The organism is Bradyrhizobium frederickii, assembly GCF_004570865.1.
Lineage (GTDB): Bacteria > Pseudomonadota > Alphaproteobacteria > Rhizobiales > Xanthobacteraceae > Bradyrhizobium > Bradyrhizobium frederickii.
Genome location: NZ_SPQS01000025.1, coordinates 1 through 57,291, shown reverse-complemented (window position 1 = coordinate 57,291; position 57,291 = coordinate 1). Strand labels below are relative to the sequence as shown.

Genomic DNA, 57,291 nt, shown 5'->3' with positions numbered 1-57,291 from the left:
GACGCGCGACGCGGTTGGTCTTGTCGATGGTGAGGATGCGCTCGGCGAGCTTGACTGCTTCGTCGATGTCACCGTCGGCGACCGACGAGATGAAGGCGCGGTCGAGCAGCTCGTTGTTCTTCGGATCGGTGCGCAGGGCCGAGCGGTAGAATGCGGCAGCGGAAGCCGCGTCGCGTTCGACGCTGGCGTGACGGGCGGCGAGATAGCTGCCGGCACCGGTCAGCGACTTCAGATCGTTTCGGGTCGGAAACTGCGCCGCCGTGTCGGACGGATGGTCCGGCGTCTGCGCCAGCACCCTGCCGGGGACGGTCGCGATCGCTGTGCCCATGAGGGCGATGGCGGCAACAGTCCAGCGGTTGAAACGATTTGAAAACATCAGGGCTCGCCTTGAGTTGGTAGTGCCTGGGTTTGCAGCAAAGGGCCGTATCGCATGCGAAGGCGGCCGGAGGCATCCGGACCCGGAACCGTTGGGCCGACAATGCCGCTTTTGGCGCTTCGCCGCAAGGATTCGGACCGGACGCCCGCCTCCCGAAAAGGCCCAAATCGGCCAAGTCACCGGTCAGGAGCAGCCCCAAGACGCCGCTACTATGGCCTTATCGTGGCCGCGACCCGTCGTCGCGCCCCCGTGCTCACGCGAACGTGCGTCGGGTCACTCCGTGATCAGATCCGCTTGCTTCGTCGACCTTACATTGCCTCGTAGTTCGGGCCGCCGCCGCCCTCCGGGGGAACCCAGGTGATGTTACCGTTGGGATCCTTCACGTCGCAGGTTTTGCAGTGGACGCAGTTCTGAGCGTTGATCTGGAAACGCGGACCCGAGCCCTCCTCGATCCACTCATAGACGCCGGCGGGGCAATAGCGATTCGAAGGACCGGCGAAGACGTCGTGCTCGGAAGCCTTCTGCAGGTTCATGTCCGTGACCTTCAGATGGACCGGCTGGTCCTCCTCATGGTTGGTGTTGGAAAGGAACACGGAGGACAGCTTGTCGAAGGAGATCTTGCCGTCCGGCTTCGGGTAGTTCTTCGGAGCGTGGCTCTTCGCCGGCTCGAGCGTGGCGCGGTCGGGCTTGGCATGAGACTGGGTGCCGAACAGCGAGGCCCCGAACAGCGTGTTGCACCACATGTCGAAGATGCCGAGGCCGGCGCCGATGAAGGTGCCGAACTTCGACAAGAGCGGCTTGGCGTTGCGTACCGGGTAAAGGTCCTTGCCGACGACGGAGTCGCGCCACGCGTTCTCGTATTCGACGAGCTCGTCATTGGCGCGGCCCGCACCAAGTGCGGCATTGACATGCTCGGCGGCGAGCATGCCGGTGCCCATCGCATTGTGCACGCCCTTGATGCGCGGCACGTTGACGAAGCCGGCGGCGCAGCCGATCAGCGCGCCACCGGGGAAGCTCAGCCGCGGCACCGACTGGTAACCGCCTTCGGTGATGGCGCGGGCGCCATAGGCCAGCCGCTTGCCGCCTTCGAGCGTGGTCCGCACCGCAGGATGGTTCTTGACGCGCTGGAATTCGTCGAACGGCGACAGATAGGGATCGTTGTAGTTGAGATGGACGACAAAGCCGATCGACACCAGGTTCTCGTCGTAATGGTAGAAGAACAGGCCGCCACCGGTATCGTTGTTCAGCGGCCAACCGACGGCATGCTGGACCAGACCCTTCTGGTGCTTGGCCGGATCGATCTGCCAGACTTCCTTGAGGCCGATGCCGAATTTCGGCGGCTCGCTTTTGGCGTCGAGCGCGTATTTCGCGATGAGCTGCTTGGACAGGCTGCCGCGGGCGCCTTCCGCGAACAGCGTGTACTTGCCGAGCAATTCCATGCCGCGGGTGAAGGAGTCCTTCGGCTTGCCGTCACGGCCGATCCCCATGTCGCCGGTGGCGATACCCCTGACGCTGCCCGCCTCGTCATAGAGCACCTCGGCTGCGGCAAAGCCCGGATAGATCTCGACGCCAAGCGCCTCGGCCTTCCGCGCCAGCCAGCGGCAGACATTGCCGAGCGAGCCGATATAGCAGTGATGGTTGTTCATCAGCGGCGGCATGATGAAGTTCGGCAGCTTGATCGCGCCGGTCTCGGTGAACCAGAAGAAGCGGTCGTCCTTGACCTGGGTCTTGAGCGAGCAATCGGGATCCTCGCGCCAGTCCGGGACCAGCTTGTCGAGCCCGGCCGGATCGATTACCGCACCGGAGAGAATATGCGCGCCGACCTCGGAGCCCTTCTCCACCACAACGACGTTGAGATCGGCGTTGAGCTGCTTCAGCCGGATCGCGGCCGACAGACCGGAGGGGCCGGCGCCGACGATGACGACGTCGAATTCCATGGATTCGCGCGGGGGAAGTTCTTCGGTGCTCATCTGATCTCAGCCCTTGAGACGGTCCTCGGTCGTTTGCGCCCCCTTGTTTCCGATTTTTCCGGGTAGGACAACAGCGGAAATGCATTTCGCTGGGATGCAAGGCGCCCCAAACTGATATAAAAGTCTGACTTTCCAGATGATCCCCGAACCCGCACCCACCGTCCGAGAGCTTCTTGCCTTCTATCTGGAGGCCGGTGTCGACTGCGCGCTCGCCGAGGAACCGATCGACCGCCTGGCGGAATTGGCTGCTCCGCCCGCGGCCCCGCGCGCGGCACCTGCGATCGAGGTGCCGCGGCCGCTCGCCGCGCCGGCGGTGATGCGCGGCGAGGCAGCGCCTGCTCCCGACATCGCCATCGCCTCCGCGCGCGAGGCCGCGCGCACCGCGCCGACGCTGGAGGCGCTGCGCGAGCTGATGCAGAATTTCGAGGGCTGCGCGCTGAAGCACACCGCGACGCGGCTGGTGTTCGCCGACGGCAACCCGCAGGCGCGCATCATGTTCGTCGGCGAGGCGCCGGGCCGCGACGAGGACATCGAGGGCCTGCCTTTCGTCGGACGCAGCGGCAAGCTGCTCGATCTCATGATCGGCGCCATCGGCCTCAACCGCAGCACCGCCTACATCGCCAACGTGATTCCGTGGCGGCCGCCCGGCAACCGCACGCCGACGCCGCAGGAGACGCAAGTGTGCCTGCCCTTCATCCAGCGCCATATCGAACTGGTGAATCCGGATGTGCTGGTGACGCTCGGTAATCCCTCGACGCAGACGCTGCTGGGAACGCGCGAGGGCATCATGCGCACCCGCGGACGCTGGTTCGACTACGAGACGGGTGCGCGCACCATCCGCGCGCTGCCGACGTTCCATCCCGCCTATCTGCTCCGCTCGCCGTCCTACAAACGGCTGGCGTGGCAGGATCTGCGTGCGATCGCCAAGGTGCTGGCGGAAGGCGCGGTGTAACTACACCCACGCCGTCATTCCGGGGCTCGCGAAGCGAGAACCCGGAATCCATCGAGCGGCAGAGTTAGTGGATGAATGGATTCCGGGCTCGCGGCTTCGCCGCGCCCCGGAATGACACTACCCCTACGTCCCCTTCGGCCGCACGATGGCCCAGCCGATGCGCAGCAGCTGCTGGCGTCCGGTCACCAGCCATTCGAACGCACGCGGCACTTCCGGCACGATGCCGGGGAAGCGTTTGAGAATGTCCGGCGGCGGCGTGCCGGCGGTGTCGGAGGCGCGCCAGACCACGACGCCGCCCGTCTCGTTGAATTTGGCCTGATTCATCCACGGCGTGCGCGCAGGGTCGGCGTCGATGAAAAGATGCGGACGCCCGGAATGCAGCGTGATCAGGCTCGCAAGCTGCGTCTCGCCCGCAACGGCGCGCAGGCGATGGTTGGTGCGGCGGGCAAAGCTGTCGTCGAAGAAGTCCGAGATCGCGCGTGCCGGCATCGAGGTCGCGATCTCGCCCGTGCCGGTCCAGGGCAGGAGCAGGACGCCCAGGACGACGCCGATGGCCGGGGCCACGACGGCCGCGGCCCACACCATGCGCAGCATCCGCGCGCGGCGCATCGCAATGAGATCGCCGGCCGCGACCACCACGGCCAGCCCGGACGTGACGAGGACGACGCCGGCGCCGCCGACGACGGATTCGAGCCCGAGCAGGCCGGAGATCAGCACCCCGCCCAGCACTGGGGCAAGTGCGAAGAAATAGACGAAGCTGCGCGCCAGCGGCTCGACCGGCGGCCGGTAGATGATCGGCGGCTCCTCGCCCTTGCCGGCAAACAGGCCGGTGTTGAGGAAGGTCAGCGCCGGGATCGCGGCAGCCCCGAGCACGAGGCCGCCGAGCAGCCAGGCCGCATGCAGGGCACGGCCATTCAGCTCCGAGAGTTGCGGCAGGGCCGGCATCGCAAGCGTCTCGGCCCGCATCAGCCAGACCGCATAGGGCAGCGCCAGCACGGCGACGACGATCAGCGCGAACAGCGGATCCAGCGCGCGCAGCGTCCGGCGGCCGCCGCCGGTCGAGACCGCGAACACGACGAGCAGCAGCAGCAGGAAGATCGCCGCGGGCGTCGTCAGCAGCAACAGGCCGGCCTCGATCGACCAGGCGAACCAGGCATTGCCGCGGCGCTGGCCGATGATCTGCCAGGAGTGCAGCAGCAGCAGCGCCCAGAGCGGCCGGGCCAGCACGAGGGGGCCGAAGTCGAGCGCCGAGGAGGAGAAGGCGAGCACCGTCATGGTCAGCAACACGGCGAGCACCGCCTGCTGCGAGCCGACCACGGCGCGGGACAGATGATAGAGCGCGATGAAAGTCGCGATCTCGCAGAGCTCGGCCAGCACATAGACGCCGAACATGTGGCCACCGGCGGCGCGATAGGCGATGTCGGCGAGCCAGACCGGCAAGGGCGGCCCCAGGTCGGTGCCGACCTGGTATTCGCGTCCGAAAGCCAGCAGCGTCGCCAGCGTGCCGGGCGGGCTGCGGTAGAACACCAGCGCCACGAACAGCCACATAAAAGCCTGCAGCAGCACGACGATCCAGACGATCAGCCGCGGCCGGGCGCGAATGAGCTCGATGACCAGGGAGGTAAACCGCATGCAACGCCCGAAAGATGCAGCCAACCCGTCCAGCCGGCCCTATTCGCTCACGACTACTTTGATAAGGGGCGTCGCCGGTCGTGGCAACTTCGGTGTGCTCCCTCTCCCCGTTCTTACGGGCTGTGCGTAAGGCGTGGATGGCCGGGTCAAGCCCGGCCATGACGGATGGTAGAGCTGTGAGGTCGATTTAGAGATTTGCCGAGACGTCGATCTCAACGCTCGCGTCCACCTGCACCTCGACCTCGGTCACCGCGAACAGGTCACGCACCGGCTCGACGGTCCAGGGCATGTGCTTGGCGCGGGCGGCGACGACGGGGGCGAAGAAGCTGCGGTGGTGGATGGTGGGGCCGAGGCGGTCGAGCGCGTCGAGGTGCTCGGGAACGGCATAGCCCTTGTGCTGCTCGAAGCCGTAGCCGGGACAGTCCTGCGCCAGCGCGCACATCAGGCGGTCACGCGTCACCTTGGCGATGATGGAGGCCGCGGCGATCGACAGCACGATGCCGTCGCCGCCGATCACGGCCTCACAGTCGCATTCGGTGTCGAGCCGGTCGCGGCCGTCGACGAAGACATGCCTGGGCGCCTCCGGCAGCGCCACCACGGCGCGCTTCAGCGCCCACAGCGAGGCGCGCAGGATGTTGTCGCGATCGATTCGCGAGGGCGAGGCGACGGCAACCGAGACCTGCGCGGTGGCGCAGATCTTATCGAACAGCTTTTCGCGCTCCTCGGCCGTCAGGCGCTTGGAATCGTCGATGCCGCGCGGGATGCGGTCGGGGTCGAGAATCACGGCAGCCGCCACCACGGGGCCTGCCAGCGGTCCGCGACCGGCCTCGTCGCAGCCGGCGACCGGCCAGACCCCGCGCTTGATCAGCGCGCGCTCGCGGCGAAAGCTCGGGGGGGCTACGGCAATGATACCTTTCTTGCCGGCGGGAGCGGCCATTGCCTTGGCAGCAGCGGCTTTGGCAGGCGCTGCCTTGTTCGCAGCAGCCTTCCGAGGCGCGGCTTTGGCCGGCTTGGTCGCGGACTTGTCCCGAATCATGGCCGGGATCGTGCGCAAGGGGCCCGGCCTGCGCAACCCGGAACCTCGCACAATTCCCGCTATTCAGGCCGCCTACTCCGCCAGATGCACCCGCCGGTCGTCGCCGACATCGATGCCGGGCGCGACCACGACCTCCCAGGGATGGCCGTCAGGGTCGGCGAAATAACCGGAATATCCGCCGTAATCGGTCTCGTGCGCGGCCTTCACCAGCTTCGCCCCCTTGCCGAGCGCGAAGGCCATCACCGCATCGACCTCCTCACGGGTCCGACAGTTCCAGGCGAGCGTCATGCCGCGGAAGGCCTGCGGCCTCGGCTGGTCCGGCAGCCCCGCGTCGGCCGCAAGCTGATCCCAGCGATACAAGGCGAGCACGGGACCACCGGTATCGTAGAACGCAACCGCCTCGCCGGTTGCCTTCAGCCGGCGCGAGAAACCGAGCGCGTCGTAAAAAGCAATGCTGGCGCGGATGTCGCTGACGCCGAGTGTGATGACCGTGAGCCGCGGCACCGGCACGTTGAGTTCCCCAAGCATGCGACGCCTCTTCCGTTCCCCGATCAGAACAGGCTGAGCTGATCGCCGTTCCGCTTCGGCCGCGCAAAGTGATCCGTCGTCAGCTTGGAGCGGCGCTTGTTCAGCCCGAGCCGCTCGCAGGCGATCTCGAAGCGGCGGCCGATGGTCCAGGCCATCGGTCCGGTGCCCTTCATCCGCTCGCCCCATTTCGCATCGTAGTCGCGCCCGCCGCGCATGTCGCGGATCAGGGTGAAGACGTGGCGGTAGCGGTCCGGATAGTTCGCCATCAGCCATTCACGGAAGAGATCGCGCACCTCAAGCGGCAGCCGCAGCAGCACATAGGAGGCTTCCTTGACGCCGGCATGGGCGGCGGCATCGAGAATGCGCTCGATCTCGCAATCGTTCAGCGCAGGGATCACCGGCGCCACCATCACAGTGGTCGGAATGCCGGCATCTGAGAGCTGCTTCAGCGCCTCCAGCCGCTTCGGCGGCGTCGCGGCGCGCGGCTCCATGGTGCGGGCCAGTTTCGGATCGAGCGAGGTCACGGAGATCGCGACCTTGGCGAGGTTGCGCTTGGCCATCCGCGCGAGAATGTCGATGTCGCGCAGCACCAGTGCCGATTTGGTGACGATGCCGACGGGATGGCCGGCACGCTCCAGCACCTCGAGGATGCCGCGCATGATCTTGTGCTCGCGCTCAATCGGCTGATAGGGATCGGTGTTGGTGCCGATCGCGATCATCCGCGGCTCGTAGCCGGAGGCGGCGAGCTCCTTCTCGAGCAGCGAAGGCGCCTCGGGTTTTGCAAACAGCTTCGATTCGAAATCGAGGCCCGGCGACAGGCCGAGATAGGCGTGGGTCGGCCGGGCGAAGCAGTAGACACAGCCGTGCTCGCAGCCGCGATAGGGATTGATCGAGCGGTCGAAGCCGATGTCGGGTGAGTCGTTACGGGTGATCACCTTGCGCGACGTGTCGACTGCGACCGTGGTCTTGAACGGCGGCAGCTCTTCCAGGCTCTGCCAGCCGTCGTCGAAGGCGACGCGCGCCTCGGCCTCGTAGCGGCCGCTGGCATTGGACTGCGCCCCCCGCCCTCGCCGGCGTGCGCGGTCGATGGCGACGCCGAGTTCCGGAAAATCAGAGTCCGCACCCGCCGGCTCGGAGGGCGCCTTGACCGGCGGGTGCTTGAGAGCATGAGAGGATGCTGCTGGACTCATGAACCCAAGATAGCACGCCAAAGGAACAAATCAAGAACACAGATAAAAAATGGAAAAACAACCCCATGCAAAGCTGCCGCCCAAATTTCGGGCGCGTTCTTTTGACCTCACGCAACAAGCCTGTCGCAACGATCCCGTTTGATGCCGGACAGGGATCGATCGCGCCGGAACAATGTTGGTGACGATCGCGGGGCGTAGCTCGGCAACAATCGGCAAGAACATGACAAATCAACAACAATCAGCTGCCGCGAGCAGCGATCTCGATCTCCTTGATCGCTATTGGCGCGCCGCCAACTACCTCTCCGTGGGGCAAATCTATCTGCTCGACAATCCACTGCTGCGCGAGCCGTTGCGGGCCGAGCACATCAAGCCGCGCCTGCTCGGCCATTGGGGCACGACGCCCGGCCTGAACTTCATCTATGCCCATCTCAATCGCGTGATCCGCGCGCTTGATCTCGACGTGATCTATGTCTGCGGCCCCGGCCATGGCGGACCGGGCATGGTCGCCAATACCTATCTGGAAGGCAGCTACAGCGAGATCTATCCCGAGATCGCCCGCGATGCGGACGGCATGCGCAAGCTGTTCAGGCAGTTCTCCTTTCCCGGCGGCATCCCGAGCCATGCGGCGCCGGAAACGCCGGGCTCGATCCACGAGGGCGGCGAACTCGGCTACGCGCTGGTGCACGCCTACGGCGCGGCCTTCGACAATCCTGATTTGATCGTCGCCTGCGTCGTCGGCGACGGCGAGGCCGAGACCGGCCCGCTGGCTGCGTCCTGGCACTCCAACAAGTTCCTGAACCCCGCCCATGACGGCGCGGTGCTGCCGATCCTGCACCTCAACGGCTACAAGATCGCCAATCCGACCGTGCTGGGCCGGATGCGAGATGCGGAAATCCGCGATCTCTTTCGCGGTTTCGGCCACGAGCCGCTGTTCGTCGAGGGTGACGATCCCAAATTGATGCACCAGGCCATGGCGGACGCGCTCGACGTCGCGCTCGCCAGCATCCGCTCGATCCAGCAGCACGCACGCGACGGGCGCGGCAGCGTCGAGCGGCCGCGCTGGCCGATGATCGTGCTGCGCAGCCCGAAGGGCTGGACCGGCCCGAAGGAGGTCGACGGCAAGAAGGTCGAGGGCTTCTGGCGCGCGCATCAGGTCCCCGTCTCGGGCTGCCGCGAAAACCCGGCGCACCTGAAGGTGCTCGAAGACTGGATGCGCAGCTACGAGCCCGAAAAACTGTTCGACGCCCACGGCGCCCTCGTTCCCGAGCTTCAGGCGCTCGCGCCTCGCGGCGACCGCCGCATGGGCGCCAACCCGCACGCCAATGGCGGCCTGCTGAAGAAAGAGCTGAAGCTGCCGGACTTCCACCGCTTCGCGATCGAGGTGCCGCAGCCCGGCGGCGTCGTGGCCGAAGCGACGCGCGAGCTCGGCAAATTCCTGCGCGACGTCATCCGCCTCAACGCGACGGAGCGCAACTTCCGCATCATGGGCCCGGACGAGACCGCGTCAAACCGGTTGGACGCGGTGTTCGAGGCGACCGAACGCGTCTGGATGGAGCCGATCGAATCTTACGACGTGCATCTGGCGCAGAATGGCCGCGTCATGGAGGTGCTGAGCGAGCATCTCTGCCAGGGCTGGCTCGAGGGCTATCTGCTCACCGGCAGGCACGGCTTCTTCTCGTGCTACGAGGCCTTCATCCACATCGTCGATTCCATGTTCAACCAGCACGCCAAATGGCTGAAGGTAGCGCGGCATCTGCCATGGCGGCGCCCGATCGCCTCGCTGAATTATCTCCTGACCTCGCATGTCTGGCGTCAGGACCACAACGGCTTCAGCCATCAGGACCCCGGCTTCGTCGATCTCGTCGCCAACAAGAAGGCCGATATCGTCCGCATCTACTTCCCGCCGGATGCCAACACGCTGCTGTGGATCGCCGATCACTGCCTGCGCACCTACAATCGCATCAACGTCATCGTCGCCGGCAAGCAGCCGGCGCCGCAATGGCTCTCGATGCCGGACGCTGCCACGCATTGCGATGCCGGCATCGGCATCTGGAGCTGGGCCGGGACGGAACAAGCAACGGGCGAGCCCGATGTGGTGATGGTCTGCGCCGGTGATGTTCCGACGCTGGAGACGCTCGCCGCCGTCGATCTCCTGCGCAAGGCACTGCCTGATCTGAGGATCCGCGTCGTCAACGTCGTCGACCTCATGACGCTGCAGCCGAAGGAGCAGCATCCGCACGGCCTGTCCGACCGCGACTTCGACAGCCTGTTCACGCGCGACAAGCCTGTCATCTTCGCCTATCACGGCTATCCCTACCTGATCCACCGGCTAACCTATAACCGCACCAATCATGCCGGCATGCATGTGCGCGGCTTTGCCGAGGAAGGCACCACGACGACGCCGTTCGACATGGTCGTGCTCAACGAGCTCGACCGCTACCACCTCGCGATCGAGGCGATCGAACGCGTGCCCGGACTCGCGGCCAAGGCCGCGCAGGCCAAGCAGCAATTCCGCGACAAGCTGATCGAGCATTCTCGCTATGTGCGCGAGCACGGCGAGGACATGCCGGAGATCCGCGACTGGGTCTGGCCCAACAGCTCCGGCGGCAGCACGCCTGCCGAAGCCGGCGACTAGCCATGTCGGACATGGTCCTCGTCCTCAACTCGGGATCGTCGAGCATCAAGTTCGGCCTGTTCGACATCTCGGCGGCTGAGCCCGTCCTGCTCTGCAAGGGCTTGCTCGACGAGCACGAAGCAAAACCACGCCTCGTCGTGAAGAGCCCGGCGGGCGACGACCTGTTCGCGACACGGAGGCAAGCGCCGGATGCCGGCGGCGGCCATCTGTTCGCCGGCGTGCTCGCCTTCATCGAGGAGAGGTTCGGCGCCCACAGCCTGCGCGCGGTCGGTCACCGTATCGTCCACGGCGGGCCGGATTATTCGGGCCCGGTGGCGCTGACGGACGACGTCACCGCGAAGCTGGCGGCATTGACGCCGCTGGCGCCGCTGCACCAGCCGCGTTGCCTCGCGTCCGTTCGCGCGCTTGCGGCGATCCGGCCTGCGCTGATGCAGATCGCCTGCTTCGACACCGCCTTCCATCACGGCCTCGCACCGCCAGCGCGCCGCTTCGCGATTCCGCGGCGCTATGAAGAGCGTGGCGTCCGACGCTACGGCTTTCACGGCCTCTCCTTCGAATATGTCGCGGGCCGCCTTGCCGCGATCGCGCCGGAACTCATCGCCAAGCGCAGCGTCGTCGCGCATCTCGGCAACGGCGCCAGCCTGTGCGCGTTGCACCACGGCCGCAGCATCGACACCACGATGGGACTGACGCCGCTGGACGGCCTCGTGATGGGCACCCGCTGCGGCAGCATCGACCCCGGCGTGCTGCTTTATCTGCAACAGCACGAGAAGATGTCGGCCGAGGAGATCCAGCACCTACTCTATCACGAGTCCGGCCTGCTCGGCGTCTCCGGCATTTCCGCGGACATGCGAACGTTGTTGGCGAGCGGTGAGGTCGGGGCGCGGGAGGCGGTCGAGCTCTTCACTCTTCGCGCGGCGCAGCAGATCGCGATGATGGCCACCACACTCGGCGGCCTCGACTGCCTGGTCTTCACCGGCGGCATCGGCGAGCACGCCAAGGAGATTCGCGGCGCGATCTGCGAGCGGCTCGGCTGGCTCGGCGTGCGCATCGATGCTGCGGCGAATGACGACGCGCGCGAGCGGATCGCCGGCGACGGCAGTGTTGTTGATGTGTTCGTCATCCCGACCGATGAAGAGATGATGATTGCGCGACATTGTGCAAGAATGCTGCGAGCGCCAGGAGCTCCACCCGATAGGGAAGTATCGTAGGGTGGGCAAAGCGACTTGTCCGCCGTAGCTCGAAGAGCGAAGGCGGAAGCGTGCCCACCAAATCCATCGCAGTGCCGGATGGATGGTGGGCACGGCGCAAGCGCGCCTTTGCCCACCCTACGATCTCGCTGGGCGACAAGCTAATGCGTCCCCGACCATATCTGAAAACACCCGATCGCAACCTCGATCACGATCAGCACCACGACCGCGATTTCGAGGCGGAGCGAGCGCTGGGTGTCGATGATGTCGGTCAGCGCGTTGGCGGTCTCCGACACCGCGGTGAGCTTGCGCTCGAGCGTGTCGAGGCGCTCCCTCAGTTCGTACTCGTCCTCGAGCCGGGAATAGAGCCGGTCGAGCTCGGGCTTCTCCCAGAGCACGTCGGGCTTCTCGGCGATCGCGACGCGGCCGGCGACGCGCTGCTGCACCAGCAATGCGTTGCCGATCAGTTGCAGGATGCTCCTGCGCCGACGCGGCGTGCGGCCGCGTTCGGCGAGCTCCCGCGCAAAAGGTTCGATCACATCGAAGACCGCCGCAACGCGGCGCTCGTCGCGCGCCAGCGACGTGCTCTTGGCAAGCGCATCCGCAACCAGCAGAAGCCGGTCGTCGGAGAATTTGGCAAGGCAGATCGGCCCGCCCGGCTGGATCGCCTCGGCGGCCTCATCGCTGCAGAGCTGGGCCTGCGCGATCTCTTCTTCGTAGGGGCTGAGCTCTCCGGTCACGCGTGACTTCAGGCTGTCGATGAGAACCTTCTCTTCCGACGGGAGCAGGCCGATCAGCACCACGACGCCGTAGCGGAAGATCACGGCCAGACCGGCATGGACCCGGAAGGCCGCCGGGGTGGAAGAGACCAGCGTCCCGAGCTCCAGGCCGGAAGCATTGATGCGGTCCCCCAGCATCAGCGCCCGGATCCGCAAGCTCGGCGCGGCCTCCTGCTTCGGCGATGTTGGCGCCGCTCCGACGGCGAGTTGATCGGCGTTCATGTGAGGCCTCCCCCGGCACCAGGATCGCTCATTTTCCATTCGACCTTATCTGGCAAGCTTCGTCCTCGTCTGCGAGAGGCCGACCGCCCGCGCGCAGGGAAGTGTTGCCATGAAACTTCGGGTTAATAACGTCGGGATGAGCTTGTGCCGAAACATTCGGCAATATCACCTGCCCGCGCGTGACCCATTTGGCCGCGAGACCGGCTGCGGTTTACCATCGCACGCCGAAGCGTCGCCCGAAAGTTGCACTCGGCAACGCGACCGGTTTATGACAGCATCATAACGAGCTACGCTTCTCCCGAAGTGCGGACATTGAAGCCTCAATCATGCTGAGCGTCATCATTCCGACCGAAGGCGTCGAGCAGACGGCGGTGGCGACTTTGGCCGCGCTGGTGCCCGGAGCCGCCGCCGGTGTCGTCCGCGAAGTGCTGCTGGTCGACGGCACGCGCAACGGCGTGATCGAGCGCGTTGCCGACGTCGCGGGCTGCCGTTTCGTCGGCTTCGAGGGGACCTCGCAGGGCGCCGCGCTCGCCGCCGGCGCGCTCGAGGCGCGTTCGCCCTGGTTGATGTTCCTGCCCGCCGGCGCCGTGCTGGAAACCGGCTGGATCGAGGAGACTACCCAGTTCATCCAGGCCGTCGCGACCAGCGGACGGGATAGGGCTGCGGTGTTCCGCTATGCGCGCTCGCCTTATGCAGATACCGGATTGCGCGATATCCTCCGGGCCGTGGCGCGCGGCCTGATTGGCCCGCTCGGCGACCAAGGACTTCTGATTGCCCGTGCTCATTACGACCGGATAGGCGGCTATCCGCCGCAGGCCCGGCGTTCCGAGGCACAGCTGCTCCGGCGGCTCGGCCGCTCGTCCCGCACCATGCTGCGCAGCCGCATCGTCATGATCGGCTGAGATCAGCTGATACTTGCCAAAGTCAAATAATTATTTGACAATGGCAAGTATTGAGGTGATCCATGCCGATCGACGGTACCGACGACGCCATTGCAGCGGTCCGCGCGTTCAACCGCTTCTATACCCGCAAGCTTGGCGTGCTCGACCAGCATCTTGGAAAGAGCCCGTTTTCCCTCAGCGAGGCCCGGGTGCTGTATGAGCTCGCGCAGCGCGACGACCTCGCGGCCAAGGAGATCGGCACCGAGCTCGGTCTCGACCCCGGCTATCTCAGCCGTATCGTCCAGAGCTTCGATGAAAAGGGGCTGATCACGCGCAGGCCCCTGCCCGCGGATCGCAGGCAATATCAGCTCAGCCTCACCGCCAAGGGCCGCCAGGCGTTCACCAGGCTGAACCTGAGCTCGCAAAATGAGGTCGCCGCAATGCTGGCCCAGCTTTCGGCCAGCGATGCATCGCGGCTCACGCAGGCCATGGCGACCATCGAGTCCGTGCTGGAGCAACGCCGAACCCAGCCCGCGGCTTTCATGCTGCGCAGCCATCGCGTCGGCGACATGGGCTGGGTGATCTCCCGACAGGGCGCCGCCTATGCCGCGGACTACAACTGGGACATCAGCTACGAGGCGCTGGTCGCCGATATCTGCGCACAGTTCATCCGGAACTACGACGCCGCGCGCGAGCACTGCTGGATCGCGGAAGTCGGCGGCGAGCCGGTCGGCTCGGTCTTCCTGGTCAAGGCCACGGACGAGATCGCCAAGCTGCGCCTGTTGCAGGTGGAGAAGAAGGCGCGCGGGCTCGGCGTCGGCCGCGCGCTGGTCGAGCAGTGCATCCAAGGCGCACGCGAGCGGGGCTACAGCAGGATGACGCTGTGGACGCAGAGCATCCTGGTCGCCGCGCGCGGCATCTACAAGAGTGCAGGCTTCAAGCTCGTGGCCACCGAGCCGCACCACAGCTTCGGGCAGGATCTGATCGGCGAGACCTGGGAGCGTGATCTCTGATCATCTCGCAACGAGCACGATACGCATGACTGTGCCCTCGCCCCTTGTGGGAGAAGGCAGCAGAGGGATCGCAAGGTGGGCAAAGGCGCGCTCTTCGCGCGCAGTGCCCACCACCTTTCAGCAATGGGCAAAATCGTGGGCACGCTTCCGCCTTCGCTCTTCGAGCTACGGCGGACAAGTCGCTTTGCCCACCCTACGCCACAAGGGAGAAGGGGAAAAAGGCGCGCGCCTACGCCGTCGCGCCCTGGGCCTTCGGCCTTCGCAGATGTTCGTCCAGGCGCGGCATGATCTCGACGAAATTGCAGGGCCGCGTACGGTAGTCGAGCTGGGCCGCAAGGATGCCGTCCCAGCCGTCGCGGCAGGCGCCGGGCGAGCCCGGCAGGCAGAAGATGTAGGTCGCGCCCGCAACGCCCGCGGTGGCGCGGCTCTGGATCGTCGACGTGCCGATCTTGGCGTGGCTGAGCATGTGGAACGCGATCGAGAAACCGTCCATGCGCTTTTCGAACAGGGGCTCGATAGCCTCCGGCGTGACGTCGCGGCCGGTGAAGCCGGTGCCGCCGGTGGTGATGACGACGTCGACGCCGGCATCCGCGATCCAGCGGCGAACGACGTCACGGATCGCCTCGACGTCGTCGGTGACGATCTCGCGCGCGGCGAGACGATGGCCGGCAGCGGTGAGACGATCGACCAGCGTCTGGCCGGACTTGTCCTCCGCCAGCGCGCGCGTGTCTGACACCGTGAGCACCGCGATGTTGAGCGGGATGAACTGCTTGGTTTCGTCGATGGAAGCCACGACTTCACTCCTGTTTCCCCAGCCTCCGCCGTCATCCTGAGGTGCGCGCCCTGCGATGCACTTGCATCGCAGGGCGAGCCTCGAAGGATGGGCCAGGGGCTCGTCCTCCTTCGAGGCTCGCCGAAGAGGCGAGCACCTCAGGATGACGCCACTACTTCTGAATCCTAAGATGCACAATCACGCATCATAATTCGTGCTGCGTCCGGGGCACGAAATCTTCGCTATAGCGCCCCCGCTCCGAACGTGTTGCAGGCCTGGACCGTGCCCTGCTGATAGCCGGTCATGAACCACTGCTTGCGCTGCGCAGCCGAGCCGTGGGTGAAGGAGTCCGGGACGACGCGGCCCGTCGACTGGCGCTGCAGCGTATCGTCGCCGATCGCGCTCGCCGTGTTCAACGCGGCGTCGATGTCGCCGGGCTCGAGGAAGTTCGGACGCTTCTTCGCCTCGCGATTGACCCAGACGCCGGACAGGCAGTCGGCCTGCAGTTCGACCTTCACCTGGAGCGCATTCGCCTCCGCCTTCGAGCCCGCCTGCTGCTGCAGCCGCGTCACCCGCGGAATGATGCCGAGCAGGTTCTGGATGTGATGGCCGGCCTCGTGCGCGATGATGTAGGCGGTGGTGAAATTGCACGCCGACTTGCCGGAGCAGCCGCGGAAGCGCGTCTCGACCTCGCGGAAGAAGCCGGTGTCGAGGAAGATGGTGCGGTCCGGCGGACAATAGAACGGGCCCATCGCCGACTGCGCCATGCCGCAGCGCCCGCCATTGGTTGCGTTGCGGAACAGCACGATCTTCGGCCCGGTATAGGACTGGCCCGAGGCCTGGAAGATCTCGGTCCAGCGATCGTCGATCTCGCCGAGAATGCCCGAGATCATGCTGCCCATCTCGTCGGTCGGCGCGCCGCGCTTGCCGGAGGAGGCCTGGCGGTCGGTCTGGTAGCTCGGCGCATGGCCGCCGCCGGTGAGAATCTCGGCGCCGCCGATCAGGATGCGCGGATCGATGCCGAAGGCGTAGCCGACCAGACCGAGGATGATGATGGTGCCGATGCCGAGCCCGCCGCCGCCGATCGGCAGGCCGAACCCGCCGCCTCCGCCGCCGCCAAAGCCGCCACCTTCGTCGCGACGATCCTCGATGTCGTCGCTGCGGCGGAAGTCATCGTAACGCATGGCGGCCTTCCTTTGGGGTCCCTGATCAGGTTCGTCGGCTTCGTCGGACGCATGAGCGCGAAAGCTCAACGCGCCAAACACGTAAAATTTCCGTTGCATTTATCAATATCTTGGCCGGCAAAAATTGCCTAGTGCGGCAACATGCCGATGCCAGCAATTTTTTCCGAGGGTCGAGCAATTTTTTCCGAGAGAAATTTGCGGCCTTTTTGAAGCCATGATTGCTTTCGCCAGCCAGGGACTCGCGAAATGTACTGTAAAACACGGCGAATGCGCACGACGACATGCACGCAGAACGCGACTCGGGGCCTGCTCAGCAAAGCGGCGGGTTAAGTCGATTTTTACTTTGCCGCTTCAATGTAACGGTCAGTCGGTTGTTTGGTCCCGCGTCGCCGACAGCGTCGCCTGAGTCAGAGTTCTTGAGTCATGGTAGAGTCGCGTCGCGGGGCGTCTGCAAGGGCGCCCCGCACAAACTTTGAGTCTCCGTCGCATCGCGTCATCCTCGGCGATTGCGTCGCCGAGATGTCGAAGCTTCAGGCCGGTTCGGTCGATCTCGTATTCGCCGATCCGCCCTACAATCTCCAGCTCAAGGGCGATCTCAAGCGCCCCGACGAATCCCACGTCGACGCCGTCGACGACGACTGGGACAAGTTCGATTCGTTCTCCGCCTATGACGATTTCACCCGCGCCTGGCTGCTTGCCGCCCGCCGCGCGATGAAGCCGTCGGCGACGATCTGGGTGATCGGCTCCTATCACAACATCTTCCGCGTCGGCGCGATCATGCAGGACCTCGGCTTCTGGCTCCTGAACGACATCGTCTGGCGCAAGTCGAACCCGATGCCGAATTTCCGCGGCCGCCGCTTCACCAACGCGCACGAGACCATGATCTGGGCCGCGCGCGACGAAAAGTCCAAGGGCTACACGTTCAATTACGAGGCGCTGAAGGCCGCCAACGAGGACGTGCAGGCACGGTCCGACTGGTTGATCCCGCTCTGCACCGGCGAGGAGCGCCTCAAGGGCGCCGACGGCAAGAAAGTGCATCCGACGCAGAAGCCCGAAGGCCTGCTCGCGCGCGTGCTGTTGTCCTCGTCGAAGCCCGGCGATCTCGTGATCGATCCGTTCAACGGCACCGGCACCACCGGTGCGGTCGCAAAACGTCTTGGCCGCTCCTATATCGGCTTCGAGCGCGACAAGACCTACGCCAAGGCCGCCGAAGCGCGCATCGCCGCGGTCGAGCCGTTGCCGGAAGCGAGCCTCGCCCCGTTCATGACCGCGCGCGAGGCGCCGCGGGTCGCGTTCTCCGAGCTGATCGAGCGCGGCATGATCATGCCCGGCACGAAGCTGTTCGACGCCAAGAAGAAGCTCGGCGCCCTGGTGCGCGCCGACGGCGCCATCATGTTCGGCGACAAGGTCGGCTCGATCCACCGCATCGGCGCGGTGGCGCAAGGCGCGCAAGCCTGCAACGGCTGGACCTTCTGGCACGTCGAGACCAAAAAGGGTCTCAAGCTGATCGACGAGCTGCGCGCCGAAATCCGCGCCGGCATGGCGGCGGAATAGCCGCTTCCCCTTCGTCATTCCGGGGCTCGCGAAGCGAGAACCCGGAATCCATCCAACTACAGCACAGGCGGCCCAATGGATTCCGGGCTCGCGCCAAGAGGCGCGCCCCGGAATGACGGCGCGGTTGAAAGCCGCCTCCACCAGGACTAGACTTCCCCGATCAGCCTCCGTCCTGGCCGGCCTGCTCTCATGCGACGACAGTCCGAGACATTGCTGTTGGTGCCGCTGCTGCCGATCTTCCTGGTCGGCATGTTTCCGATGTTCCTGATCGCCCTGCTCGGATTCTTCGGCCTCGCACTGTTCGGCGTGCTCGTGATCTGCGTCGGGCTCGCCAGCAGCAACGAGGCTCACGACAATTTCAATCACGACGTGATCGTGCACGGCTACGCGCGCGGATCGGAGCGCGCCGCGCGGGCCTCCGACATGCATCTCGCCGCGCGCCTCGGGTTGCGCCTGGAGGCGGTCGGCGCCGCGATGATTGTTACGGCGGCGATCGGCCTTTGTTATGCCGGCTGATCTGCGTGGCGCGCAGACACCGCCCGGCAAACTCGCCGGTTGCTCTCCCGCAGCGGGTTCGGGCAAGAGAGGCAGCCTTGCAGCAATGACACCGCATTCGCGCCTGGCAACAAACCCTGGGGAGATCGATGCTCAAATTCTATTTCAACGGATCGCCGAACCCGACCAAGGTCGCGCTTTACCTGGAAGAGAGCGGCCTTGCTTTCGAGCCGGTGAAGATCGACACCCGCAAAGGCGAGCAATTCACGCCCGATTATCTGAAGATCAATCCGAACGGCAAGGTTCCGGCGATCGACGACAATGGGACGATCGTGTTCGACTCGAACGCCATCCTGCTCTATCTCGCCGAGAAGACCGGCAAGTTCCTGCCCGCCGCGAGCCTGCGCGGCGAGACGCTGTCATGGCTGATGTTCGTCGCCACCGGCGTCGGCCCCTATTCGGGCCAGGCGGTGCACTTCAAGCATTTCGCGCCGAAGGACCAGAACCACGACTACGCCCATAACCGCTACCAGTACGAGACCGATCGCCACTACAAGATTCTCAACGCTCACCTCGAAGGCCGCCGCTACATGGTCGGCGACAGCTATTCGATCGTGGACATGGCGCTGTGGGGCTGGGCGCGGATGCTGCCGTTCAAGCTCGGTGACGACGCCTTTGCGCGATACCCGAAGGTGAAGCGGCTGGTGGACGAGATCTCGGCGCGCCCCGCAGCAGCGCGCGCGATCGCCTTGAAGGACAAGTTCACCTTCAAGGCCGAGATGGACGACGAGGCGCGCGCCAACATGTTCAAGCACATGGCGACCAAGGTCGCCTGATCGCGCGACTTCACCGGTCGGGCCACGCGCATGCGCGTGGCCCTTGCTTTCAAGACTCAGGCGGCGTGAACCGAGCTCAGGAACTTGGCGACTTCCTGCTTCAGCCGGTTACTGTCGGCCGAGAGCGAGCGCGCCGCGGACAGCACCTGCGACGAGGCCGATCCGGTCTCCGACGCCCCGCGCTGCACGTCGCCGATATTGGTCGAGACGCGCTGCGTGCCATGCGCCGCCTGCTGGACGTTGCGGGAAATCTCCTGCGTCGCCGCGCCCTGCTGCTCCACGGCGGCGGCCACCGTCGACGAAATCTCCGACAGCCGCTCGATGGTGCCGCTGATCTCCCTGATGGCGCCGACCGATTGCTCAGTCGCAGCCTGGATGTTGGAGATCTGCTGGCCGATCTCGCCGGTGGCTTTCGCGGTCTGCTCGGCGAGCGCCTTGACCTCGGAAGCGACCACGGCAAAGCCGCGGCCGGCATCGCCGGCGCGTGCCGCCTCGATGGTGGCATTCAGCGCCAACAGGTTGGTCTGGCCGGCGATGGTGCTGATCAGCTCGACCACGTCGCCGATCCGCGCGGCGGCCTTGGACAGTTCACCAACATGCGCGTTGGTCCTGCTCGCCTGACCGACGGCCTCGCCGGCGATCCGGGCGGATTCCTGCACCTGGCGGGCGATCTCGGACACCGAGGAGGAGAGCTCCTCGGTCGCCGAGGCGACCGCCTGCACATTGGCCGAGGCCTCCTGCGAGGCGCTGGCGACCTCCGTCGACAAATCCTGCGCCCGCGAGGCAGTCGTGGTCAAAGTGCCGGCGGAGGCTTCGAGCTCGTTCGACGCCGACGACACCGTGTTGACGATCTCGCCGACCGCCTGTTCGAACTGGTCCGCCAGCCTGACCATGTCCTTCTTGCGGGTTTCGGCCTGCCGCTCCTCGAGCTCGGCCTGCTCGGCGCGCATGCGCTCGGTGTCAATCATGTTGTCCTTGAACACCTGGATCGCCTTGGCCATGTCGCCGATCTCGTCGGCCTTGCCGCGACCAGGGATCTCGACCGCGAGATTGCCGCCGGCAATCAGCCCCATCGCACGCGTCATCGAGGTCAGGGGACCGACGATGCTGCGGGCGATCAGGAAGGCGACGAAGCCGCCGAACAGGATGGCCAGACCGCCTGCAATCTCCTGAACGGTCGTCGTGCCGGCGATCACGTCTTCGGCGTGGGTGCGCGAATCCTGATAGTCCTTCTTCAGGGTCGCTTCAGCGGCCTTGAGCCGGCCGATGCTGTCGACGATGAGGGGCGCGAGGCTCTTGTGGTAGATCTCGTCGGCCTGGAGCATCGCGGCGGAGGTCGTCTCGAACGCGGATTTGTAGATGCCGAGCGCGGTCTTCACCGGCGCGAGCGTGGTTCGCAATTCGGCTGCCTGCGGGCTCTTTTCGATCGCCGCGAGCCGTTGCGCCGCCCTGTCCACACTGGCCCGGAAATTGGCCGGCCCCTGGGTGTCGCGCAGCGCCAGGAAACGCCAGTTTGCGACCCGAACAAGGAGGACCCTGGATTCGAGGTCGGCAACGAGGGCTGCGGTGTCTTCGTCGACGGCTGCGCGCGCCGTATCGACCAGCTTGCTCATCTTGACAGCCAGCTCCTCGCCGCTCGGCAGCAACGTCGCCTTGCCCGTCCGCGCCTCGTTGACGGCGTCTCCGAGGTTGTCACGCAGGCGTCGCATCTTGGCGACGTCGTCGATGAGGCCGTTGTAGAGCGCGCGCCGCTCCTCCGAGAGCGTCCCCTTCGCGCCGACCCGCAACAGCTCGGTCGCCGCGGTTTCCCGCTCTTGCGCCTCCTTCATCGCGGGTTCGTTCGCATCGTAGACGTAGCGCAGATTGGCGCGCTGGATGGCCTGAAGGTGGGTCGAGATTTCCAGCACCCGCGCCGTGCTGTCCGAGAGCGCGGATTGTCTTGCGACCTGATCCTGCACCGCCCGCAAATTCCAGATGGCAACCACGGCCATCACGAGACCAACCGCCACCAGGGCCATGAAGCCTGCGTACAGGCGTCCCCTGATCCGCAAACGAAACTTCGGCATTCCCACTGTCCACCAAGATGCATTTCACTTCGAGCGGCCGAACGAGTCCGGCGATCGTCACCGGCCACCCCGGCAGCCGCGAGTCGCGTCCTTGCGACCCACGCTGCACCGCGACACAATGGCGGACACTCGTTAATTGAACCTTCCCATTTTTCGCGCGCGCGAAAGCGGCGCGCACAAAATCTGCTGATTTTGTAGCCAGTTGCGCGACGCCTCGGCGTAAGGCGTGCACCCCCATGCAGATTCGCATGGGGGTGCCCGAATGCGTGCTTGTTAGGCGGTGGCCTCCTGCAATCCGCAGTGCTGAATTCCTGCCTCTTCACCTTCATTTTCGTCGGATGGGCCGCTTCAGCTGATACTCAATCTCCGAACGAGACATCCCGCAGTCCTGAAGCTCCCGCTCGCTCATGGCTGCGAGCTGGCAGCGCTGGCGAGAGCGCTGCCGGCGAATCCGGACCATCTCCGCCAGCGATCGGAAGACCGGCACGACCCATGCAAACCGGAGCGGACGCCTCCAGCTGGCGGACCAGATGGCGCTCAATCCGGTCAGCTCGCAGCCCTCATCGCTGCTTGCGGAAACGGGCCCAGCGCCCTCTCCGTCAGGATCGAGTCGCAGTACTCGCGGATCTCCTTGATCTTGCCGTCCTCGAGACGAAACACCAGGCAGTAGTCGTTGTCGTAGCGCACGCCCTCGGGCGTGACGTTGTCACCCTTGGCCTCCACGACGACCACGTCGCCGTCGGCGATGAAGCGGTGCGCGACCGTGCGCGTGCGGTCGCGCAGGCGGGTGCGCACATAGCCGTGCAGATCGTTGAGGATCGCCTCCTTGCCCGAAAAGGTGCGCGACCAGGAATACTGGCCGGTGACGACCCATTTGGCGTCGTCGGCAAGGCTTGCGGTGAACAAGGCGCGATCGCGCGCGGCCGGATCGGGATTGGCGGCGGCGGCGAAAATATCCTGCATCAGTTTCTTGTTGGCGGCAGCGCTCATGGCGGCATCTCCGTTTGGTGAGAACACGGAGATCTTCCGGGAGGGAAGAGAATTCTTCAAATCGATAGAGAATATGATATCTATTCACAGCATGAATTTGACTTCGCTTGACCTCAATTTGCTGACTGCACTCGACGCGCTGCTGCGCGAGGCCAATGTCAGCCGCGCGGCGATGCGGATCGGCCTGTCACAGCCGGCTACCAGCCACGCTTTGCAGCGCCTGCGCGATATCTTCGGCGACCCGCTGCTGGTGCGTACCGGCGCGCGGATGGAGCTGACGCCGCGGGCGCAGGCCCTGCGCGCCCCGCTCGCTCAGGCGCTTGACCAGGTACGCGGGCTGTTCGTGCCTGACGACTTCGATGCCGCGCGCAGCGAGCGGCAATTCCGCCTGATGATGCCTGATCTCGCAGTCGAGCTGCTGATGCCGCCGCTGATGGAGAAGGTGACGCAGGCCGCGCCCAACGTCCGGATCGACGTCGTGCCATGGCGGGGACCTGCGATCTTTCACGCCGAGTTTGCCCGCACCATCGATCTGGTGATCTCGATCGGCAACGCCTTCAAGGGCTTTCACCGCCAATTGCTCTACACCGACAGCGATGCGCTGGCCGTGCGGCGCGGCCATCCCATGACGGCGAAGCTGAAGCGGCGCGAGACGTTCCTCGCCGCGCGTCATGTCGGCGTCATCATTCGCGGCAATGCCGAGGATCTCATCGACACCTGGCTGCGCAGCAAGGGCATTGAGCGGGACATTTCGCTGGTGGTGTCAGGCTATCTCGAAGCGCTGCACGTCGCCGCCCGCACCGACCTCGTCGCCTTCGTGCCACGCCGGCTGATTGCCGCACTGTCGAAGCAACTCGGCCTCGTCACGGTGACGCCGCCGCTCGATCCCGGGATCGACGAGCAGTTCATGTTCCATCCGACCCGGGCCCAGATGGACCCCGGCTCGATCTGGTTGCGACGGCTGATGCTGGAGACGGGACGGGAGCTGGAGCAAGCCAAGCGCAAGTTCTCGTAGGGTGGGCAAAGGCGCAAAGCGCCGTGCCCACCATCTTCCGCGGCAACGAACCGATGGTGGGCACGCTTCGCTTTGCCCACCCTACAAAGCCGGAACGTTGTTACGCGTTCTGCGCTTCCATCACCTTGCGCACCGCGGGGCGCTCCGACATGCGCTTGAAGTGATCGGCGATCTTCGGCGTCGCATTGATGTCGACGCTGTCGCCTTCGAGCCAGGTGGCCAGCGTGAACAGATAGGGATCGCAGATCGTGTACTGCTCGCCCATCACCCAGGGTCCCCTGAACATCTTCTGCTCCATCAGCGCGAAGCAGGCGGCCATGGTCTTCGGAACCATCGCCTTCATGTCGGCGAACGAGCTCTCCTGGGTCGCCCAGCGCGCCCCGCGCATCTTGTGGGCATGGTTGATGTGCACGGTCGAGCACAGATAGGAGTTGAACGACTGCACCTGGGCGAAGTCGAAGGGATCGTCGAGCGGCGCGAGCTTCGCCTTGGGGAACACTTGCGCGAGGTAGGCCAGCATCGCCGGCGTCTCGGTCAGGACGCCGCGATCGGTCACCAGCGCCGGCACGCGGCCCTTCGGGTTGATCTTGAGATAATCGGGGCTGTTCTGCTGGTTATCCTTGAAGCTCAACCGTTCGGCCGTGTAGTCGGCGCCGGCCTCCTCCAGGGTGATGTAGGTGGCGAGCGCGCAGGTGCCGGTGGCGTAGTAGAGCTTGAGCATGTCGGACCTCGTGGGGAAAATCCGAGGTTAGCGGCCCTCCGCCGCGCCGTCCATAGGCGACCTCTTCGCAGTTGCCCACCGCGGCCCGGCTGTGCGAAGACGCCGTCTATCGGAGGGGATTTGTCATGACCGTACTCATCGCCGGTGGCGGCATCGGCGGGCTGACGCTTGCGCTCAGCCTGCACCAGATCGGCGTTCCCGTGAAAGTGTTCGAGAGCGTCGCCGAACTGAGGCCGCTCGGCGTCGGCATCAACGTGCTGCCGCATGCGGTGCGCGAGCTGATCGAGCTCGGGCTGCTGGACAAGCTGGATGCCAGCGGCGTGCGGACGCGCGAGCTCGCCTATTTCTCCAAGCATGGCAAGCCGATCTGGAGCGAGCCGCGCGGACTGGAGGCCGGCTATAAATGGCCGCAATTCTCGATCCATCGCGGCACGCTGCAGCAGCTGCTGCTCGACACCGCGATCGAGCGGCTCGGCCGCGACAACATTCTCACCAGCTATCATCTGACCGGCTGGACCGAGACCGCAGAGGGCGTGCGCGCCGACTTCATCGACCGCACGACCGGCAAGGCCGCCGGAACCCATGAAGGCGCGATTCTGATCGCCGCCGACGGCATTCATTCGGCCGCGCGAGAAAAGCTCTATCCGAACGAAGGCCCGCCGATCTGGAACGGCCGCATCCTCTGGCGCGGCGTCACCCCGGCGAAGGCCTTCCTCACCGGCCGCACCATGATCATGGCCGGGCATGAGATCCTGAAATTCGTCTGCTATCCGATCAGCAAGGAGCCGGACGCGAACGGCAATCATCTGATCAACTGGGTCGCCGAGCGCCATATGCCGCCGACCTATCAGTGGCGGCGCGAGGACTATAACCGCACCGCGCGCCTGGAGGAGTTCCTGCCCTGGTTCGAGAGCTGGCAGTTCGACTGGCTCGACGTGCCCGGTCTGATCAGAAACTGCCCGCACGCCTATGAATATCCTCTGGTCGACCGCGATCCGGTCGCGCAATGGACTTTCGGCAAGGTCACGCTGATGGGGGACGCCGCGCATCCGATGTACCCGGTCGGATCGAACGGCGCCTCGCAAGCAATCCTCGATGCCCGCGTCATCACCCGCGAGATTCTCGCGCATGGACCGACCAGCGCGGCGCTGCTCGCCTATGAGGCCGAGCGCCGGCCCGCCACCACCGATCTCGTCCTGCTCAACCGCAAGAACGGCCCCGAGCAGGTGATGCAGCTGGTCGAGGAGCGCGCGCCCGACGGCTATAAGATCGTCACCGACGTGCTGTCGCAAAAAGAGCTGGAAGACATCGCCGCCAATTACAAGCGCGTCGCCGGATTTCAGGTCGAGGCGCTGAACGCCAAGCCGCCGATCGTGAGCAAGGATGCGCGGGCGTGAAGGGAGGTCTTAAACTGCCGATAAGCGCGTTGGAAGAGCTGCGGCGCTAGTGGAGTAACGACCGGACAGATGAAGCTTGATTCCAGACACATCGTCGGCCTTCCGGTGAAGCTCGGACGCGACCTGATGCGCCACCTCAATGTCTACCGCATTGACGTCGCCTCGGTGCATAGCTTTTTCAATGAGCAACACTGGCGCGTCACCGTGGATGCTGCTCGCAAGATCAATCCGCGTATCCCAGTCGGCATCCGTCAGAATGTTGACGAGAAAGAGTACTGTCGGATATGGGGCTTCAGGTTCAATCCGATCAAACGTGCTGAAGCCGAGCGCGTGTTCGCCGCACTGCTAGCGGAAGGCTATCTTGAGCCAAACGAGCCGGAACACTCCCGAGATACGCGCAGATACCAGCTCAGCCGAAAAGGTCGACAAACCGCGGCGGCAAACCTAACGAAACGTTTCGACCGCGCCAAGGCGGACGAAGAGGTCCGTGAATTGATCGCTCACGCTAACAGGATCAATACGCGCGATGAGTTGGTATTTTATGTCAACAAGATCACGGCGTTCGGGTCGTATCTCTCCGACACCGACGATTTGGGAGACATCGATCTCGTGGTCAACCTCAATGTTCGTCGCCCGAATACAAGATTTACGGAAGAATCGCACTACCGCGCCGACAACAGCGGCAAGTCCTTAGACTTTTCGTCAAGGCTGGATTACGGCCGGAACGAAGTCATGCAGTTGCTGCGGGCGCGGAGAGCACGCCTTTCGTTCGCCTCGGCATCGACGGTCGAGGAACTGAAGACTGAGGCCAGCGTCCTGTTCGAATGGGGTCCCGATACCAAACGTCGCGCTGAGATGGAGGCGTTCGATTGGCGGCTCCACGAGCCCCTGCGACAAGTCAAGGAGTGGTTGGCAGCTAATCCGGTCAACTCCGATCCAGTCGAAATTGCGCGTTGGTGTCAGGGTGTCGCCGACGTTCTCTCGAAAGGGGGACTGTACGTACGGCTATTTCATAACTGGAGTGGCAACTTCGCCCAAAAGATGATGCCCTATTGGGGCCTACCTACATCGCAGGCTGCCGCAGCAACGGCTCATGACATCTCTTGGGCAGAATACGCCACGCGCGCCGCTACCTACATCACCGAAGGATACAAGCAAACAATCACTCCGGTGGTGGAGCGTGAATTCTACCTGCATTTTGCGTACAATCTCGACGCGTCGGACGCTGCGATCCTGACAGCTGAGCGCTTTGGCTGGAAGCCCGCCGAAGATCAGCAGTATATATCGATGAGAAATCACACGGATCACCTCGAGACAATTTATCAGTTGCACCCTGAACTAAAGGACGGGGTGGCAAGCTCTTGAAGCAGTCTCGCTGCCTGTGCGTATGCATTCGTGCAAATGGGATATCTACTTCACCGCCCTCGCCGCCTCCAGCAGCCGCTCGCTCGCGCTCGCTGTCGCCAGCACCGTGCCGTCCTCCGCCATCAGCTTCGCCTCGACGAAGGCGATGGTCTTGCCGAGCTGCGTCACCTTGGCTTCGCCAATAATCCTCCCAGGCCGTGCGGGGCTGAGGAAATTCACGGTCATGCTGATGGTGGTCGTGTAGAGCCGGCCTTCGCTCATCACCAGCACCGCCGGCCCCATGGTGTCGTCGAGCATGGCCGAGAGCATGCCGCCCTGAATGAAACCTGCAGGGTTGCAGAACGCCGGCTTGCCTTCGAAGGAGAGCCTGATCCAGCCTTCCTCCGGACGGGCGTCGAGCAGGCGCCATCCCAGCAGCTCGGCACAGGGCGGTCGTGGAAAGTTGTCGAGTGCGGTCTTGACCATTGGCAGCCTCCGGTTCGCAACCCCGATAGCGCAACGCTGCTGCCAGCGTGCTGTCAGGAGGATCGGCGCGGTGGAAGGTCCAGTGCGTGTGCGATCACCTTGCGCATGACGTTGGGCAGCGCTTCGCCGGCAAGGGTCGCGGTCGGCACCCAGCGCATGCCCTCGGGCGCGCACGTGTGCGCCGCCGCCTTCGCCGTATAGACCACGAGCTCCAGCGGAAAATGTGTGAAGACGTGGGTGACCACGCCCGCCTTGCGCTGCCAGCGCGACAACCCCTTCAACGCGGGCGCCTGCCGCTTCGCGGCCGCATCGTCCTGGCCGGCGAGCCAATCCGAGCCGGGCACCTCCGTCATGCCACCGAGCAGCCCCTTTTCCGGCCGGCTGCGGACCAGCAGCTCATCGTCACGCGTCACGACGAAAGCGGCTCCGCGCCGCAACGTGCCGCTCTTCTTCGGCGCCTTGCGCGGAAAGGTCTCCTGCGTGCCTTGCGCACGCGCGATGCAATCCTCGTTCAGCGGACACAGCGAGCACGCCGGCTTCTTCGGCGTGCAGATCGAGGCGCCGAGATCCATCAGCGCCTGTGCGCTGTCTCCGGCCCGGCTGTCGGCCAGCAGCGTCGCCGCCAGTTGCTGGATCAGCGGCTTGGCCTGCGGGAGCTCTTCCTCGACTGCGAAGAGCCGCGACACCACCCGCTCGATATTGCCGTCGACCGGCATGGTGCGGCGGTCGAAGGCGATCGCCGCAATCGCCGCCGCCGTATACGGCCCGATCCCCGGCAGCGCGCGCAGGCCCTCCTCGGTGTCCGGAAAGATGCCGCCATGCGCGCGCGTCACCGCGACGGCGCAGGCATGGAGGTTGCGTGCGCGGGAGTAATAGCCGAGCCCGGCCCACATCCGCAGCACATCATCCTGCGAGGCGCTTCCCAGCGCCGCAACATCCGGCCAGCGCGCGACGAATTTCTCGAAATAGGGCCCGACCGCCTTTACCGTGGTCTGCTGCAGCATGATCTCCGAGAGCCAAACGCGATAGGGGTCCGACGCCTGCCCCGGCGCGGCGCGCCAAGGCAACCGGCGGCGGTGGCGGTCGTACCAGGCGAGCAGGAGGTTCGGGCGTGATGTTGCTTTCGACGGCGCGGGTTCCGGCCTGGCCTTGAGGGCAGATCTGGGGCTCATGCTCTTACCCTAACCGACGTTGAGCCGATTGCTCCACGTCATGCCCGCGCTTGTCGCGGGCATCCACGTCTTTCTTCGCGGGAGAACGTGGATGGCCGGGACAAAGCCCGGCCATGACGGCGATGCACATGTGGCCCGCCCGCCGAAATGCTATAAGGCGGCATGTCCAAATCCGGTCCCATCTTCAAACCCGGCCCCATCAGCGCCAAGCCGCTCGGGATCCTGCTCGACGACGTCTTTGCCGAGGCCTATGCCAAGCAGGGATTCGCGGCGCGCGAGCTGGTGACGCGGTGGGCGCAGATTGCGGGGGCCGAGATCGCCGCCCATGCCGAGCCCTTGAAAATGCAATGGCCGCGGCCGGTCGAGGGCCAGCCGCAGCAGCCGGCGACCCTGGTGCTGCGGGTCGAGGGGCCGATGGGGCTGGAGATCCAACACTCCGCCGACGTGATCCTGGAGCGGGTCAACCGCTTCTTCGGCTGGAGCGCGGTCGGCAAGCTGGCCTTCCGCCAGGCCCCGCTGTCGCGGCCCCAGACCCGGAAGCGGCCCGCCCCGCCGGACCCCACGAGCGTAGCCAAGGTGGCGGAGAGCCTGGGGGAGATCGAAGACGAAGAACTGAAGACGGCGCTGGCCCGGCTCGGGGCCGCCATCAAGCGAAATTGAGCCTCATTTCGCGGCCAATCTGGACCCCTCCCTGCCGCTCGCCATTGCCTCAAACCACGTTTCAAGCTAGCGACAGGCCGCCCGGGAACCTTGCCAAACCTCGGGGCGAGACCACGCCAATTCGGGAGCCGACCGTGATCATCACCCGCCGCGCCTTCACCACGATGCTGTCGCTGACCGGGCTTGCCGCGCTCGCCGGGCTCTCGCCGCTCCGCTTCGTCTCCGAAGCCATGGCGCAGGCGGCCGCCGACGTCGCCAAACCGGTGTCGCTGCCCGACATGGCGCTCGGCCCGAAGGATGCCGCCGTCACCATCACCGAATACGCCTCGATGACCTGCCCGCACTGCGCCGCCTTCAACGAGCAGGTGTTCCCCAAGATCAAGAAGGAATACATCGACACCGGCAAGGTGCGTTACATCTTCCGCGAGTTCCCGCTCGACATCAAAGCCGCCGCCGGCTCGATGCTGTCGCGCTGCATCGCCAAGGACGACGCGCCGAAATATTTCGCGGTCACCGACATGCTGTTCCGCCAGCAGAACGACTGGGTGGTGAAGAACACCACCGAGACCCTGACGCGGATCGGCAAGCAGGCCGGGCTCACCCAGCAGCAGGTCGAAGCCTGTCTGAAGGACCAGGCGCTGCTGGACAAGATCGCCGCCGACCAGAAATACGCCAGCGACGTGCTCAAGGTGGATTCGACGCCGACCTTCTTCATCAACGGCGAGAAGATCAAGGGCGAGACCTCGTTCGAGGAGTTCGCCAAGAAGATCAATCCGCTGCTGAAGAGCTGATTCGCACGCGACAGCTCTGATTCGCGCATCCAGAGCCGTATCTTTCCCGGCATAAATCCCTTGGGAAAAGCGGCTTTCGCCGGTTGCCCTCGCTGCCCACCGCGGCCATTGTCCAGCCGCATGAGGCGCCTCGCGCGACTCGCCCGGATACCGACATTGCCTTCCATGGTATTGTCCCGGCAGGGGGATTCGCGCCTGCCAACAGAGATGCGTGCTTATGAAAATCACCCGCCTGCGCCTTCACGGCTTCAAGTCCTTCGTTGAGCCCACGGACTTCGTCATCGAGCCCGGCCTGACCGGCGTGGTCGGACCCAACGGCTGCGGCAAGTCGAATCTCGTCGAGGCGCTGCGCTGGGCGATGGGCGAGACCTCTTACAAGAGCTTGCGCGCCGCCGACATGGACGCGGTGATCTTCGCCGGCTCCGGCAACCGTCCGGCACGCAACCACGCCGAAGTGACGATGACGATCGACAATGCCGATCGCACCGCGCCGGCGGCGATGAACGACAGCCAGCTGCTCGAAATCTCTCGCCGCATCGAACGCGAGGCCGGCTCGGTCTATCGCATCAACGGCCGCGACGTGCGCGCCCGTGACGTGCAGATCCTGTTCGCCGACGCCGCCACCGGCGCGCGCTCGCCCGCGCTCGTCCACCAGGGCAAGATCGGTGAGATCATCCAGGCCAAGCCCGAGCAGCGCCGCCGCGTGCTGGAAGACGCCGCCGGCGTCGCCGGCCTGCACGCCCGCCGCCACGAAGCCGAGCTGCGGCTGAAGGCGGCCGAAACCAACCTCACCCGCGTCGAGGACGTGATCGGCCAGCTCGCCGGCCAGATGGAAGGCCTGAAGAAGCAGGCCCGCCAGGCGGTGCGCTATCGCGAGGTCGCGGCCAAGGTCCGCAAGGCCGAAGCAACACTGTACCATCTGCGCTGGATCGGCGCCCATGCCGACGTCAACGAGTCCGGGCATACCCACGACCTTGCCGTCCGCGAGATGGCCGAGCGCACCCAGCACCAGGCCGAGGCCGCCCGCATCCAGGCGATCCGCGCCGCGGAGATGCCTGCACTGCGCGATGCCGAAGCGCGCGCTGCGGCCGGGCTGCAGCGCCTCACCAATGCCCGCGAGCTGCTCGACCGCGAGGAAGAGCGCGCCAAGGAGCGCGTCGCCGAGCTCGAGCGCCGCCTCGCCCAGTTCGAGGGCGACATCTCGCGTGCCCAGCAGCAGACCATGGATGCCGACGTCGCGTTGCAGCGGCTCGACACCGAAGACGCCGAGCTGAAGGAAGAGATCAAGTCGCGCGTCGAAAAGCGCTCCGGCGTCGACGAGCGTGTCGCCGAGGCCGAGGCGGTGCTGACCGAAACCGAGCAGCAATTCGCCGAGCTCACCACCGCGCTCGCCGACCTCACCGCCAAACGCAATCAGCTCGAGGCCAACGTCCGCACCCACCGCGACAAGCTCGCCCGGCTCGACCAGGAGATCGCGAACGTCGCCGCGGAAGAGCAGAAGCTCGCCGCCGAGACCGGCGGCTTCGGCGACCTCGACGAGCTGACCGCTCTGGTCGAGACCGCGGAGCAGACGCTGGCCGCTTCGGAAGCCGCCGCCCAGGCGAGCGAGGCCGCGCACGTGGCCGCGCGCCAGACGCTGGAATCCTCGCGCTCGCCGCTGGTCGAGGCCGACAAGCGCGTACAGCGCCTTGAGACCGAGGCGCGCACGATCTCCAAGATCGTCAACGGCGAGACCAAGAATCTATGGCCGCCGATCATCGACGGCATCACCGTCGACAAGGGCTTTGAAAAGGCGATCGGCGCCGCGCTCGGCGACGATCTCGACGCCCCGATCGACCCGTCGGCGCCGATGCGCTGGACCAATGTCGGTCACACCGAAGGCGATCCGGAGCTGCCCGAAGGCGCCGTGCCGCTCGCCAACCACGTGCAGGCGCCGGCCGAGCTGGCCCGCCGTCTCGCCCAGATCGGCGTGGTGCCGCGCGAGCGCGGCGCCGAGCTGGTCTCGCAGCTCAAGACCGGCCAGCGGCTGGTCTCGCCCGAAGGCGATGTCTGGCGCTGGGACGGTTTTGTCGCCGCCGCGCATGCCCCGACCGGCGCCGCCCGCCGCCTTGCCGAGCGCGCCCGTCTCGTCGACATCGAGAACGAGCTGGAGCAGGCCCGCATCGACGCCCAGATCAAGCGCCAGGCGCTGGAGAACGCCGAGTCCGAGCTGCAGATGGCGGCGAGCACCGAAGGCGCGAGCCGCGAAGCCTGGCGCGCCGCGCAGCGTGAGCTCAACGTCGCGCGTGAGCGCCATGCCAATGCCGAGCGCGAGATCAGCCGCCATGCCGCGCGCAAGGCGACGCTGTCGGAAGCGCACAGCCGTCTCGCCGCCGACCGCGCCGAGGCCGAGGCTGCCTACGAATATGCCGAGGCCGGCATCAGCGAGCTGCCGTCGAGCGAGGACACCGAGACCCGTCTCGCCGCCGTCCGCAGCGACATCGAAGGCCACCGCCGGATCGCCGCCCAGGTCCGTGCCGAAGCGCAGGCGCTGGCGCGCGAAGCCGAGCTCGCCGACCGCCGCGTTCAGGCGATCCTCGCCGAGCGTACCGAGTGGCAGAACCGCAAGGAAAGCGCGGCCTCCCATATCGACACCATCCAGGCCCGCATCGCCGAGCTCACGATCGAGCGCAGCGAGCTCGAAAACGCGCCCGCCGTGTTCGCCGAGAAGCGCAGCGCGCTGATCACCGAGATCGAGTACGCGGAGAACGACCGCCGCATGGCCGCCGACGCGCTCGCCACCGCGGAAAGCGCGATGGCCGAGACCGACCGCGTCGCCAAGCTGACGCTCGAGGCGCTCTCCAGCGCCCGCGAGGCCACCGCCCGCGCCGAGGAGCGCATGGAAGGCGCGCGGCGCCGGCTCGAAGACGTCGAGCGCGAGATCCGCGACATGCTGGAGGTCGAGCCGCAGGCCGTCGCAGGCCTTGCCGAGATCGAGCCCGGCGCGGAGCTGCCGCCGCTGCACGACATCGAGGAAGACCTCGAAAAGATGCGGCGCGACCGCGAGCGCCTCGGTGCGGTCAATCTGCGCGCCGAGGAGGAGCTGCGCGAGGTCGAGACCCAGCACAACGGCCTCGTCACCGAGCGCGACGACCTCGTCGAGGCCATCAAGCGGCTGCGCCAGGGCATCCAGAGTCTCAACAAGGAGGCGCGCGAGCGGCTGTTGACCTCGTTCGAGGTCGTCAACAACCACTTCAAGCGGCTGTTCGTCGAGCTGTTCGGCGGCGGCGAAGCCGCGCTGCACCTGATCGAGAGCGACGATCCGCTGGAAGCCGGACTCGAAATCATAGCCAAGCCCCCGGGCAAGAAGCCGCAGACGCTGTCGCTGCTCTCGGGCGGCGAGCAGGCACTGACCGCGATGGCGCTGATCTTCGCGGTGTTCCTCACCAACCCCTCGCCGATCTGCGTGCTGGACGAAGTCGACGCGCCGCTCGACGACCACAACGTCGAACGGTACTGCAACCTCCTGCACGAGATGACCGGCTCGACCGACACGCGCTTCATCATCATCACGCACAACCCGATCACCATGGCGCGGATGAACCGCCTGTTCGGCGTCACCATGGCCGAGCGCGGCGTCTCCCAGCTGGTGTCGGTGAGCCTGCAAGAAGCCGTGGACATTCTCGACCAGAACGTGGCGTGAGGCTGCACTCGTCCTCCACCCATTGACGTCATCATCCGCGAAGGCGGATGATCCAGTACGCCGTGACATCTCGGTTTACGGCACTGTCTCGGAGTACTGGATGCCCCGCCTTCGCGGGGCATGACCGCGGATGATGATTGCCCCCACCCTCCCCGCCGAACTGAAGGCCGCCCTCGACGCCAAGCTCCAGGGCTTTTCCCGCACTGACGCGGCACAGCGGTCACAGAAGATCTCGACCACTTATCGCGCCGGCGGCGGCTCCGGCGCGATCAAGTCGGAAGCCGATGCCCTCGCCTACGCGCTGGCGCGCATGCCGGCGACCTACGCGGCGGTGGCTGCGAGCCTGAATGCGCTCACCGAGATCGCGCCCGACTTCGCCCCGGAAACGCTGCTCGACGTCGGCGCGGGCCCGGGCACCGCGAGCTGGGCGGCCGCGGAGGCGTTTCCGTCGCTGCAGGATTTCACGCTGCTCGACGCCAATGCCACGCTGAGCCGGCTCGCGCTCGAGCTGGCACGCGGCAGCTCGCGACTGGCGGAGTGCCGCTATTTGCCCGGCGATGCCGGCGGAAACCTCGCCGAGGTTTCGCAAGCCGATCTCGTCATCGCCAGCTACGTCATCGGCGAACTCGGGGAGACCGGGCAGCGCGCGCTCACCGAGGCCATGTGGGCCAAGGCGCGCCACGCGCTGGTCGTGATCGAGCCCGGCACGCCCGCCGGCTATGCCCGCATCCTCGCGCTGCGCCAGCAACTGATCGCGGCCGGTGCCTACGTCGCCGCACCCTGCCCGCACGAAAAGCCCTGCCCGCTCACCTCGCCCGATTGGTGCCATTTCAGCCAGCGCCTGCCGCGCTCGCAGGCGCACCGCCAGATCAAGGGCGCCGAGGTGCCGTTCGAGGACGAACGCTTCATCTACGTCGCCCTGACCCGCACAGAACCCGCAAGCCGCGCCGCGCGCGTGCTGGCGCCGCCGGACGTCGGCAAGGCCGAGATCACGGCCAAGCTCTGCAGAGAAGACGGCGTTGAGCTCGCGACGGTACCTCGGCGCGACAAGGCGGCCTATGCAGCTGCCCGGCGCTGGCGCTGGGGCGACACCGTCATGGACGAAAGTTAACCTCGTTCCTCGCCTTGCCTTGAACTTGGCCGGCTCCCCGTTCGACCAAGTCCTACCTCCCCTACGCGTCGGGCTCTCGCTCCGCACCAATTTGGTCTATCCTAGCGCCCGCCCGCCTTCTTTCCCCTTCAGGAGTTCTCCATGTCGACCGGCTGGATCGTTCTCGGCGTCATCGTCATCCTCGCGCTGTTCGCCTTCAGCGCGTATAACCGCCTCGTGGCGCTGAGCCAGCGCGTCGGCCAGGCCTTTGCCGACATCGACGTGCAGCTCAAGCAGCGTCACGATCTGATCCCGAACCTCGTCGAAACGGTGAAGGGCTATGCCTCGCATGAACGCGGCACGCTCGACGACGTCATCAAGGCGCGCAATTCGGCAATGTCGGCGCAAGGTCCCGCGCAGGTGTCCGCAGCCGAGAACCAGCTGTCCGGCGCGCTCGGCCGGCTGATCGCGCTGTCGGAGGCCTACCCGGACCTCAAGGCCAATGCCAATTTCCAGCAGCTTGCATCCGAGCTCTCCGACCTCGAGAACAAGATCGCGGCGAGCCGCCGCTTCTTCAACAGCGCGGTCCAGGAATACAACACCGGCATCCAGCAGCTGCCGGCTGCGCTGTTCGCCGGCATGTTCGGCTTCACCAAGAAGGACTTCTTCGATCTCGGCGCGAGCCGCACCGAGGTCGAGGCGACGCCGCAGGTAAAGTTCTGATTGCTGCGTGCCCCCCACCTTCGTCGTTCCGGGGCGCGTCGAAGACGCGAACCCGCAACCTCGACCGCGACACTAAGCTCTGGATTCCGGGTTCACGCCGTTGGCGTGCGCCGGAATGACAGAAGCTAACGGAAGCAGCCATGGCCGCGTATGGTCTCTACACGCATATCGCCTCGAACAAGTTTCGTTCGATGCTGCTGCTCGGCGGCCTGTTCGCGCTGGTTTATGTGCTGGTCTATGCCGGCGCCCTGGTCGCCGAAGTCTTCATCGACGGCAATGAGACCGTCGCGTACTATCTGAGGCACGCCTTCTCCGACCTGCTCAAGGCCGCGCCCTTCGCGACGGTCGTGGCGGCGGTCTGGATCGTGATCGCCTATTTCTTCCATCAGTCGATGATCGACGCGGTGACCGGTGGCCACGACGTCACCCGGCAGGAGGAGCCGCGGCTCTACAACCTGCTCGAAAACCTCTGCATCTCGCGCGGCATCACCATGCCGAAGCTGAAGATCATGGAGAGCCCGGCGCTGAACGCGTTCGCGACCGGCCTCAATCCCAGGCAATATTCCATCACCGTCACCACCGGCCTCCTCGATGCGCTTGATGACAAGGAGATCGAGGCGGTGCTGGGCCACGAGCTGACCCATATCAAGAACGGCGACGTCCAGCTGATGGTGGTCGCCGTCATCATCGCCGGCGTGGTCGGATTCTTCGGCGAGATGTTCTTCCGCCTGTTCACCAATTTCAACTGGAGCTCCGGCTCCGGCGGCTCGTGGTCCTCGGGCTCCTCCTCGTCGTCGCGGTCGTCCTCGTCATCGAGCGACAGCAAGAGCTCCGGCGGCGGCGCGGTGATCGTGATCATCATCGCGATCGTGCTGATCGTGCTGGCCTGGCTGCTGTCTCAGGTGGTCAAGCTCGCGCTGTCGCGGTCGCGCGAATATCTCGCCGACGCCGGCTCCGTCGAGCTGACGAAGGATCCCGATGCGATGATCTCGGCGCTGCGCAAGATCGAGAATCGCGGTGAGCTGCCCGGCGCGACCTCGGCCGTGATGGAGCTTTGCGTCGACAATCCCCGCGAAGGCTTTGCCGATCTGTTCGCGACCCACCCCTCGGTGCAATCCAGGGTCGATGCACTGGTCAAGTTTGCCGGCGGCCATGATCCGGGCCCGCTGCCGCCGACCGAGGAAACGGACGAGCCCGAGGCGCCAGCCGACCAGCAGGACGCCCCGCCGCCGCCAAATCACGGCCCCTGGAACGATGCCGGCGGCCCTGTCGCTCCGCCGCCCGTGCCCGCACCCGGTCCCCCCGGAACTGCGAACAGCAAAGGCATGGGCACGCCGGTCGGCAATTCCATGGGCAATCCTATTGGTCCTTGGGGCCGTCATTAAGCATGCGGTGTGCCGCCATACGCGGCAGTTTCGCCGCGATTGGGAAAAACTTCAGGAATTGCCGTATCGACATGCCGAGGAATTGAATTCTCCCTTGTTTCTGCCATGTTCGCGCCCAACAGCAGACTTGGGACATCCTTGGGACATCGATTTGGGGCCCGGCCGATTGCGACCTCGCGATCGGGGGCGCGTTAGGGGACAGCAATGGCAAAGCCGGCAGTGGTTGTGGTGGGTGCGGACAAGGGCGGGGTCGGCAAGACCACGGTGTCGCGCACCTTGCTCGATTATTTCTCAGCCAACAACGTGCCGACGCGTGCCTTCGACACGGAATCGCCCCGCGGAACCCTGAAGCGCTTCCACCCTGACATCACCGAGATCGTCGACATGACGACGACGTCGGATCAGATGAAGATCTTCGATACGCTCAATGCGACCAGCCCGTCGGTGACCGTGATCGACGTCCGCGCCGGCCTGCTCTCGCCGGCGCTCGCCTCGCTGCGCGACATCGGTTTCCTCGACGCCGCCAAGGCCGGGCAGATCACCTTCGCGGTATTCCACATCCTGGGACCCTCGATCGCCTCGCTGGACGAGATCGCCGAGACCGCCGGCTTCATGACCGGTGCAAAATATTTCCTGGTGAAGAACTTCATCAACGACACCCAGTTCTTCCAGTGGGACCAGGCGACCTATAATTCCTACTTCCACCGCATCAAGGACGCCACCGAGCTGACCATCCCCAAGCTCAACGAAATGGCCTATGAGCAGGTCGAGGTGTCCTCCGTTCCGTTCCTGAAATTCGTCGCCAACAAGGGCATCAACGACGAGGCCGCGAACTATTCCTTCGTGCTGCGCGGCTATGTCCGGCACTGGCTGGCCAACGTCTGGAGCGAGTTCGACCGCATCCGGCTGACCGACATCGTCGGTTCGAAGCCGGTGAGCCGCAACAGCGAAAAATAGTTGCGCAAGCCGGGCTGATACGGCTGGATTGGTCGCCAAGTTCGACTGATATAGCTGTCGATGTCCGCAACGCCCGTCTACATCATCTGCTCGCCACGCCCGCAGGTCGGCAAGACCCTGCTGGCGCGGCTTTTGAGCGAGTTCCTGCTGCTCAAGAACGGCAACGTCGCGGCCTTCGACGTCAATCTGAAGGAGCCGTCGCTGCTGGACTACCTGCCCGGCGTCACCGAGACCGCCGACGTGATCGACACCTACGGCAAGATGCAGCTGATGGACCGCGTCATCGTCGACGACGGGCTTGCCAAGGTGATCGACCTCGGCTTCCACGCCTTCGACGAGTTCTTCAAGATGACCGACGAGATCGGCCTGTTGAAGGAAGCAGCACGCCGCCATGTCGCGCCCCAGATCCTGTTCGTCGCCGATACCGACCGCGTCTCGGCCCGCGCCCACGAGATGCTGCGCACACAGATCCCGCGCATGAACCTGATCACGGTCGACAACGAATATGTCGTGCGCGGCGAGCTGCCGGCCGCGATGGAAGGCGGCCGGCTGCTCCGCCTGCCCGCACTGCCGGGCTTCCTCAAGACCTATGTCGACCGGCTGAACTTCTCCTTCACCCGCTATCTGCGCCAGGAGAAGGACTCCTCCACCGAGCTGCATCAGTGGACCCGGCGCAATTACCTCGCCTTCCGCGAGCTCGAGCTCAATCTGATCCTGCAACGGTCTTGAATATTTTACCCGGGTAATATTGACAGAAGCCGGACGTGCCGCTACTGGATTGCGCAGCAACGCCCTCAGTTAAAAGGCCCGTCCGTGAGCATCGACCGGAAAGCAGCGATCACCGCCTACAAGGAGCGCAAGACCATTGCGGGCGTCTACGTCGTGCGCTGCGCGGCGTCGGGGCAGGCCTGGGTCGGCCAGGCGCCGAACCTGGAGACGATTCAGAACCGCATCTGGTTCTCGCTGCGCCAGGGCAGCCACACCTGCCGCAGCCTCCAGGCCGCCTGGACCACGCATGGCGAGGCAGGCCTGAGCTTTGCCGAATGCGAGCGGCTGGAGGACGAGGAGAGCGCCTATGTCAGGAACGCGCTCCTGAAGGAGCGCCTGCTGCATTGGCGGGCCGAGCTGAAGGCCGAGCTGATCTGACCGCGGCAAGCGGCTCAGTGGCCTTCGAACGTCATCAGCGTGCGCACCGGCACGTCCATGGCGCGCAGCTTGGCGGCGCCGCCGAGCTCGGGCAGGTCGATGATGAAGCAGGCGGCGACAACGTTGGCGCCGATCTGGCGCAGCAGCTTCACCGCGCCTTCCGCGGTGCCGCCGGTGGCGATGAGATCGTCGACCAGGATGACGCGCTCGCCGGGCTGGATCGCGTCGACATGCATCTCCATCTCGTCGATGCCGTATTCGAGCGAGTAGGCGATGCGCACGGTGGTGTGCGGCAGCTTGCCCTTCTTGCGGATCGGCACGAAGCCGGCCGAGAGCTGGTGCGCCACCGCGCCGCCGATGATGAAGCCCCTCGCCTCCATGCCCGCGACCTTGTCGATCTTGTTGCCGGCCCAGGGATTGACGAGCTCGTCGACCGCGCGGCGGAAAGCGCGCGCGTCCGCGAGCAGGGTCGTGATGTCGCGGAACATGATCCCCGGCTTGGGATAGTCGGGAATGGTGCGGACGCTCGCCTTGATGTCGTGGTCAAAGGTCATTGGTGCCTCTCAATCGACACGCGCATCCAGCCGGAACGCGTTTTCAACAATACGTAGTCCCACTTCATTGCCAAGCGACATCAGCGATTCCGGGTGGAATTGCACGCCGGCGACCGGCAGGGTCTTGTGCTCCAGCGCCATGGCGACGCCATCCTCGGTGCTGGCGGTAACGGACAACACTTCCGGCATGCTGTCGCGTTCGACATAGAGCGAATGATAGCGGCCGATGACGATCTCGTTCGGCAAATTGCGCATCAGGCGCCCGCCGCGCACCTGCACCCGCGAGGGCCGGCCATGGGCCGGATGCGTCAACTGCCCAAGCTCGCCGCCGAAATATTCGCCGATGGCCTGGACGCCGAGGCAGACGCCGAACACCGGCAGCTTCTTCTCCAGCGCCGCATCGATCGTCTTCTTGATCGCAAAATCTTCCGGCCTGCCGGGCCCCGGCGACAGCACCAGCAAATCCCAGGTCTTCTGCCTGAGCATATCGAGTGCATGCACATGGCGGACCACGGTGACGTCGGCGCCGACCTGGCGGAAATAATCGGCCAGCATGTGCACGAAGCTGTCGTCGTGGTCGATCAGCAACACCCGCTTGCCCGAGCCGGTCGCATCGGGCGCGAAGGTCGACAGCGGCTTCGGCGGATCGCCGCGCAGCGCCTGGAACAGCGCGGCGGCCTTGACCTGGCATTCGCGGTCTTCCGCGGCCGGATCGGAATCGAACAGGCAGGTGGCGCCGACCCGCACTTCGGCGAGGCCATCCTTCATGCGAATGGTGCGGATGGTGAGGCCGGTGTTGATGCTGCCGTCGAAATTCACCGCGCCGATCGCCCCCGCATACCAGCGCCGCGGCGAGCGCTCGTGATCCTCGACGAACTGCATCGCCCAGAGCTTTGGCGCGCCTGTCACGGTCACGGCCCAGGCATGGGTGAGGAACGCATCGAGCGCGTCGAAGCCGGGGCGCAGCATGCCCTCGACATGATCGACGGTATGAAACAGCTTCGAATAGGTCTCGATCTGGCGGCGCGCCAGCACCTTGATGGTGCCGGGGACGCAGACGCGCGCCTTGTCGTTGCGATCGACGTCGGTGCACATGTTGAGCTCGAACTCGTCCTTCTCCGAGTTCAGCAATTGGCGGATCTGCTCGGCATCGCCGATCGCATCGGTGCCGCGCGCGATGGTGCCCGAGATCGGGCAGGTCTCGACGCGACGTCCGTCCGAGCGCACGAACATTTCCGGCGAGGCGGAGACGAGAAACTCTCCCTCCCCCAGATTCATCAGCGCGCCGTAGGGCGAGGGGTTGATGACGCACAGACGCTGGAAGACTTCGGCCGGCGAACGGTCGCAGGGCTCGGCGAACAACTGTCCCGGCACCGCCTCGAACAGATCACCGCGGGCAAAGGCCGCGCGCGCGGTCTCGACGGTCGCCTGATATTCGCCGGGCGCGTGATCGGCAAAGCCCTGGCGCGGCGTCTTCAGATACGGGCTGTCCGCGGTCTCGCGCGGCAGGCCCTCGGTCGACTTGCCCTTCCAGGCGAAATCGTAAGTGAGCACGACGCCACGACCGGTGGCGCGGTCATAGGCCAGCAGGCGATCGGGCACATAGAGCACGATGTCGCGCTGGTCGGCTTCGCGCGGGCGCTTCTGCACGAGGTCCTCGATCTGGAACACGAGGTCATAGGCGAAGGCGCCGAACAGGCCGAGCAGCCCGTCGTCATTGGCGAAGAAGGCGGCGATGATGTCGCGTACCAGCGACATCACGCTGGCGCGCCGGGTGCGCTGGTCCTCCTCGACCGGCGCATCGCCGCGGACGATGTGGCCGGCAAGACGCGTCGCGCTCTTCTCGGAGATCACGACGCAGGGCTCGCGCAGGACGTCGCCGAGGAAGGCGATCAGCACCTCTCCTCGCCGGTTGAGCGCCTCGAGCTTGAAATTGAAGCCTGTGGTCTCGAGCTTGAGCGGCGGATCGGAGAAGCCGAGGTCAAAGCTCTCGTAGCGACCGGGGACGGTTGTGCCCGAGGACAGCACCACGCCACGGCGGCGGTCGAGCAGATTGATCAGGTCGTCGAGCCGGCTGGCGCCGCCGGTGAACTGCTCAGCCACGCGCGTGATCGCAAGACCCGCGCGGGTCGCATAGTCGCTTCTGGCCGGAAGGGCAAAGACGGTCCTGTTCATGTCGTCCTCTTACGAAACTTGCCGAGGGAACGCCACACAGGACAAACGATCAGACCGCCGCACCGCGTGGGCGACCTTCGACGATTTTGGGAAAAGAAATCGCACCGGCCACCTCGTCAGGAGGTGCGCCACCAAAGACGGGCTGGGCGGACGGCGGTACTCATGGGGCGATACTCACCATGGCGCGAGGACGGCGTCAAGGTGAGAAAACCCGTCCCCTGCGCGGCGGAGCCGTGCCGCGCTCGGCTGCCGCCCACGCCGGCTAAAGCTCCTCGGCCTGCGGCTCCCAACCGAACCTGTTTTTCTTCCGATCCCATTTGAGCACGGAATAGCCGTCGCATTCCATGCATTCCCAAAGGACGGGCTTGCCGCCCTTGTCCTTCGAAAGAGCTCCGAATTGGCGGTTCGTACGTACGGCGTCGAGAAAGCGGATCTTCGGCTTCCCGCCGTCCGGCTGATCGAGGACCAGCATAAACCTGCCTTTTGGACCCGCACACTCCTGAAATACGCCGACCACGGCGATCTGCCTCGTGGCGGCGCCGTCGAAGCGCCCCTCGACCGCAAAGGACATGCCGGCGCCCTTCATCGCATCAGCGCCATTCTCGAACAGCAGCTCCTTGGGAATCAGGTCCTTGCGGAATTCGGTCGCCTTGCACCAGCTCTTGCGGATCTGGTTCGCGGGGATGCCGCGAACCTCGGTCGTGAACGGATGGAATTCCGCGATGACCCACCAGGCCTCCTTCTTGAGGTCGCCATTCAACGTGACGAAGGCCTGCTCTGCTGCCGCGTGAGCCGTCGTCAAGGCGACGATGCCGGCAATGCCGGCCACGCCCCGAACGATCAGGCCGAACACGCGGCCTGTGAGAGACGACGTCGCCATACTTCGCTGCTCCCGATCGATCGCTCCGGTCTCACCCCAGATGCTTGCGGAAAAACTCCGTCGCCCTGCCCCAGGCGAGTTCGGCGGCTTCGCGGTCGTGCACGGCCTGGCGCTGCTCGTTGACGAAGGCGTGCTCGGCGTCATAGCGGAACAGCTCCAGCGACTTGCCGGCAGCCTTCATCGCCTTCTCAAAGCCGTTGACCAGCTCCGGCGTGCACCAATCATCCTTGTTGGCGAAATGGGCCTGGAGCGGAATCTTGACGTCGGCGGGCTTGGCGGCCTGCTCCGGCGGGATGCCGTAGAACACGACACCGGCCGCGAGCTCCGGGATCCTGGTCGCGCCGATGATGGTGACGGCCCCGCCGAGGCAGAAGCCGGTCAGCCCGACCTTGGCGCCGTTGCGCGCCAGATATTGCGCGGCGCCGCGCACCGTCTGCGTGGTGGCGTCCATGAAGTCGAGCGAGTTCATCTCCTTGTTGGCGCTGTCCGTGTCGTGATACGGCACCACCTTGCCCTTGTAGAGATCGGGCGCCAGCGCATCGAAGCCGGCCAGCGCAAAGCGGTCGCACAGGCCCTTGATCTGGTCCGACAAGCCCCACCATTCCTGGATCACGACCACGCCCGGCGCGTTGCCACGCGCGGCATTGGCGAGATAGCCCGAGGCGTCCTTGCCGTCCGGACGCTTGAAGGTGATGGCGGTTCCCATGGTGTCCTCCGGTGAGTTTCTGAGGGAGCGGTTGACGGGTATTCTGGCCGCTGGACGCGCGCGGCGCAATCCACACTCACGTCATTCCGGGACGCGCGATAGCGCGAACCCGGAAATCCATCGGGCCTCAACGTCGGTGGATGAATGGATTCAGGGTTCGCGCCAAGGGCGCGCCCCGAAATGACCGCTCGACAAAAAAGCCCCCTTGCGGGGGCTTTTTCATTTCTTGTCTCGTCAGGCGCGGCCTCAGTGCGAGCTGGCCCAGACCTTTTTCTTGGTGAAGTACATCAGGCCCGCGAACAGGATCAGGAACACGAAGACCTGGAAGCCGAGGCGCTTGCGCGCTTCCATGTGCGGCTCGGCGGTCCACATCAGGAACGTGGTGACGTCCTTGGCGTACTGGGCGACGGTGGTCGGCGAGCCGTCGTCATAGGTCACCTGGCCGTCGCTCAGCGGCTTCGGCATCTTGATGGCGTGGCCCGGGAAATACTTGTTGTAGTACGACCCCTCCGGGATGGTCACGCCCTCAGGCACCTTCTCCTCATACCCCTGGAGCAGCGCGGTGACATAGTCAGGCCCCTGCTCCTGGTACTGGGTGAAGACGTCGAAAATGAACCAGGGGAAGCCGCGCTTGTAAGAGCGTGCCTTGGTGATCAGCGACAGGTCGGGCGGCGCGGCGCCACCGTTCGCGGCACGGGCGGCCTGCTCGTTCGGGAATGGCGAGGGGAAATAGTCCGCCGGCCGGCCCGCACGCTCGAACATGTCACCCGCATCGTTCGGACCGTCCTTGACCTTGTACTCGGAAGCAAATGCCGACGCCTGCGCCACCGAATAGCCGGGCCCGCCGGCCTCGGCGAGGTTGCGGAAGGCGATGTAAGACAAGCCGTGGCAACTGGAGCAGACCTCCTTGTAGACCTTCAGGCCACGCTGCAGCGCCCCGCGGTCAAACGTACCGAAAGGGCCCGAGAACGACCATTTGTTGCCGGGCGGCGTATCGCTGCCTTCAGATGCTTTCGCGCTGTCGATCGAGCCCGCGAACAACGAACCGGCGAGCGCCAGCAAGATCGCGGTCGACACCATCGGCGTCGATCGGCTGCCGGTCTTGGCCAGCACCGCATCCGAGATCGAGTTCGGGACCGGCCGCGGCTTCTCGATGCGCGAGAGCAGCGGCAGGACGATCAGGAAGTAGGCGAAGTAGCACACGGTCAGGACCCGGCCGGCAACGACGTAGATGCCTTCCGGCGGCTGCGCGCCGAGATAGCCGAGCAGGATGCAGACAACGACGAAGATCCAGAAGAACTGCTTGGCCAGCGGGCGATACTTCGACGACTTCGTCTTCGCGGCGTCCAGCCAGGGCAGGAAGCACAGGATGATGATCGCGCCGAACATCGCGACGACGCCCGCGAGCTTGTTCGGGATCGAGCGCAGGATCGCGTAGAACGGCAGGTAATACCATTCCGGCACGATGTGCGGCGGCGTCACGCCCGGGTTCGCCGGAATGTAGTTGTCGGCGTCGCCGAGATAGTTCGGCATGTAGAAGATGAACCAGGCGTAGAGCAGCATGAAGCAGGCGACGCCGAACATGTCCTTGATGGTGGCATGCGGCGTGAACGGCACGGTGTCCTTTTCCGTCTTCGGCTCGACACCGTCAGGATTGTTCTGGCCGGCGACGTGCAGCGCCCAGACGTGGAGCACGACGACGCCCGCGATCAGGAACGGCAGCAGATAGTGCAGCGAGAAGAAGCGGTTCAGGGTCGGGTTGCCGACCGAATAGCCGCCCCAGAGCAGCGTCACGATGCTCTCGCCGACATAGGGAATGGCGGAGAACAGGTTGGTGATGACGGTGGCGCCCCAGAAGCTCATCTGGCCCCAGGGCAGCACGTAGCCCATGAAGCCCGTCGCCATCATCAGGAGGTAGATGATGACGCCGAGGATCCACAACACCTCGCGCGGCTCCTTGTACGACCCGTAATAAAGGCCGCGGAACATATGGACGTAGACGGCGACGAAGAACATCGAGGCGCCGACCGCGTGCATGTTGCGCAGCAGCCAGCCGTAGTTCACGTCGCGAACGATCAGCTCGACCGACTTGAAGGCGAGATCGGCATGCGGCGTATAGTGCATCGCCAGGATCACGCCGGTCAGGATCTGCATCCCCAGCATGAAGGAGAGGATGGCGCCGAAGGTCCACCAATAGTTCAGGTTACGCGGGGTGGGATAGGCGACGAACGAGGAGTGCATGAGGCCGAAGATCGGCAGGCGCCGCTCGATCCATTGCAGGGCCGGATTGCTCGGCTGGTAGTCGGATGGTCCGCTCATGATGCGATCCTGAGGAAATAATACGACGAGACGGCGCGAAGCTTCGGACGAAGGCCCAAAGCTCAGCCGATCTGGATTTTGGTGTCGGAAACGAACTGGTACGGCGGCACTGGCAGGTTCGAGGGCGCAGGGCCCTGGCGGATGCGGCCGGACGTATCATACACCGAACCATGGCAGGGGCAGAAGAACCCGTCGTAGCTGCCTTCATGAGCAATCGGGATGCAGCCGAGATGGGTGCAGATGCCGATCACGACCAGCCACTGATCGTGACCGGACTTGACCCGAGCCTCGTCGGTCTGCGGATCGGGCAGGCTCGCCACGTTGACGGCGCGCGCCTCCTCGATCTGCTTCTTGGTGCGGTGGCTGATGTAGATCGGCTTGCCGCGCCAGAACACCTTGATGTCCTGTCCTTCGGCGACCGGGCTGAGATCGACCTCGATCGGCGCACCGGCGGCGATGGTCGAGGCGTCAGGATTCATTTGGGAGATGAAGGGCCAGAGCGCGGCCGCGCCCCCTACTGCAGCAGCTGCCCCGGTTGCAACGAATAAGAAATCACGGCGTGTCGGATGGTCCGCCGAAGACGCTGTCGTCACGATTCCAACCCTTTCTTCTTGTGCAACCGGTGGAACCGCTCCAGGGGGCGCCCATGAGGCCCCCGGAAAGGCTGCCGGCGCCCGCGGCCCCCCGCGGCGGCAGAACTTTGCTTATTCGCCTCTAAACAGGCGAAACAGCAGTCCAGAATCGTTCTATTGGCACCCTTGCCGGGCGAGCGCAAGCCCGCTATCGGCGCGGGGGCGCGCCATGCACGAATTCCCGGGCAGGCGATGTTTTCTTGAGACATTTCCGTCCCGCAGCCAACCCGCCACTCCCGATGCAGATAGCGCTTTTCCAACCCGACATCCCTCAGAACACCGGCACGATTCTCAGGCTCTGCGCCTGCCTCGGACTGGACGCCCATATCATCGAACCGGCGGGGTTCCCGGTGTCCGACCGCGCGTTCCGCCGGGCGGGAATGGACTACCTCGGCCATGTCGGCATCGTCAGGCACGATTCCTGGTTGAAATTCGAGGACTGGCGCGCCGCGCACGGCTACCGCCTGCTGCTGTTCACGACCAAGGCGGCCACCGACTATCGCGATTTCCGTTACCAGACGTCGGACATCCTGCTATTCGGGCGCGAGAGCGCCGGCGTCACCGAGGCGGTGGTCGAGGCCGCGGATGCGCGGCTGGTGATCCCGATCAAGGCCGGGCTGCGGTCGCTCAATGTCGCCATGACCGCGGCGATGGCCGCAGGCGAGGCGCTGCGGCAGATCCGAAACCCGCAAGTCTGAAGGCCAAAGGAGAGACGATTGAGTTACGCGGTCAAGGAAATCTTCCTGACCCTGCAAGGCGAAGGCGCCCATGCCGGGCGCGCCTCCGTGTTCTGCCGCTTTGCCGGCTGCAACCTCTGGAGCGGGCGCGAGGCGGATCGCCTTGAGGCCACTTGCAAGTTCTGCGACACCGACTTCGTCGGCACCGACGGCACGCTCGGCGGCCGCTACGGCTCGGCCGCCGAGCTCGCCGACACCATCGCCGCGCAATGGCGCGCCGCCGAAGCGAGCCGCTACGTGGTGCTTACCGGCGGCGAGCCGCTGCTCCAGGTCGACACCGCGCTGATCGAGGCGCTCCACGCCCGCGGCTTCGAGATCGGCGTCGAGACCAACGGCACTGTCGAAGCGCCTGACGGCCTCGACTGGATCTGCGTCAGCCCCAAGGGCGGTAGCGAGCTGGTGCTGCGGCAGGGGCACGAGCTGAAGCTGGTCTACCCGCAGGCTCTCGCCGCGCCAGAGACGTTCGAGCATCTCGCTTTCGAGCGCTTCTCGCTGCAGCCGATGGACGGACCCGAGGTGATCGAGAACACCGCGCGCGCGATCGACTATTGCCTGCGCCATCCGCAATGGCGGCTCAGCGTGCAGACGCATAAATCGCTCGGTATCAGATAGGGACAGATCTCGCAGGGTGGGCAAAGCGAAGCGTGCCCATCACTCAGGATGACGATAAAAGACGTGGCACGGCGCAAGGGCGCCTTTGCCCACCCTGCGGCACGATCCGCATGGCAAGCGACCGGGAATGACGATGGACAGTTCGACGATCGAAGACTGCAAGACCCGCGCCCGCACCTGGTTCGAAGCCTTGCGCGACGACATCTGCGCGAGCTTCGAGCGGCTCGAGGACGACGCCCCGCAAAACCTCTATCCGGGCGAAGCCGGCCGTTTCGAGCGCACGCCCTGGCAGCGCGCCGACCATACCGGCGCGCCCGGCGGCGGCGGGGTGATGTCGATGATGCATGGCCGGCTGTTCGAGAAGGTGGGCGTGCACTGCTCGACCGTGCACGGCGAGTTCGCCCCTGAATTTCGCGCCCAGATTCCCGGCGCCGCGGACGACCCGAAGTTCTGGGCCTCCGGCATCTCGCTGATCGCGCATATGCGCAATCCGAACGTGCCCGCCGTGCACATGAACACGCGCTTCGTCGTCACCACCAAAGCCTGGTTCGGCGGCGGCGCCGATCTCACGCCGGTGCTCGACCGCCGCCGCACGCAGGACGATGCCGACGCGATCGCCTTCCACGCCGCGATGAAGGAGGCCTGCGCGCAGAACAGCGGCGTTGCCGATTACGACAAGTACAAGACATGGTGCGACGAGTATTTCTACCTGCCGCACCGCAAGGAGCCGCGCGGCATCGGCGGCATCTTCTACGACTGGCACGACAGCGGCGACTGGGACGCCGACCTCGCCTTCACCAAGGACGTCGGCCGCGCGTTCCTGAAGATCTACCCCGAGATCGTCCGGCGAAATTTCGCCAGCGCCTGGACCGCCGCCGACCGCGAGGAGCAATTGATCCGGCGCGGCCGCTATGTCGAGTTCAACCTGCTCTATGATCGCGGCACCATCTTCGGGCTCAAGACCGGCGGCAATGTCGAGTCGATCCTGTCGTCGATGCCGCCGGAGGTGAAGTGGCCGTGATCGTTTCGAAGCCGCTCCCCCGCGCCATGCTGATCGACATGGACGACACCATCCTGTCGGCCTATGGCCGGCCCGAGATCGCCTGGAACACGATCGCGAACGAGTTTGCCGAGGAGCTTGCGCCGCTGCCGCCGCCACAGGTCGCGACCGCGGTGCTCGCCTATGCGCGGCAGTTCTGGTCGACCGCGGAGCCGATCTGGCGGATGAAGCTCGGCGAGGCGCGGCGGCTCACGGTGCGCGGCGGCTTCGCCGCGCTCGCCGCCGACGGCCATCGCGCCCTGTCGGACGATCTCGCCGATCGCATCGCCGACCGCTTCACCACCTACCGCGAGGAAGCGATCTTCGTCTTCCCCGGTGCGCATGATGCGATCGACGCGTTCAGGGCACGCGGCGTCAAGCTGGCGCTGGTCACCAACGGCGCCGCCGACATGCAGCGCGCCAAGGTCGAGCGGTTCGAGCTGGCGCATCGCTTCGACCACATCCAGATCGAGGGCGAGCACGGTTTCGGCAAGCCCGAGGAGCGCGCCTATCTGCATGCGATGGAGGCGCTCGGCGTCACGCCTGCGGACACCTGGATGATCGGCGACAATCTGGAATGGGAAGTCGTGACGCCGCAGCGGCTCGGCATCTATTCGATCTGGATCGACGTGCACGGCGACGGCCTGCCCGAAGGCTCCACCGTCAAGCCCGACCGCATCATCCGCTCGCTGACCGAGTTGGTGCCGGGGCGGTCCTGAGCAGGCCGCCAAACAAAAAATCGAAAAACAACCCCATGCACAGTAGACGGCCCCAGCAAGATCAAGGCCTTACGGATTTTGCGAAGCGACCTTGATCCCGTCGGGCAAAACAGGGGCATAATATCATCGTCGGAATTGGCGACGGAGAGATCTTCGCGCCCGGCGAGCCGTGATACGGTTGCGATGAGGCGTCTTCGCGCTTCATGCAAATCTACCGGCGGCTGGGCGCGACCATCGATCGCGAGGCCGTGCCGCATCTTCTGCTGCTGCAGACGAGCGACTAAAGCATGATGGAGTGAGGCTCGATCGGCGCGGGCGATGACCTCTCCGATCTCTCCTGATTTGCGTCGCCCCTCTCCGCCACCCCGCCGGCGGAATTTCCCGTCGGGGCCAGCCGGCGTGATCGGCCTGTCATGACCGCTTGCTAGGCTGCCTTCCAGATCGATCACGCGAAAGGACAATCCATGGAATTGAAAGCCGGCGATCTCGTGATGTTGAAATCCGGCGGTCAGCCGCTGATGGTTGCGGAGGTGAAGGAGAACGACGTGCTCTGCCTCTGGATGGGCATGGAAGGCGACCTGTTCCGCGAGACGCTGCCACTGGCCGTGCTGGTGCAAGTGGAAGAGGAAGATGAGGAGGAAGAAGACGACGAGGACGAAGAGTAGGCGCGCTCAAGACCGCATCCCGGCTAGGCCGGCCTGCTCGGCTCCAGCGCCTCCGATGTCCGCTGATCTGCCAATCGCGGGGCAACAGCGGACATCGCTGGATGTCGCAGAAGGGACCCCGATGGCGCAGCGGCGGTCGAGAAGGCCCGGCAGGCCGAAGAAGAAAGAGCACGGCTATCCACTGATCGTGCAAAGAAAGCTGAACAGGACAAAGCTGCCGCCGCCGCCAAGGCTGCTGAGGATGCGCGGCTTGCTGCCGAGAAGGCTAAGCAAGTTGAGGAGGCCAAAGCCGCCGCCGCTGAGCAACGCCGCAAGGAGATTGAGGCCGCCGTTGCCAAGGCACTTGCTGACAAGCAGGCAGCAGAGAAGAAGACTAGCTCCGAAGCTGACCAAAAGCTTGCGGCCCTGCCATCCACTGCATCTTCGTCCGAACCCGCGCCGTCGCCGCAAGAACTCGCCAAGGCGGTGCAGTCGGAGCTTCGCCGAGTCGGCTGTCTAGCTGATGGGGAAAGCAGCGAGTGGGGTGCCAAGTCACAGCGCTCTCTAACACTGTTCAACAGGTACACGGGAACGAAGCTCAACCCGGCGCTGGCAAGCTCAGATGCGCTGGACGCAATTAAAGCCCGGTCAGGTCGAGTCTGCCCGCTGGTCTGCGATCATGGTTTCAGGGCCAATGGGGATGCCTGCGTGAAGATCGCGTGTCGCGCTGGTTATCGCGTCAACGACAATAATGAGTGTGAGAAGGTCCGGGACAAGAAGCCCGTCGCAACGCAGGATGATGCAAAGCGAGATCAGCAACGAAGTCAGGCCGAAACCGCGCCCTCAAAGCCCCAGGCATCAGGTCAGGTCGTCTGCAACCAGGGTGGCTGCCGCCCGGTAAGAAGCGGCTGTCGCCTCGCATTTGGGCGCAATGGAACAAACATGGCAAGCGGTGCCTACTCGCAAAGCTACGAGGTTTGCGATTGACCTGACTGTCTGTTGCGGCGTCTCGCCCGCCAATACTGATCTGCTTTTCTGTTCGGACTCACGCTGAGGAGCAAATGCGACAGCACTAAGCTGATGCCGTCGAGGCGTGGGATCGCACGGCGGAGTTGATAAGGCAGCGAGCCCGTCCTCTCACGGCCCGAAAGCGAAGTGGTCCAATCGGCCGTTGAGGTCCGCTGTTAGTGGCAGATCGGATCTGCCGCTCTGCCGATCATAGCTCCCGCTCCATCGCTGGATGACTACGGTTTTTTACCTTTACCCCGTGGTGCCCTTGGTCGGCAGACAAAACTCGAATGAACGCGTGCGGGAGAAATAGGCGTTCGATGCCCGTGCGAGATGACGCTTAGAGCCAAGTTGGCGGCGCATGTTGCGGCTCGGGCGTGCCGGATCGGCAGCGTCTCGCCGTAGCTTCTCCAGACGGGCCTGACCTACATCCCACCCTATGTTCCAGCGCCGGAACATTACAAATACGTGTCCTTGGTCACAAGTGAACACAGCGATGTCCTTGACCGGGACTAGTTTCGAATTGCATGGCGCGTCCTCACGCGCCAGCCGTCGGACCGCTTGGCCCCCGAACTGTCCCCTCCAGCCCCAAGGGGTCAGGCTGGCCCGATGAAGGATGAGGCTGCAATCTCGGACAGACTGTAGCCGAACAATTGTCAGGCTTCTGATAAGGTTATGAGGCCCGGGCTCCTAGGCACACCGGGCCTCACCTTGGTCCCGGAGAGGTGCTGTGACGACGCGCTGGCATGGCGGCTTCGCGGGTGAGGAGCCACGACGCGGCAAATAGCAAAGACCATGCGAAATCGATTGCGCCGAACAGTACCACCGGAGAACCGCCTTGAATCCGGGGTCCGCACATCCGCGATGATTGCGAATGGTCTCCGCCCCGGGCTCGCCGATCCTCCCCAAATAGTTATTTAACTATTTAATTTTATGATTTAATATGCAGCGTATTAAATACCAACTTAAGGCGCGCATCAAAGGTATTAAACGAGCTCAGCGTAGCGTGGAGAGGACGATAGAGATTTGGCCTCGACTTACCAATTTCGGAAGGTGCCCCGGAGCAGTGGTCGTGATGGCTCATCCACTGGGTTGAGGCAAGTCGGACAATCTGAGTCGGCGTCTCTGGCAGCCTCGAAAGGCGCGCGCTGCGGCGCCAAAGGAACAGTTATTGGGATCGATTTGCGTGCGTTGTCTCAAAATAGCAGGAGAACAATATGTTCGAGAATCCTCGCTCGCCTCGCGCTGTAACGTTGGGCTCAATCAGCTTTGGCCGGTCCAAAACAGTGTGCACCATTCGAAGCATTTCAGCGTACGGCGCCGCTCTCGATGTTGCTGCAGACGAAAAACTTCCTAATGAATTCGCGCTGACTGTCAGTCCCGACGGGAGCACACGCCGCTGTGCCGTGGTCTGGCGCCACGAGAAGCGCATCGCCGTCGCGTTCTATTGATTCATCGCAAGCATACCCTCAAAAGAGTACGCGGTGCCAAAATCGAGATAGGCGTGAGCCCACGAATCTGCGACGCTGAAGGCATTGTCAGGCGTGTCGGGTCACGGAGGAGTCGATGTGCACAGCATTGCCTTATCTGGGAATTGGCGTCTGCTTGTCTCTTACGACCTGGCTCGCATTGGGGCTTGTACTCTGAGAACTGGATGACTGTCGCCAGTGGCGCTCTTGGTTTGAACCAGAGATCCTGCAAGCTCGAACCCTAATGCCCGGCTCAGCGGTGGGCCGCGAGGTTCTTCCTGTCGAGCGAAGCGAGCAGAGCGAAATATCGGCGACCTGAAAGCAGGGTCGGTCCCGGCCGCGCCCGAGAGAGCAAAAAGAAAGGCGGCCCGGGTGCGGGGTCTACACCGGCCGGGTAAGCCGACTCGAGCCTCGCACCCCGCAACGGATTGTGTGCGGTCGAACGAGGCAGCAAGATTCGGAGGTCGGTTCTGGTCGCTTTTGACAGTAGGTCTACTGTTCGCTTTTAGGGTGACGCCCACCATCCATCGGGAAATGGCTCGAGCGGTCCCGCGCCAGGATCGTTGTCGTTTAATAGCGTCGGACCGAACGTCGAGCTCGGCTGGCGCGGACCTGCCCCGCTCGCATTCCAAGTCGACGTCGCTCGTGTGCGGCTAGTGCAGCCAAACCGCGAGGCTCGGTTTGGTGTTTTCGCCCCGAGCATGGCCCACGGACGCGACGGCCGTGATTTCCCGTTATCGTGCTTCATTGGCTCAGATCAAGCCCACAATGATGAAAAGTGCGATCTCAACCAGCATGATTGCTCCTGTCATCGCGGAGACAAGAAACACGTCACCTAGGGACAGGAACTGCATGGTTCGCATCCCATTCCTCGAAGAAACGGCCCCTACATCTGAGGCGTAAGCAGGGGCAGGATGCCGGAGCCGTTTCTCGGAGAGCTTCGCGTTCGTCCGGCGTCAAGGTTTTCCCAAATTAAATCAGCCATTGGATTTTGTCTATATTTAATTCTATTTAATTTTGGATTTTACCTATCGGTTGTTGGAAATCCTACGTTCTCCGGGCAACAACCTGGGCCTCTTGGCTCGCGGCCGGACGACCGATCGGCCTCGCAACGGGTCAACTAGCAGAAGCACTGGATCACGGTGAAGGACCGGCACCACCATCGTGCGATGGAGCGCGAACTATTGGAGCGGCGATTTCGCGGATCCCTTCCGGCGTCTCCGGGCACAATTGCAAGGCGGATTCTGGAGCATGCGCGCGACGCCGTTGCTCGAGAAAGGCACACTGGGCGGACTGATGCTTGGATCGTCGCCGAGCAGCCGAGCGAGCGGAAAAGCCGGCGCCCGCCCAAGCCAGCCGTCGGCGTTGCCAGCGGCTGGCGCGGCCACCGCCGATGCACGAAACCATTTAATGCCATCGGCGAAGTCGTCCGGAAACAGGCAAGGTTGTAGGTTGACGACATCAGACGCGGGGATGCCACCATGCTAGTCCTGATGAACCTGATTTGGCGACGACTTGCCTACACAATGCTGATCGGCATGCGATCCAAGCTCGTACATCAGTGAAACTAGAGGCGGCTGTGGGTCAGGAGGCCACATGCCGAAACAGGTCGTGATAGCTCTCTGCTCTTCGGCAGTTGCGCGTGCCGGGTCGCTTTCAGCGTGTAGCGTTGGCTGCGCAAAATGGCACGAACGCCCACCTGTCTCAAAAACGTAACCTGTTGGTGCTCAGGTTGATGTAGCGGGCTAGTCACACTGGCGATCGAAAGCCTGAATTCTCGAAGAATCTGACCGTAGTCTTCCAGCAAACCATCGGCGGCGGCCCTTGATGCATGGTGTGGCCGATTTGTGAAATGAACCATATTGCGAGCCAGAATTGTCGCGATAGGATCATTCCACCGGGGCTGGCTGTATATTTCACTTAGATCTTTTCACCCGGTGTGTTGACCATGCGCGGATCGCAGCGAGAACATCGGTGCGACCTTGTGCAGGCCGGCTGCTTTTAATCACCAACAAGCTTTGTTTCCCTCGCCGCAAGCTCTACCTTTTTCTGCACCATGCGGAATCCAATATTGCCGTTGGAGAACGTTTATGCCCAAGGAGAATTGCCTGATTGTTCGTGCCGCCGGGAAACGACTGGACCTGTTACGAGGCGAAGCTGCCCGCATCGCCAAGGGAGCTAACGCCGGCTGGTGGACCGACCGGGCGGAGATTGGCACCAGGTTCTGCTTTGAAGATTCTAAGTCAAAAGAGCTATTCGCACTCACCTGCGACAGCCTCGGCATTACCTGTCAGGACGGCTAATCCATTGGAAAACCCGCTGGCCTGGGAACCGGAGGAGTTTGGACTGTAGACCAGACCGGACAGACCATGAGGCATGAAGGCTCGCCAGCTGTGGACGAGAGGCCGCGAGTTGAGGCGGTGGCCCACAAGGGGGAGCGGGATTGTGTCAGCGCCGCTCTGGACGCGCCTGGAGGGGGACGACTTTATCCAAGTCGCTGTGACCGGAGCGCCGGCTTTGCAGCTTCACCACCTGCTCGAGTTCGAGAGCCTCTATGGCGAGCTCATCCGCCAAGCGTTCGAAAAGTGCGCGCTTTTGCGGGTCGCTCGTTCGCCTGCTCATAAGGGCCAAATCCGCGGCATCGGCACGGAGCTTGTCCAGTTTTTCGCTGAGGTCCGCCATGGTATCGGCCCCGTTCTGGACCCACCTCGTCATGCGGTGACGGGATGCAGGTCAACGGCGGAACATGCTATGAGTTCTTCCTTAACCGATTATTAGGCCGACATTCATTAGGGCCGAGATGTGTGAACGAGCGCCCGCTAGCTTTGCCGAGCGCGCGTCTGCGGCTATTCCGCTCAATGCTTCAGTGCGCACGTGGTCACGAGCAGCATGGTCCGGCTGCATTGCCAATCGGATCCCAACATTGGTTCATGGACTCCACGAGGAGTACCGATGGCCATAGTAGTACCAGCCGCCACTAGAACAGCGGCGGTCAGCGCGAGCGTTCGATAGGTTGCCAAGTTCCACCTCATTGCGCTTCCCTCCAGTGGAAGCGCCCATGCTACGCGCAGAGATACCTCCCGCTTGTGAACTACTTCACACGGCGTTTCTCAACCGTCATCACAGTCGCGTGCAGCAAGCCCGCCCCGTGAACCGGCGGCCTTGAGGCGCTAGGCCCCCGAGGCGCAGTCACACGTGAGGATGCAGTCCCCAGAAGGCGATCGGCAGAAGGGCTGCGGCCCCAATTCCCAGCAATAGGAGAATGGCTTCCAGCATGATGAATCAAGCTCCGCCGGCAAAGGATACACCTTCGCGGTCGGTTGGCATTGGGCTTGCTAGGTATGGATTGCTGGGGAATACACCATCCCAGTTCGTAGTAGTGCCGCCGGTTGCTGAATTTCGAGTCCGGCGGCGTTTTTATTTGGGACGCCTTGTTCAGAACCGATGCAGACGTTGAGCAAGAGGGACGAGACACATCTGAACCGAAGCAAGGTGGGTTTTGCTTTTGATTAGATCGGGGCGGTCCCTCGCTGGCAGGCCCCGTTATTGAGGAAAGACTCGCTGGCGAAGCCGCCCTGGCGGCAAGGCTCAAGGTATCCTGGCCTTCCGACCTGATGGTTCCGGTAACGGAATCCATGGGGACGAATCCATTTTTTGGCAGGGGGTCCGACTTGTTTCCGGCCTCAAGGGTAGAAGTTGAAATCCTGCGTGACCGATTTAGATTCAAGGATGGCCGGCAACGACGAAAGCACTGAAAAAAAGCAGCACGAGCAACTCGCGGAGCGGTCGCGCGTCCGTCAGCAGACGCGAGCCCTAGTCCAAGCAAGCCGCGCCCTTGTGGAGCGAAGCCGACGTTTCCTTGCGACCCCAGCCTCCTTACCGCCGAGAGCCCGTAGGGTTGTCCTTGCCGGCCGATTTCGTCATTGCCGCTTAGGTTCTGGCCCATGAAGCGATGGCACTACGTCAGCATCAGCAGCATGGTTATCGCCGTGGCTCTGGCTTGTGCCGGCGCCCTGGTGGTCGGTCAATCGCACGTGCCATCAGACGCCATAGCGTCATCGGTAACACGTGCTCCGGAGCTTATGGAGCGTGCGTGGCACCTGCCCGTGGCAGCCACATTCCAAAGACATGTTGACTGGCAGTCAAATGGCTCTCGCTGCGGACCTGCAGCTGTTGCGAATGCCTACCGGTCGCTTGGCGAGGCGGCAAGCACGGAGGGCAAGGTGTTGGCCGGTACATGGAGCTGCTGGACAGGCGTATGCATCATGGGTCTCACGCTCGACGAGCTGGCCAAAGTCGCCCAGACCAACACGAGCCGGAAAGTTACGGTCTTACGCGATCTCAGCGAGAACCAGTTTCTGGAGCATCTCCGTCGCACCAACGATCCGGGCCGACGCTACATCGTGAATTTCGATCGCGCTCAAATTTTTGGTGCTGGTAGTGGACATCACTCCCCAATTGGGGGCTACTTCGAAGCTGAGGATCTCGTTTTCGTGCTCGATATCAATTTCAACTTCCAGCCATGGCTGGTCGAACGGAAGCGGCTGTTCGACGCTGTAAATACGTTCGACGGCGATAAGAAGCGGGGGCTGCTGTTGATAGAGTGATACCCCACTGCATGTCAGCTTCTGGCCGATTTTGTTGCAAAAGTCGGCTGCAATGGATTTGGCTGGGCCCTTCGTTGAGCCGCGCTCTGAAGCGCTGGCCCTGACGCATTTTACGCAACTTCGACGCTACGCTACGCGCTGCGCAGAGCCTGAGCCGGTGGGGGTCGTGCGACCAGCGATGCAAACCGCCTCAGATTCTGGGCGATGGCGGCTAGAACAAACTCATCCTGGGCACCTTGCGGGCCGCGCAATCGGAGCCGACCAAGCTTCAGGATGCGCTTCAAGTGTGCGAAGTTCATCTCGATCTTCTTGCGCTGATG

Annotated in this window: 51 protein-coding genes and 1 pseudogene (1 of these 52 only partly in view); 29 read left to right on the top strand and 23 right to left on the bottom strand. The window is 64.5% G+C overall.

The genetic code is table 11. The features are described from left to right. Both E4K64_RS32360 and E4K64_RS32355 read right to left on the bottom strand, forming a co-directional pair. Positions 1-376: the beginning of a tetratricopeptide repeat protein gene (locus E4K64_RS32360; protein WP_135167018.1), read on the bottom strand. 1,421 nt of this gene lie to the left of the window's left edge; the window shows 376 of its 1,797 coding nt (coding positions 1-376); the start codon lies at positions 374-376; its stop codon lies off the left edge, out of view. Positions 377-684: 308 nt separating this feature from the next. Beyond that, on the bottom strand, positions 685-2,346 hold the full coding sequence (locus E4K64_RS32355) for an electron transfer flavoprotein-ubiquinone oxidoreductase (protein WP_135167017.1): 1,662 nt from the start codon (positions 2,344-2,346) through the stop codon (positions 685-687). Positions 2,347-2,482: 136 nt separating this feature from the next. Here E4K64_RS32355 and E4K64_RS32350 point away from each other — a divergent pair, with 136 nt between their 5' ends. Then, positions 2,483-3,298: a uracil-DNA glycosylase gene (locus E4K64_RS32350; protein ID WP_135167016.1), complete on the top strand. Its 816-nt coding sequence runs from the start codon at positions 2,483-2,485 to the stop codon at positions 3,296-3,298. Positions 3,299-3,421: 123 nt separating this feature from the next. On the opposite strand, the gene E4K64_RS32345 is transcribed toward E4K64_RS32350, so the two are convergent. The 4 genes from E4K64_RS32345 to E4K64_RS32330 form a co-directional block, all read right to left on the bottom strand. Continuing rightward, positions 3,422-4,930: a glycosyltransferase family 39 protein gene (locus E4K64_RS32345; protein WP_135167015.1), complete on the bottom strand. Its 1,509-nt coding sequence runs from the start codon at positions 4,928-4,930 to the stop codon at positions 3,422-3,424. A gap of 187 nt (positions 4,931-5,117) precedes the next feature. Further along, complete coding sequence (gene rnhB / locus E4K64_RS32340) at positions 5,118-5,966, bottom strand: ribonuclease HII (RefSeq protein ID WP_135167014.1); 849 nt, start codon at positions 5,964-5,966, stop codon at positions 5,118-5,120. Between the two features lie 72 nt (positions 5,967-6,038). Further along, entirely contained in the window at positions 6,039-6,494 is a 456-nt protein-coding gene (locus E4K64_RS32335; RefSeq protein WP_135167013.1) for a VOC family protein, read from the bottom strand. Between the two features lie 23 nt (positions 6,495-6,517). Continuing rightward, entirely contained in the window at positions 6,518-7,684 is a 1,167-nt protein-coding gene (locus tag E4K64_RS32330) for a PA0069 family radical SAM protein (protein ID WP_135167012.1), read from the bottom strand. 220 nt (positions 7,685-7,904) lie between these two features. On the opposite strand from E4K64_RS32330, the gene E4K64_RS32325 reads away from it, so the two are divergent. Continuing rightward, on the top strand, positions 7,905-10,319 hold the full coding sequence (locus tag E4K64_RS32325) for a phosphoketolase family protein (protein WP_167772375.1): 2,415 nt from the start codon (positions 7,905-7,907) through the stop codon (positions 10,317-10,319). A 2-nt stretch (positions 10,320-10,321) separates the two neighbouring features. Further along, positions 10,322-11,530, top strand: a complete 1,209-nt coding sequence (locus tag E4K64_RS32320) for an acetate/propionate family kinase (protein WP_135167010.1) — start codon at positions 10,322-10,324, stop codon at positions 11,528-11,530. A gap of 140 nt (positions 11,531-11,670) precedes the next feature. Here E4K64_RS32320 and E4K64_RS32315 read toward each other — a convergent pair whose 3' ends face one another. Then, complete coding sequence (locus E4K64_RS32315; protein ID WP_135167009.1) at positions 11,671-12,510, bottom strand: RMD1 family protein; 840 nt, start codon at positions 12,508-12,510, stop codon at positions 11,671-11,673. Positions 12,511-12,836: 326 nt separating this feature from the next. Here E4K64_RS32315 and E4K64_RS32310 point away from each other — a divergent pair, with 326 nt between their 5' ends. Both E4K64_RS32310 and E4K64_RS32305 read left to right on the top strand, forming a co-directional pair. Continuing rightward, positions 12,837-13,412 carry a glycosyltransferase family protein gene (locus E4K64_RS32310; RefSeq protein ID WP_135167008.1) on the top strand — a complete coding sequence of 192 codons (576 nt, stop codon included), beginning with the start codon at positions 12,837-12,839 and terminating at the stop codon, positions 13,410-13,412. Between the two features lie 62 nt (positions 13,413-13,474). Then, positions 13,475-14,404, top strand: coding sequence for a bifunctional helix-turn-helix transcriptional regulator/GNAT family N-acetyltransferase (locus E4K64_RS32305; RefSeq protein ID WP_135167007.1), 930 nt, complete (start codon positions 13,475-13,477; stop codon positions 14,402-14,404). 229 nt (positions 14,405-14,633) lie between these two features. Here the strand turns inward: E4K64_RS32305 and moaB are convergent, their stop codons facing one another. Both moaB and ypfJ read right to left on the bottom strand, forming a co-directional pair. After that, positions 14,634-15,197 carry a molybdenum cofactor biosynthesis protein B gene (gene moaB / locus E4K64_RS32300; protein WP_135167006.1) on the bottom strand — a complete coding sequence of 188 codons (564 nt, stop codon included), beginning with the start codon at positions 15,195-15,197 and terminating at the stop codon, positions 14,634-14,636. Between the two features lie 221 nt (positions 15,198-15,418). Next, a complete protein-coding gene (gene ypfJ, locus E4K64_RS32295) occupies positions 15,419-16,360 on the bottom strand; it encodes a KPN_02809 family neutral zinc metallopeptidase (RefSeq protein ID WP_135167005.1) in 942 nt (313 codons plus the stop codon). 423 nt (positions 16,361-16,783) lie between these two features. Here ypfJ and E4K64_RS32290 point away from each other — a divergent pair, with 423 nt between their 5' ends. The 3 genes from E4K64_RS32290 (at position 16,784) to E4K64_RS32280 (ending at position 19,245) form a co-directional block, all read left to right on the top strand. Next, positions 16,784-17,914, top strand: a complete 1,131-nt coding sequence (locus E4K64_RS32290; RefSeq protein WP_135167004.1) for a site-specific DNA-methyltransferase — start codon at positions 16,784-16,786, stop codon at positions 17,912-17,914. Positions 17,915-18,103: 189 nt separating this feature from the next. Next, positions 18,104-18,430, top strand: coding sequence for a hypothetical protein (locus tag E4K64_RS32285; RefSeq protein WP_135167003.1), 327 nt, complete (start codon positions 18,104-18,106; stop codon positions 18,428-18,430). Positions 18,431-18,558: 128 nt separating this feature from the next. Next, positions 18,559-19,245, top strand: coding sequence for a glutathione S-transferase family protein (locus E4K64_RS32280; RefSeq protein WP_135167002.1), 687 nt, complete (start codon positions 18,559-18,561; stop codon positions 19,243-19,245). 56 nt (positions 19,246-19,301) lie between these two features. On the opposite strand, the gene E4K64_RS32275 is transcribed toward E4K64_RS32280, so the two are convergent. From E4K64_RS32275 to E4K64_RS32265, 3 genes are all read right to left on the bottom strand, one after another. Further along, positions 19,302-21,311 (bottom strand): HAMP domain-containing methyl-accepting chemotaxis protein, encoded by a 2,010-nt coding sequence (locus tag E4K64_RS32275; RefSeq protein WP_167772374.1) that lies wholly within the window; start codon positions 21,309-21,311, stop codon positions 19,302-19,304. 325 nt (positions 21,312-21,636) lie between these two features. Then, positions 21,637-21,771, bottom strand: a complete 135-nt coding sequence (locus E4K64_RS32270) for a YjiS-like domain-containing protein (RefSeq protein WP_135167066.1) — start codon at positions 21,769-21,771, stop codon at positions 21,637-21,639. An 86-nt stretch (positions 21,772-21,857) separates the two neighbouring features. Further along, positions 21,858-22,301, bottom strand: a complete 444-nt coding sequence (locus E4K64_RS32265; RefSeq protein ID WP_135167000.1) for a nuclear transport factor 2 family protein — start codon at positions 22,299-22,301, stop codon at positions 21,858-21,860. Between the two features lie 91 nt (positions 22,302-22,392). Here E4K64_RS32265 and E4K64_RS32260 point away from each other — a divergent pair, with 91 nt between their 5' ends. Then, complete coding sequence (locus E4K64_RS32260; protein ID WP_135167065.1) at positions 22,393-23,316, top strand: LysR family transcriptional regulator; 924 nt, start codon at positions 22,393-22,395, stop codon at positions 23,314-23,316. A gap of 100 nt (positions 23,317-23,416) precedes the next feature. On the opposite strand, the gene E4K64_RS32255 is transcribed toward E4K64_RS32260, so the two are convergent. Further along, positions 23,417-24,037, bottom strand: a complete 621-nt coding sequence (locus E4K64_RS32255) for a glutathione S-transferase family protein (protein ID WP_135166999.1) — start codon at positions 24,035-24,037, stop codon at positions 23,417-23,419. A gap of 125 nt (positions 24,038-24,162) precedes the next feature. On the opposite strand from E4K64_RS32255, the gene E4K64_RS32250 reads away from it, so the two are divergent. Further along, the gene (locus tag E4K64_RS32250) at positions 24,163-25,434 is read left to right on the top strand and encodes a flavin-dependent oxidoreductase (protein ID WP_135166998.1); all 1,272 of its coding nucleotides are present in this window, start codon (positions 24,163-24,165) and stop codon (positions 25,432-25,434) included. Positions 25,435-25,503: 69 nt separating this feature from the next. After that, positions 25,504-26,799 carry a hypothetical protein gene (locus tag E4K64_RS32245; protein WP_135166997.1) on the top strand — a complete coding sequence of 432 codons (1,296 nt, stop codon included), beginning with the start codon at positions 25,504-25,506 and terminating at the stop codon, positions 26,797-26,799. Positions 26,800-26,844: 45 nt separating this feature from the next. On the opposite strand, the gene E4K64_RS32240 is transcribed toward E4K64_RS32245, so the two are convergent. Continuing rightward, the gene (locus E4K64_RS32240; protein WP_135166996.1) at positions 26,845-27,264 is read right to left on the bottom strand and encodes a PaaI family thioesterase; all 420 of its coding nucleotides are present in this window, start codon (positions 27,262-27,264) and stop codon (positions 26,845-26,847) included. A gap of 53 nt (positions 27,265-27,317) precedes the next feature. Beyond that, entirely contained in the window at positions 27,318-28,436 is a 1,119-nt protein-coding gene (mutY, locus tag E4K64_RS32235) for an A/G-specific adenine glycosylase (RefSeq protein WP_135166995.1), read from the bottom strand. Positions 28,437-28,598: 162 nt separating this feature from the next. On the opposite strand from mutY, the gene E4K64_RS32230 reads away from it, so the two are divergent. The 9 genes from E4K64_RS32230 to E4K64_RS32190 all read left to right on the top strand — a co-directional run bounded on the left by E4K64_RS32230 (position 28,599) and on the right by E4K64_RS32190 (position 38,870). Continuing rightward, a complete protein-coding gene (locus E4K64_RS32230; protein WP_135166994.1) occupies positions 28,599-29,096 on the top strand; it encodes a DUF721 domain-containing protein in 498 nt (165 codons plus the stop codon). A gap of 134 nt (positions 29,097-29,230) precedes the next feature. Beyond that, positions 29,231-29,887 (top strand): DsbA family protein, encoded by a 657-nt coding sequence (locus tag E4K64_RS32225; RefSeq protein WP_135166993.1) that lies wholly within the window; start codon positions 29,231-29,233, stop codon positions 29,885-29,887. Between the two features lie 217 nt (positions 29,888-30,104). Further along, positions 30,105-33,569 (top strand): chromosome segregation protein SMC, encoded by a 3,465-nt coding sequence (smc, locus tag E4K64_RS32220; protein WP_135166992.1) that lies wholly within the window; start codon positions 30,105-30,107, stop codon positions 33,567-33,569. Between the two features lie 130 nt (positions 33,570-33,699). Continuing rightward, positions 33,700-34,680 carry a small ribosomal subunit Rsm22 family protein gene (locus tag E4K64_RS32215; RefSeq protein ID WP_135166991.1) on the top strand — a complete coding sequence of 327 codons (981 nt, stop codon included), beginning with the start codon at positions 33,700-33,702 and terminating at the stop codon, positions 34,678-34,680. Positions 34,681-34,821: 141 nt separating this feature from the next. After that, on the top strand, positions 34,822-35,382 hold the full coding sequence (locus tag E4K64_RS32210; RefSeq protein ID WP_135166990.1) for a LemA family protein: 561 nt from the start codon (positions 34,822-34,824) through the stop codon (positions 35,380-35,382). Between the two features lie 140 nt (positions 35,383-35,522). Continuing rightward, positions 35,523-36,767, top strand: a complete 1,245-nt coding sequence (locus E4K64_RS32205) for a M48 family metallopeptidase (RefSeq protein WP_135166989.1) — start codon at positions 35,523-35,525, stop codon at positions 36,765-36,767. A 204-nt stretch (positions 36,768-36,971) separates the two neighbouring features. Continuing rightward, entirely contained in the window at positions 36,972-37,724 is a 753-nt protein-coding gene (locus E4K64_RS32200) for a P-loop NTPase family protein (RefSeq protein ID WP_126260459.1), read from the top strand. Positions 37,725-37,784: 60 nt separating this feature from the next. Beyond that, positions 37,785-38,453 (top strand): hypothetical protein, encoded by a 669-nt coding sequence (locus E4K64_RS32195; RefSeq protein WP_135166988.1) that lies wholly within the window; start codon positions 37,785-37,787, stop codon positions 38,451-38,453. Between the two features lie 84 nt (positions 38,454-38,537). Continuing rightward, positions 38,538-38,870, top strand: coding sequence for a GIY-YIG nuclease family protein (locus E4K64_RS32190; RefSeq protein WP_135166987.1), 333 nt, complete (start codon positions 38,538-38,540; stop codon positions 38,868-38,870). Between the two features lie 14 nt (positions 38,871-38,884). Here the strand turns inward: E4K64_RS32190 and E4K64_RS32185 are convergent, their stop codons facing one another. The 6 genes from E4K64_RS32185 to petA form a co-directional block, all read right to left on the bottom strand. After that, a complete protein-coding gene (locus E4K64_RS32185; protein WP_018323310.1) occupies positions 38,885-39,424 on the bottom strand; it encodes an adenine phosphoribosyltransferase in 540 nt (179 codons plus the stop codon). Positions 39,425-39,433: 9 nt separating this feature from the next. Then, complete coding sequence (locus E4K64_RS32180) at positions 39,434-41,599, bottom strand: anthranilate synthase component I (RefSeq protein WP_135166986.1); 2,166 nt, start codon at positions 41,597-41,599, stop codon at positions 39,434-39,436. 262 nt (positions 41,600-41,861) lie between these two features. Further along, positions 41,862-42,479, bottom strand: a complete 618-nt coding sequence (locus tag E4K64_RS32175) for a hypothetical protein (protein WP_235884848.1) — start codon at positions 42,477-42,479, stop codon at positions 41,862-41,864. Positions 42,480-42,510: 31 nt separating this feature from the next. Further along, positions 42,511-43,185: a dienelactone hydrolase family protein gene (locus tag E4K64_RS32170; protein ID WP_126260463.1), complete on the bottom strand. Its 675-nt coding sequence runs from the start codon at positions 43,183-43,185 to the stop codon at positions 42,511-42,513. Positions 43,186-43,431: 246 nt separating this feature from the next. After that, positions 43,432-45,504 carry a cytochrome b/c1 gene (gene fbcH, locus E4K64_RS32165; protein WP_135166985.1) on the bottom strand — a complete coding sequence of 691 codons (2,073 nt, stop codon included), beginning with the start codon at positions 45,502-45,504 and terminating at the stop codon, positions 43,432-43,434. 62 nt (positions 45,505-45,566) lie between these two features. After that, positions 45,567-46,097 (bottom strand): ubiquinol-cytochrome c reductase iron-sulfur subunit, encoded by a 531-nt coding sequence (petA, locus tag E4K64_RS32160; protein WP_135166984.1) that lies wholly within the window; start codon positions 46,095-46,097, stop codon positions 45,567-45,569. A 278-nt stretch (positions 46,098-46,375) separates the two neighbouring features. On the opposite strand from petA, the gene E4K64_RS32155 reads away from it, so the two are divergent. From E4K64_RS32155 to E4K64_RS32120, 8 genes and pseudogenes are all read left to right on the top strand, one after another. Then, complete coding sequence (locus E4K64_RS32155; RefSeq protein WP_135166983.1) at positions 46,376-46,834, top strand: tRNA (cytidine(34)-2'-O)-methyltransferase; 459 nt, start codon at positions 46,376-46,378, stop codon at positions 46,832-46,834. A gap of 18 nt (positions 46,835-46,852) precedes the next feature. Beyond that, positions 46,853-47,485: a 7-carboxy-7-deazaguanine synthase gene (gene queE / locus E4K64_RS32150; protein WP_135166982.1), complete on the top strand. Its 633-nt coding sequence runs from the start codon at positions 46,853-46,855 to the stop codon at positions 47,483-47,485. Between the two features lie 133 nt (positions 47,486-47,618). Then, a complete protein-coding gene (gene hemF / locus E4K64_RS32145) occupies positions 47,619-48,506 on the top strand; it encodes an oxygen-dependent coproporphyrinogen oxidase (RefSeq protein ID WP_135166981.1) in 888 nt (295 codons plus the stop codon). Between the two features lie 26 nt (positions 48,507-48,532). Continuing rightward, positions 48,533-49,243, top strand: coding sequence for an HAD family hydrolase (locus E4K64_RS32140; protein WP_164718946.1), 711 nt, complete (start codon positions 48,533-48,535; stop codon positions 49,241-49,243). A 464-nt stretch (positions 49,244-49,707) separates the two neighbouring features. Beyond that, positions 49,708-49,908 carry a YodC family protein gene (locus E4K64_RS32135; RefSeq protein WP_135166979.1) on the top strand — a complete coding sequence of 67 codons (201 nt, stop codon included), beginning with the start codon at positions 49,708-49,710 and terminating at the stop codon, positions 49,906-49,908. Between the two features lie 126 nt (positions 49,909-50,034). Then, a pseudogene (locus E4K64_RS41315) lies at positions 50,035-50,874 on the top strand (caspase family protein); the annotation flags it as partial. A 1,238-nt stretch (positions 50,875-52,112) separates the two neighbouring features. Beyond that, positions 52,113-52,346: a PilZ domain-containing protein gene (locus E4K64_RS32125; RefSeq protein WP_135166978.1), complete on the top strand. Its 234-nt coding sequence runs from the start codon at positions 52,113-52,115 to the stop codon at positions 52,344-52,346. Between the two features lie 2,108 nt (positions 52,347-54,454). Beyond that, the gene (locus tag E4K64_RS32120) at positions 54,455-54,667 is read left to right on the top strand and encodes a hypothetical protein (protein ID WP_018319114.1); all 213 of its coding nucleotides are present in this window, start codon (positions 54,455-54,457) and stop codon (positions 54,665-54,667) included. A 145-nt stretch (positions 54,668-54,812) separates the two neighbouring features. On the opposite strand, the gene E4K64_RS32115 is transcribed toward E4K64_RS32120, so the two are convergent. After that, positions 54,813-55,046 carry a hypothetical protein gene (locus E4K64_RS32115; protein ID WP_126257792.1) on the bottom strand — a complete coding sequence of 78 codons (234 nt, stop codon included), beginning with the start codon at positions 55,044-55,046 and terminating at the stop codon, positions 54,813-54,815. A 1,262-nt stretch (positions 55,047-56,308) separates the two neighbouring features. Here E4K64_RS32115 and E4K64_RS32110 point away from each other — a divergent pair. Next, a complete protein-coding gene (locus E4K64_RS32110; RefSeq protein WP_135166977.1) occupies positions 56,309-56,971 on the top strand; it encodes a phytochelatin synthase family protein in 663 nt (220 codons plus the stop codon). A 131-nt stretch (positions 56,972-57,102) separates the two neighbouring features. On the opposite strand, the gene E4K64_RS32105 is transcribed toward E4K64_RS32110, so the two are convergent. Beyond that, the coding region (locus tag E4K64_RS32105) for a transposase (protein ID WP_167772372.1) at positions 57,103-57,291 on the bottom strand (189 nt) is incomplete at its 5' end.

Coding starts and splice junctions, on each gene's coding strand:
- E4K64_RS32355 (WP_135167017.1), bottom strand. CDS start 2,346: ATGAGCACCGAAGAACTTCCCCCGCGCGAATCCATGGAATTCGACGTC.
- E4K64_RS32350 (WP_135167016.1), top strand. CDS start 2,483: ATGATCCCCGAACCCGCACCCACCGTCCGAGAGCTTCTTGCCTTCTAT.
- E4K64_RS32345 (WP_135167015.1), bottom strand. CDS start 4,930: ATGCGGTTTACCTCCCTGGTCATCGAGCTCATTCGCGCCCGGCCGCGG.
- rnhB (WP_135167014.1), bottom strand. CDS start 5,966: ATGATTCGGGACAAGTCCGCGACCAAGCCGGCCAAAGCCGCGCCTCGG.
- E4K64_RS32335 (WP_135167013.1), bottom strand. CDS start 6,494: ATGCTTGGGGAACTCAACGTGCCGGTGCCGCGGCTCACGGTCATCACA.
- E4K64_RS32330 (WP_135167012.1), bottom strand. CDS start 7,684: ATGAGTCCAGCAGCATCCTCTCATGCTCTCAAGCACCCGCCGGTCAAG.
- E4K64_RS32325 (WP_167772375.1), top strand. CDS start 7,905: ATGACAAATCAACAACAATCAGCTGCCGCGAGCAGCGATCTCGATCTC.
- E4K64_RS32320 (WP_135167010.1), top strand. CDS start 10,322: ATGTCGGACATGGTCCTCGTCCTCAACTCGGGATCGTCGAGCATCAAG.
- E4K64_RS32315 (WP_135167009.1), bottom strand. CDS start 12,510: ATGAACGCCGATCAACTCGCCGTCGGAGCGGCGCCAACATCGCCGAAG.
- E4K64_RS32310 (WP_135167008.1), top strand. CDS start 12,837: ATGCTGAGCGTCATCATTCCGACCGAAGGCGTCGAGCAGACGGCGGTG.
- E4K64_RS32305 (WP_135167007.1), top strand. CDS start 13,475: ATGCCGATCGACGGTACCGACGACGCCATTGCAGCGGTCCGCGCGTTC.
- ypfJ (WP_135167005.1), bottom strand. CDS start 16,360: ATGCGTTACGATGACTTCCGCCGCAGCGACGACATCGAGGATCGTCGC.
- E4K64_RS32290 (WP_135167004.1), top strand. CDS start 16,784: ATGGTAGAGTCGCGTCGCGGGGCGTCTGCAAGGGCGCCCCGCACAAAC.
- E4K64_RS32285 (WP_135167003.1), top strand. CDS start 18,104: ATGCGACGACAGTCCGAGACATTGCTGTTGGTGCCGCTGCTGCCGATC.
- E4K64_RS32280 (WP_135167002.1), top strand. CDS start 18,559: ATGCTCAAATTCTATTTCAACGGATCGCCGAACCCGACCAAGGTCGCG.
- E4K64_RS32275 (WP_167772374.1), bottom strand. CDS start 21,311: ATGCCGAAGTTTCGTTTGCGGATCAGGGGACGCCTGTACGCAGGCTTC.
- E4K64_RS32270 (WP_135167066.1), bottom strand. CDS start 21,771: ATGGTCCGGATTCGCCGGCAGCGCTCTCGCCAGCGCTGCCAGCTCGCA.
- E4K64_RS32265 (WP_135167000.1), bottom strand. CDS start 22,301: ATGAGCGCTGCCGCCAACAAGAAACTGATGCAGGATATTTTCGCCGCC.
- E4K64_RS32260 (WP_135167065.1), top strand. CDS start 22,393: ATGAATTTGACTTCGCTTGACCTCAATTTGCTGACTGCACTCGACGCG.
- E4K64_RS32255 (WP_135166999.1), bottom strand. CDS start 24,037: ATGCTCAAGCTCTACTACGCCACCGGCACCTGCGCGCTCGCCACCTAC.
- E4K64_RS32250 (WP_135166998.1), top strand. CDS start 24,163: ATGACCGTACTCATCGCCGGTGGCGGCATCGGCGGGCTGACGCTTGCG.
- E4K64_RS32245 (WP_135166997.1), top strand. CDS start 25,504: ATGAAGCTTGATTCCAGACACATCGTCGGCCTTCCGGTGAAGCTCGGA.
- E4K64_RS32240 (WP_135166996.1), bottom strand. CDS start 27,264: ATGGTCAAGACCGCACTCGACAACTTTCCACGACCGCCCTGTGCCGAG.
- mutY (WP_135166995.1), bottom strand. CDS start 28,436: ATGAGCCCCAGATCTGCCCTCAAGGCCAGGCCGGAACCCGCGCCGTCG.
- E4K64_RS32230 (WP_135166994.1), top strand. CDS start 28,599: ATGTCCAAATCCGGTCCCATCTTCAAACCCGGCCCCATCAGCGCCAAG.
- smc (WP_135166992.1), top strand. CDS start 30,105: ATGAAAATCACCCGCCTGCGCCTTCACGGCTTCAAGTCCTTCGTTGAG.
- E4K64_RS32215 (WP_135166991.1), top strand. CDS start 33,700: ATGATGATTGCCCCCACCCTCCCCGCCGAACTGAAGGCCGCCCTCGAC.
- E4K64_RS32210 (WP_135166990.1), top strand. CDS start 34,822: ATGTCGACCGGCTGGATCGTTCTCGGCGTCATCGTCATCCTCGCGCTG.
- E4K64_RS32205 (WP_135166989.1), top strand. CDS start 35,523: ATGGCCGCGTATGGTCTCTACACGCATATCGCCTCGAACAAGTTTCGT.
- E4K64_RS32200 (WP_126260459.1), top strand. CDS start 36,972: ATGGCAAAGCCGGCAGTGGTTGTGGTGGGTGCGGACAAGGGCGGGGTC.
- E4K64_RS32195 (WP_135166988.1), top strand. CDS start 37,785: ATGTCCGCAACGCCCGTCTACATCATCTGCTCGCCACGCCCGCAGGTC.
- E4K64_RS32185 (WP_018323310.1), bottom strand. CDS start 39,424: ATGACCTTTGACCACGACATCAAGGCGAGCGTCCGCACCATTCCCGAC.
- E4K64_RS32180 (WP_135166986.1), bottom strand. CDS start 41,599: ATGAACAGGACCGTCTTTGCCCTTCCGGCCAGAAGCGACTATGCGACC.
- E4K64_RS32175 (WP_235884848.1), bottom strand. CDS start 42,479: ATGGCGACGTCGTCTCTCACAGGCCGCGTGTTCGGCCTGATCGTTCGG.
- E4K64_RS32170 (WP_126260463.1), bottom strand. CDS start 43,185: ATGGGAACCGCCATCACCTTCAAGCGTCCGGACGGCAAGGACGCCTCG.
- fbcH (WP_135166985.1), bottom strand. CDS start 45,504: ATGAGCGGACCATCCGACTACCAGCCGAGCAATCCGGCCCTGCAATGG.
- E4K64_RS32155 (WP_135166983.1), top strand. CDS start 46,376: ATGCAGATAGCGCTTTTCCAACCCGACATCCCTCAGAACACCGGCACG.
- hemF (WP_135166981.1), top strand. CDS start 47,619: ATGGACAGTTCGACGATCGAAGACTGCAAGACCCGCGCCCGCACCTGG.
- E4K64_RS32140 (WP_164718946.1), top strand. CDS start 48,533: ATGCTGATCGACATGGACGACACCATCCTGTCGGCCTATGGCCGGCCC.
- E4K64_RS32135 (WP_135166979.1), top strand. CDS start 49,708: ATGGAATTGAAAGCCGGCGATCTCGTGATGTTGAAATCCGGCGGTCAG.
- E4K64_RS32125 (WP_135166978.1), top strand. CDS start 52,113: ATGTTCGAGAATCCTCGCTCGCCTCGCGCTGTAACGTTGGGCTCAATC.
- E4K64_RS32120 (WP_018319114.1), top strand. CDS start 54,455: ATGCCCAAGGAGAATTGCCTGATTGTTCGTGCCGCCGGGAAACGACTG.
- E4K64_RS32115 (WP_126257792.1), bottom strand. CDS start 55,046: ATGGCGGACCTCAGCGAAAAACTGGACAAGCTCCGTGCCGATGCCGCG.
- E4K64_RS32110 (WP_135166977.1), top strand. CDS start 56,309: ATGAAGCGATGGCACTACGTCAGCATCAGCAGCATGGTTATCGCCGTG.